The sequence below is a fragment of the Lysobacter sp. Root690 genome, from assembly GCF_001427785.1.
Taxonomy (GTDB): Bacteria; Pseudomonadota; Gammaproteobacteria; order Xanthomonadales; family Xanthomonadaceae; genus Lysobacter.
In genome coordinates, this window is sequence record NZ_LMHM01000017.1 from 146,543 (window position 1) to 204,213 (window position 57,671).

Annotated in this window: 50 protein-coding genes (1 of these 50 cut by a window edge); 30 read left to right on the plus strand and 20 right to left on the minus strand. The window is 64.5% G+C overall.

Translation table 11 applies throughout. The features are described from left to right. Positions 1-561: 561 nt before the first annotated feature. Together ASD86_RS21290 and ASD86_RS21295 are read left to right on the plus strand one after the other, a co-directional pair. On the plus strand, positions 562-933 hold the full coding sequence (locus tag ASD86_RS21290; RefSeq protein ID WP_056115514.1) for a hypothetical protein: 372 nt from the start codon (positions 562-564) through the stop codon (positions 931-933). Positions 934-999: 66 nt separating this feature from the next. Then, positions 1,000-1,344 (plus strand): hypothetical protein, encoded by a 345-nt coding sequence (locus ASD86_RS21295; RefSeq protein WP_056115515.1) that lies wholly within the window; start codon positions 1,000-1,002, stop codon positions 1,342-1,344. Positions 1,345-1,509: 165 nt separating this feature from the next. Here ASD86_RS21295 and ASD86_RS21300 read toward each other — a convergent pair whose 3' ends face one another. Both ASD86_RS21300 and ASD86_RS21305 read right to left on the minus strand, forming a co-directional pair. Further along, positions 1,510-2,811: an amidohydrolase family protein gene (locus ASD86_RS21300; RefSeq protein ID WP_056115517.1), complete on the minus strand. Its 1,302-nt coding sequence runs from the start codon at positions 2,809-2,811 to the stop codon at positions 1,510-1,512. Continuing rightward, positions 2,808-4,265, minus strand: coding sequence for an amidohydrolase (locus ASD86_RS21305; protein ID WP_056115519.1), 1,458 nt, complete (start codon positions 4,263-4,265; stop codon positions 2,808-2,810). The genes ASD86_RS21300 and ASD86_RS21305 overlap by 4 nt, the downstream gene beginning before the upstream one ends. Positions 4,266-4,416: 151 nt before the next feature. Here ASD86_RS21305 and ASD86_RS21310 point away from each other — a divergent pair, with 151 nt between their 5' ends. From ASD86_RS21310 to ASD86_RS21320, 3 genes are all read left to right on the plus strand, one after another. Further along, a complete protein-coding gene (locus ASD86_RS21310; protein WP_056116479.1) occupies positions 4,417-5,193 on the plus strand; it encodes an AMP nucleosidase in 777 nt (258 codons plus the stop codon). Positions 5,194-5,574: 381 nt separating this feature from the next. Beyond that, positions 5,575-6,144, plus strand: coding sequence for a lysozyme inhibitor LprI family protein (locus ASD86_RS21315; RefSeq protein ID WP_056115520.1), 570 nt, complete (start codon positions 5,575-5,577; stop codon positions 6,142-6,144). A 572-nt stretch (positions 6,145-6,716) separates the two neighbouring features. After that, a complete protein-coding gene (locus ASD86_RS21320; RefSeq protein ID WP_056115522.1) occupies positions 6,717-7,274 on the plus strand; it encodes a DUF924 family protein in 558 nt (185 codons plus the stop codon). Between the two features lie 497 nt (positions 7,275-7,771). Here the strand turns inward: ASD86_RS21320 and ASD86_RS21325 are convergent, their stop codons facing one another. Further along, on the minus strand, positions 7,772-8,698 hold the full coding sequence (locus ASD86_RS21325) for a glutaredoxin domain-containing protein (RefSeq protein WP_056115525.1): 927 nt from the start codon (positions 8,696-8,698) through the stop codon (positions 7,772-7,774). Between the two features lie 219 nt (positions 8,699-8,917). On the opposite strand from ASD86_RS21325, the gene ASD86_RS21330 reads away from it, so the two are divergent. Further along, on the plus strand, positions 8,918-9,700 hold the full coding sequence (locus ASD86_RS21330) for a polysaccharide deacetylase family protein (RefSeq protein ID WP_056115528.1): 783 nt from the start codon (positions 8,918-8,920) through the stop codon (positions 9,698-9,700). A 175-nt stretch (positions 9,701-9,875) separates the two neighbouring features. Here ASD86_RS21330 and ASD86_RS21335 read toward each other — a convergent pair whose 3' ends face one another. The 3 genes from ASD86_RS21335 to ASD86_RS21345 all read right to left on the minus strand — a co-directional run bounded on the left by ASD86_RS21335 (position 9,876) and on the right by ASD86_RS21345 (position 12,674). Beyond that, positions 9,876-10,544 (minus strand): methyltransferase domain-containing protein, encoded by a 669-nt coding sequence (locus tag ASD86_RS21335; RefSeq protein WP_056115530.1) that lies wholly within the window; start codon positions 10,542-10,544, stop codon positions 9,876-9,878. Between the two features lie 236 nt (positions 10,545-10,780). After that, on the minus strand, positions 10,781-11,395 hold the full coding sequence (locus ASD86_RS21340) for an SGNH/GDSL hydrolase family protein (RefSeq protein ID WP_235567870.1): 615 nt from the start codon (positions 11,393-11,395) through the stop codon (positions 10,781-10,783). Positions 11,396-11,411: 16 nt separating this feature from the next. Further along, the gene (locus tag ASD86_RS21345; protein WP_056115533.1) at positions 11,412-12,674 is read right to left on the minus strand and encodes a pyridoxal phosphate-dependent aminotransferase; all 1,263 of its coding nucleotides are present in this window, start codon (positions 12,672-12,674) and stop codon (positions 11,412-11,414) included. Positions 12,675-12,904: 230 nt separating this feature from the next. Between ASD86_RS21345 and rsgA the strand changes: the two genes are divergently transcribed. Beyond that, a complete protein-coding gene (gene rsgA, locus ASD86_RS21350) occupies positions 12,905-14,068 on the plus strand; it encodes a ribosome small subunit-dependent GTPase A (RefSeq protein WP_056115535.1) in 1,164 nt (387 codons plus the stop codon). A gap of 420 nt (positions 14,069-14,488) precedes the next feature. Further along, complete coding sequence (locus ASD86_RS21355; protein WP_056115538.1) at positions 14,489-15,766, plus strand: flavohemoglobin expression-modulating QEGLA motif protein; 1,278 nt, start codon at positions 14,489-14,491, stop codon at positions 15,764-15,766. A gap of 155 nt (positions 15,767-15,921) precedes the next feature. Here ASD86_RS21355 and phbB read toward each other — a convergent pair whose 3' ends face one another. From phbB to ASD86_RS21370, 3 genes are all read right to left on the minus strand, one after another. Next, positions 15,922-16,662 (minus strand): acetoacetyl-CoA reductase, encoded by a 741-nt coding sequence (gene phbB / locus ASD86_RS21360; RefSeq protein WP_056115541.1) that lies wholly within the window; start codon positions 16,660-16,662, stop codon positions 15,922-15,924. A gap of 228 nt (positions 16,663-16,890) precedes the next feature. Beyond that, the gene (locus ASD86_RS21365; protein WP_056115544.1) at positions 16,891-18,219 is read right to left on the minus strand and encodes a CitMHS family transporter; all 1,329 of its coding nucleotides are present in this window, start codon (positions 18,217-18,219) and stop codon (positions 16,891-16,893) included. Between the two features lie 133 nt (positions 18,220-18,352). Continuing rightward, the gene (locus tag ASD86_RS21370) at positions 18,353-19,558 is read right to left on the minus strand and encodes a porin (protein WP_056115558.1); all 1,206 of its coding nucleotides are present in this window, start codon (positions 19,556-19,558) and stop codon (positions 18,353-18,355) included. Between the two features lie 206 nt (positions 19,559-19,764). Here ASD86_RS21370 and ASD86_RS21375 point away from each other — a divergent pair, with 206 nt between their 5' ends. The 5 genes from ASD86_RS21375 to ASD86_RS21395 all read left to right on the plus strand — a co-directional run bounded on the left by ASD86_RS21375 (position 19,765) and on the right by ASD86_RS21395 (position 26,695). Then, a complete protein-coding gene (locus ASD86_RS21375) occupies positions 19,765-20,472 on the plus strand; it encodes a response regulator transcription factor (RefSeq protein WP_056115561.1) in 708 nt (235 codons plus the stop codon). Then, the gene (locus ASD86_RS21380) at positions 20,465-21,898 is read left to right on the plus strand and encodes a sensor histidine kinase (protein WP_056116487.1); all 1,434 of its coding nucleotides are present in this window, start codon (positions 20,465-20,467) and stop codon (positions 21,896-21,898) included. Before ASD86_RS21375 ends, ASD86_RS21380 begins: the two co-directional genes overlap by 8 nt. Positions 21,899-22,002: 104 nt before the next feature. After that, positions 22,003-23,061, plus strand: a complete 1,059-nt coding sequence (locus ASD86_RS21385; RefSeq protein WP_056116490.1) for an ABC transporter substrate-binding protein — start codon at positions 22,003-22,005, stop codon at positions 23,059-23,061. Positions 23,062-23,309: 248 nt separating this feature from the next. Then, positions 23,310-25,622 (plus strand): NADP-dependent malic enzyme, encoded by a 2,313-nt coding sequence (locus tag ASD86_RS21390; RefSeq protein ID WP_056115564.1) that lies wholly within the window; start codon positions 23,310-23,312, stop codon positions 25,620-25,622. A gap of 11 nt (positions 25,623-25,633) precedes the next feature. Further along, complete coding sequence (locus ASD86_RS21395) at positions 25,634-26,695, plus strand: glycosyltransferase (RefSeq protein WP_082578595.1); 1,062 nt, start codon at positions 25,634-25,636, stop codon at positions 26,693-26,695. Positions 26,696-26,996: 301 nt separating this feature from the next. Here ASD86_RS21395 and ASD86_RS21400 read toward each other — a convergent pair whose 3' ends face one another. Continuing rightward, on the minus strand, positions 26,997-27,629 hold the full coding sequence (locus tag ASD86_RS21400; RefSeq protein ID WP_056115568.1) for a flavodoxin family protein: 633 nt from the start codon (positions 27,627-27,629) through the stop codon (positions 26,997-26,999). A 237-nt stretch (positions 27,630-27,866) separates the two neighbouring features. Between ASD86_RS21400 and ASD86_RS21405 the strand changes: the two genes are divergently transcribed. Further along, complete coding sequence (locus tag ASD86_RS21405) at positions 27,867-28,763, plus strand: LysR substrate-binding domain-containing protein (RefSeq protein ID WP_056115570.1); 897 nt, start codon at positions 27,867-27,869, stop codon at positions 28,761-28,763. 376 nt (positions 28,764-29,139) lie between these two features. Here the strand turns inward: ASD86_RS21405 and ASD86_RS21410 are convergent, their stop codons facing one another. Next, positions 29,140-30,018, minus strand: a complete 879-nt coding sequence (locus ASD86_RS21410; protein WP_082578596.1) for a LysR family transcriptional regulator — start codon at positions 30,016-30,018, stop codon at positions 29,140-29,142. Positions 30,019-30,104: 86 nt separating this feature from the next. Here ASD86_RS21410 and gstA point away from each other — a divergent pair, with 86 nt between their 5' ends. Then, the gene (gstA, locus tag ASD86_RS21415; RefSeq protein WP_056115575.1) at positions 30,105-30,749 is read left to right on the plus strand and encodes a glutathione transferase GstA; all 645 of its coding nucleotides are present in this window, start codon (positions 30,105-30,107) and stop codon (positions 30,747-30,749) included. Continuing rightward, positions 30,746-31,075 carry a multidrug efflux SMR transporter gene (locus ASD86_RS21420; RefSeq protein ID WP_056115577.1) on the plus strand — a complete coding sequence of 110 codons (330 nt, stop codon included), beginning with the start codon at positions 30,746-30,748 and terminating at the stop codon, positions 31,073-31,075. The genes gstA and ASD86_RS21420 overlap by 4 nt, the downstream gene beginning before the upstream one ends. Before the next feature lie 147 nt (positions 31,076-31,222). On the opposite strand, the gene ASD86_RS21425 is transcribed toward ASD86_RS21420, so the two are convergent. Further along, positions 31,223-31,717: a lipocalin-like domain-containing protein gene (locus ASD86_RS21425; protein ID WP_056115580.1), complete on the minus strand. Its 495-nt coding sequence runs from the start codon at positions 31,715-31,717 to the stop codon at positions 31,223-31,225. Positions 31,718-31,825: 108 nt separating this feature from the next. Here ASD86_RS21425 and ASD86_RS21430 point away from each other — a divergent pair, with 108 nt between their 5' ends. Further along, positions 31,826-32,677, plus strand: a complete 852-nt coding sequence (locus tag ASD86_RS21430) for a LysR family transcriptional regulator (RefSeq protein ID WP_056116493.1) — start codon at positions 31,826-31,828, stop codon at positions 32,675-32,677. 169 nt (positions 32,678-32,846) lie between these two features. On the opposite strand, the gene ASD86_RS21435 is transcribed toward ASD86_RS21430, so the two are convergent. Continuing rightward, complete coding sequence (locus tag ASD86_RS21435) at positions 32,847-33,338, minus strand: transposase (protein ID WP_082578597.1); 492 nt, start codon at positions 33,336-33,338, stop codon at positions 32,847-32,849. Between the two features lie 399 nt (positions 33,339-33,737). Here ASD86_RS21435 and aceE point away from each other — a divergent pair, with 399 nt between their 5' ends. Then, positions 33,738-36,443, plus strand: coding sequence for a pyruvate dehydrogenase (acetyl-transferring), homodimeric type (aceE, locus tag ASD86_RS21440; protein WP_056115582.1), 2,706 nt, complete (start codon positions 33,738-33,740; stop codon positions 36,441-36,443). Between the two features lie 89 nt (positions 36,444-36,532). Here aceE and ASD86_RS27010 read toward each other — a convergent pair whose 3' ends face one another. The 3 genes from ASD86_RS27010 to ASD86_RS26190 are packed head-to-tail and all read right to left on the minus strand — an operon-like array spanning position 36,533 to position 40,124. Further along, positions 36,533-37,549 carry an O-methyltransferase gene (locus ASD86_RS27010; RefSeq protein ID WP_157476974.1) on the minus strand — a complete coding sequence of 339 codons (1,017 nt, stop codon included), beginning with the start codon at positions 37,547-37,549 and terminating at the stop codon, positions 36,533-36,535. Continuing rightward, positions 37,546-38,976: an ATP-binding protein gene (locus tag ASD86_RS26185; protein ID WP_082578598.1), complete on the minus strand. Its 1,431-nt coding sequence runs from the start codon at positions 38,974-38,976 to the stop codon at positions 37,546-37,548. The genes ASD86_RS27010 and ASD86_RS26185 overlap by 4 nt, the downstream gene beginning before the upstream one ends. A gap of 20 nt (positions 38,977-38,996) precedes the next feature. Next, positions 38,997-40,124: a DNA cytosine methyltransferase gene (locus ASD86_RS26190; RefSeq protein ID WP_082578599.1), complete on the minus strand. Its 1,128-nt coding sequence runs from the start codon at positions 40,122-40,124 to the stop codon at positions 38,997-38,999. 73 nt (positions 40,125-40,197) lie between these two features. On the opposite strand from ASD86_RS26190, the gene ASD86_RS21445 reads away from it, so the two are divergent. From ASD86_RS21445 to ASD86_RS21485, 10 genes are all read left to right on the plus strand, one after another. Further along, a complete protein-coding gene (locus ASD86_RS21445) occupies positions 40,198-40,608 on the plus strand; it encodes a very short patch repair endonuclease (protein WP_056116497.1) in 411 nt (136 codons plus the stop codon). A 36-nt stretch (positions 40,609-40,644) separates the two neighbouring features. After that, complete coding sequence (locus tag ASD86_RS21450) at positions 40,645-40,998, plus strand: helix-turn-helix transcriptional regulator (RefSeq protein WP_056115586.1); 354 nt, start codon at positions 40,645-40,647, stop codon at positions 40,996-40,998. Between the two features lie 103 nt (positions 40,999-41,101). Next, a complete protein-coding gene (locus ASD86_RS21455) occupies positions 41,102-42,793 on the plus strand; it encodes a hypothetical protein (protein ID WP_056115588.1) in 1,692 nt (563 codons plus the stop codon). 833 nt (positions 42,794-43,626) lie between these two features. After that, complete coding sequence (locus ASD86_RS21460; protein ID WP_056115592.1) at positions 43,627-44,019, plus strand: DUF6869 domain-containing protein; 393 nt, start codon at positions 43,627-43,629, stop codon at positions 44,017-44,019. A gap of 66 nt (positions 44,020-44,085) precedes the next feature. Continuing rightward, the gene (locus tag ASD86_RS21465) at positions 44,086-44,928 is read left to right on the plus strand and encodes a hypothetical protein (protein WP_157476976.1); all 843 of its coding nucleotides are present in this window, start codon (positions 44,086-44,088) and stop codon (positions 44,926-44,928) included. A gap of 11 nt (positions 44,929-44,939) precedes the next feature. Next, on the plus strand, positions 44,940-46,742 hold the full coding sequence (locus tag ASD86_RS21470) for an XVIPCD domain-containing protein (protein ID WP_157476978.1): 1,803 nt from the start codon (positions 44,940-44,942) through the stop codon (positions 46,740-46,742). Positions 46,743-46,787: 45 nt separating this feature from the next. Continuing rightward, positions 46,788-46,934: a hypothetical protein gene (locus ASD86_RS27015; protein ID WP_157476980.1), complete on the plus strand. Its 147-nt coding sequence runs from the start codon at positions 46,788-46,790 to the stop codon at positions 46,932-46,934. A 56-nt stretch (positions 46,935-46,990) separates the two neighbouring features. Next, entirely contained in the window at positions 46,991-47,683 is a 693-nt protein-coding gene (locus tag ASD86_RS21475) for a phytanoyl-CoA dioxygenase family protein (RefSeq protein WP_056115600.1), read from the plus strand. A 169-nt stretch (positions 47,684-47,852) separates the two neighbouring features. Continuing rightward, complete coding sequence (locus ASD86_RS21480) at positions 47,853-48,347, plus strand: VOC family protein (protein WP_056115603.1); 495 nt, start codon at positions 47,853-47,855, stop codon at positions 48,345-48,347. A 365-nt stretch (positions 48,348-48,712) separates the two neighbouring features. Next, entirely contained in the window at positions 48,713-49,285 is a 573-nt protein-coding gene (locus tag ASD86_RS21485; RefSeq protein WP_157476982.1) for a hypothetical protein, read from the plus strand. A 58-nt stretch (positions 49,286-49,343) separates the two neighbouring features. Here the strand turns inward: ASD86_RS21485 and ASD86_RS21490 are convergent, their stop codons facing one another. After that, positions 49,344-50,873, minus strand: coding sequence for an FAD-dependent monooxygenase (locus ASD86_RS21490; RefSeq protein WP_056115609.1), 1,530 nt, complete (start codon positions 50,871-50,873; stop codon positions 49,344-49,346). Positions 50,874-51,672: 799 nt separating this feature from the next. Here ASD86_RS21490 and ASD86_RS21495 point away from each other — a divergent pair. Further along, positions 51,673-52,053: a VOC family protein gene (locus ASD86_RS21495; protein WP_056115612.1), complete on the plus strand. Its 381-nt coding sequence runs from the start codon at positions 51,673-51,675 to the stop codon at positions 52,051-52,053. Between the two features lie 42 nt (positions 52,054-52,095). On the opposite strand, the gene ASD86_RS21500 is transcribed toward ASD86_RS21495, so the two are convergent. The 3 genes from ASD86_RS21500 to ASD86_RS21510 all read right to left on the minus strand — a co-directional run bounded on the left by ASD86_RS21500 (position 52,096) and on the right by ASD86_RS21510 (position 55,264). Further along, on the minus strand, positions 52,096-53,232 hold the full coding sequence (locus ASD86_RS21500; protein ID WP_056115615.1) for an agmatine deiminase family protein: 1,137 nt from the start codon (positions 53,230-53,232) through the stop codon (positions 52,096-52,098). Positions 53,233-53,370: 138 nt separating this feature from the next. Then, positions 53,371-54,603 (minus strand): HAMP domain-containing sensor histidine kinase, encoded by a 1,233-nt coding sequence (locus ASD86_RS21505; RefSeq protein WP_056115619.1) that lies wholly within the window; start codon positions 54,601-54,603, stop codon positions 53,371-53,373. After that, a complete protein-coding gene (locus ASD86_RS21510; protein ID WP_056115622.1) occupies positions 54,587-55,264 on the minus strand; it encodes a response regulator transcription factor in 678 nt (225 codons plus the stop codon). The genes ASD86_RS21505 and ASD86_RS21510 overlap by 17 nt, the downstream gene beginning before the upstream one ends. A 461-nt stretch (positions 55,265-55,725) precedes the next feature. On the opposite strand from ASD86_RS21510, the gene ASD86_RS21515 reads away from it, so the two are divergent. Continuing rightward, positions 55,726-57,671 carry the 5' portion of a hypothetical protein gene (locus tag ASD86_RS21515; protein WP_157476984.1) on the plus strand. It continues 358 nt past the right edge of the window, so the window shows 1,946 of its 2,304 coding nt (coding positions 1-1,946); the start codon lies at positions 55,726-55,728; its stop codon lies off the right edge, out of view.

Genomic DNA, 57,671 nt, shown 5'->3' on the forward strand with positions numbered 1-57,671 from the left:
ATCAACTCGCAGCAAAGACAAGCTCATAAGTCTTCCTCCGAAGCGAAAACACCGGCAGCACAGTCAACTCGCAGCAAAGACAAGCTCATAAGCCTTCCTCCGAAGCGAAAACACCAGNNCAGTCCACTTAAGCCGCAGCAGCGACAAGCTCATACGCAGTCGTTCGAAGCGAAACTCGTAGCCGCCGCAAAGCCCACCGCCAACCTACCCACATCGTCATGCTGCGAACCCTCGCGCATCGACCACCCCACGCCGCGCCCCGAAGCGCACGCCGCCGTCAGGATAACGCCGACAGGATACGCCGCCGCTCGCGCGCTGGCTCGGCCCGGGCGCGTTACCGGCCGACGGGCCGTCATGTCCCGCGATGAAGTCGAATAAGCCGCGTTATCGTGTGCCCACCATCGGCCGACTGCTCGGCGAGCGCGCTTGCCAGCCGGCCTGCCATGCGTGCACGGTGTAAGTCGACCGCCGCATCGACCCTGCACCAATCGATGGACGGTCGAGCGCTGTCCCTTATCCCTGCCGTCCTCGCGGACGGTTCGTTCCGAACCCTGGGCCGCAATGAAAAAACACGCGTACGCCATCGTCATCCGACTGTTCTTGTTCATCGCGCCGCTGTACGCGCTGCACCTGTTCGCGCTCAACGCATTCGAACAAGCGCGCCGGCAGGAGCATCACGGCGATACCGGGCTCGGCATCGCCATCGTGCTGGGCTTGGTGTCGCTGATGATGTTGCTGGGGTTCTTCATCGACTTCATCGTTCAGATCAAACGGAAGTGGCCGGCCGGCTATCTGACCGACGCGATCATTCTGCTGGCCTTGCTGATGCCGTTCGGCTGGTTCGCGTGCAACTGGTACGGGCTGGGCGAGAACGTCGCGTGCAAGCTGCCGCTCGCCGGGTTCGGCAGCTTTCTGGAATGGATGAACCTGTGAAGCGGCACGGTGTGTTCAAGCCGAACCGTTGCGGCGCGCTGGCCATTGACGAGCGCTGACACGCGCATGAGCCCGCCGGACATCGAGCATCTGTCGGCGACTGCGGGCGAGGGTGTCCTGGAGTTTTCGGTTTCCATCGAGGCCGGACACGAAACCTTCCTGTCGCTGCTCGCCTGGCTGCCCGAGGCCTACGAGCTGCGCTTTTACGATCAGTTTTACCCGAGCGTCAGCGATCCGGGTGCCTATGTCAGCGTGCGACGCAAGGGCCGCGGATTCGTATACCAGTTGGCCAACCACGGCTGGTCGAGCGCTTGGTCGCACCAAAGTCCGCAGCTGTTGGCGGCTTGGATGGCGCTGCAGAATTCCGCTGCGTTCTCGGTACATCGCGCGCACGCGCCTGCGGCGACGTAGAGCAGATCCGAACGCCGGTTTGCGCGGAACGCGGCGTGGCCCGGCGCGAGTCAAGCGACCGATGGCGCATGCGGCATGCGCTCAGACTGCGATCCGGCCGGCGTGATCGGCGCCGGCCGGACCTTCTATCCACGACTTCAATTCAAGAACTGCGACCGCGCGACCTCAATTCCCCGACGGCGCCGAATACGCGCGCGGCAAGCCGTTGTCGGGACGCATATAGCGATCGCGCAACTCGGTCTGGCGGCTGCGCATTTCGATCGCGCGTCCGTCCATCCACACCTGCAGCGCGACGCTGCTGACATCGAGCGGGTCGGCGCTCCACAACACCAGATCGGCGCGCTTGCCCGGCGCGATCGAACCGACTTCGCCGGCCACGCCGAAGGCTTCGGCCGGCACCCGGGTCAAGCCGGCCAGGCCGGCGTCCCAGGGCAGGCCGGCGGCGACCGCGTTGCCGGCCAGCTGCCGCACCTTGCGCGCGTTGTGCGAGGCGCCGCCTTCGCTGAAACCGACCGCGACCCCGGCCGCCTGCAGCCACGCGGCGTTCTCCATGCTCGCGCCGACCTGATCGAAATCGCTGGGCAGGTTGGACAGCGGATTGACGAACACCGGCACCTTGGCCGCCGCGAGCTGCGGCGCAAGCCGCCAGGCCTCGCCGCCGCCGGCGATCGCGATGCGCAGCTGATGTTTCGCCGACCAGCGCAGCAACTGGCGGATGTCGGCGGCGCGGTCGACGCCGAACACGATCCTCCCGCCACCGCCGAAGTATTTCTGCAAGGCCACGCGTCCGGCCGGGGTCAGCAGCGCGGCGTGGTTGTCCGGGGTGATGCGGCCGCGGCTTTCGTCGATCAGCTGATCGAGGATCATCCACTGCGCCGCGCGCGAGCTGCCGCTCAGGCCCAGGCCGTCCTTGCCCAGACGCACGAACAGCACGCGCGGACCGATCGGATCGGGGCCGCCGTCGAGGCGTTCGATGCCGCCCTGGCCGGCGACGATCGAGCCGCCGGTGGCGGTGCCGGCGCCGAGCAGGGTCCAGCCGATGCCTTCGATGCGCGCGACCGGGATCAGCACCGAATCGGGGTTATAGGCCAGGGTCACGTCGAACTCCGGCCGCACCGTCATTTCCTTGGTGTCGGCGCCGAGCGCGACGGTCTGATCGACCGTGGATTTTTCGCCGGAGACTTCCTCCAGGCCGATCTCGGTGATGCCGCCGAACAGGGTCGGGGTCAGCGGCCGGCCTTCGGCCTCGATCACCTTGACTCCGGCCGGCGCGCTCAGGCCCTTGCCGACCGCGCGCACCACGCCGTTGCCGACCAGGACGTCGGCGCGTTCCAGCGTGCCCTGCGCGGTTGCGGTGTGGACCTTGGCGTCGCGGATCAGGACGTTCTGCGCGGACGCGGCGAAGCTGGCGCCCAACAGCATCGCGGCGAACAGTGGCGCGCGCCGCGACACGGACACGCGGCTCATCGCACACCTCCGATCTGCGGGGCCGACCGTGTCGCCGGTTGTCCGAGCATGAAGTCTGACTTCGGCTGCCGCGACGGATCGGCGCGGTCGTAAATGCGCGCGCCGTCGATGTAGACCTGCTCGGCCTTGGCGTAGACGCTGAAAGGATTGCCGTTCCACACCACCACGTCGCCCATCTTGCCCGGCTCCAGGGTGCCGGTGCGGTCGCCGATGCCCAGCGCCTTGGCCGGGTTCTGGGTCAGCCAGCGGATCGCGCGCTCCGGCGCGATGTCCATGCCGGCCAGGCGCGCATGCGCGATGACCTTGGCCGCTTCCTGATTGAGCCGCTGGATGCCTTCCTCGGAATCGGAATGCACGATCGCGCAGCTCTTGGCCGGACGGTCGACGATGGCGATGTTTTCCTGGATGCCGTCGAAGGCCTCCATCTTGAAGCCCCACCAGTCGGCCCACAGCGCGCCGCACACGTTCTCGGCGGCGAGCCGGTCGGCGATCTTGTAGGCCTCCACGCCGTGATGGAAAGCGGCGACCTTGAAGCCGAATTCCTTGGCCAGGTCGAGCATGGTGGTCATCTCGTCGGCGCGGTAGCAGTGGATGTGGACCAGGATGTCGCCCTTGATCGCGCCGGCCAGGGTGTCGAGCTTGAGGTCGCGCTTGCCGCCGGTGTCCTTCTCGCTGTCGGCGCCGTTGGCGGCGGTGGAACTCTGCCACCAGCGCGCCTTCTTCGGCGCGGCCGGCTTGGGCGTGGTCTTGCGCAGGTATTCGCTGGCGTCGATGAAGGCCGCGCGATACCCGGCGACATTGCCCATGCGCGTGCCCGGCGAGGTGTTGCGGCTGCCGTAGACGCGCTTGGGGTTTTCGCCGCAGGCCATCTTCAAGCCCCACGGCGCGCCGGGGAATTTCATGCCCTGGTAGGTCGTGGACGGGACGTTCTTGAGGGTGACGCCGCGGCCGCCGATCAGGTTGGCCGAGCCGGGCAGGATCTGCAGCGAGGTGATGCCGCCGGCCAGCGCGGCCTCGAAGCCCGGGTCCTGCGGCCAGATCGAATGCTCGGCCCACACGTTCGGGGTGACCGGGCTGGTCATTTCATTGCCGTCGCTGTGCGCGCCGACGCCGGGGCTGGGGTACACGCCCAGGTGCGAATGGACGTCGATGATGCCCGGGGTCACCCACTTGCCGGTCGCATCGACCCGGGTGGCGTCGGCGGGCGCGTCCAGCGCGGTGCCGACCGCGACCACTTTGCCGCCCTGCAGCAGCACGTCGGCGTTGTCCAGGCGCTGGCCGGTGCCGGTGAGGACGGTGGCGTGCTGCAGCAGCACCGGGCCGCCGGCGAGCGGCTTGTAGGTGCTCGGGTACGGGTCCTGGGTGTAGCGCGAAGGTGCGGGCGCGGGCGTGGCGGCCTGCACGGCGCCGGCAAGCAGCGCCAGGCCGAAGCCGGCCAAGAGCGGTCGGAGCATGGATGTCCCCATGGAAGGCAAGCGAAAGCGTGCGGAAGGTGGTCGGAACCGAACTTTGGAACCGTAGCCGCCGCTTTCGCCGCTGCCAACCCTGACTAAGGTCATGGGCGGTGCGACAATGGCCGGACAACAACAAGAACAGGCGAACAACATGAAAGACAAAGAACAGATCGTCGAAAACTGGCTGCCGCGCTACACCGGCGTGCCCCTGGACCAGTTCGGCCAGCACATCCTGCTGACCAATTTCGGCGGCTACCTCCATACCTTCTCGCGCCTGACCGGCGCGGAGATCGTCGGCCTGGACCGGCCGATGCCGAGCGCGACCTTCGACGGCATCACCATGATCAATTTCGGCATGGGCAGCCCGAACGCGGCGACGATGATGGACCTGCTGTCGGCGATCATGCCGCAGGCGGTCTTGTTCCTCGGCAAGTGCGGCGGGCTCAAGCGCAAGAACGAGCTGGGCGACCTGGTCCTGCCGATCGCGGCGATCCGCGGCGAAGGCACCTCCAACGACTACCTGCTGCCGGAAGTGCCGGCATTGCCGGCGTTCGCGCTGCAGCGCGCGGTCTCGACCATGATCCGCGACCTGGGTCACGACTACTGGACCGGCACCGTCTACACCACCAATCGCCGGGTCTGGGAACACGACGAAGCGTTCAAGGAGCGCCTGCGCGCGATGCGCTGCATGGCGATCGACATGGAAACCGCGACCGTGTTCGCCGCCGGTTTCGCCAACCGCATCCCGTGCGGCGCGCTGCTGTTGGTGTCGGACCAGCCGATGATTCCCGAAGGCGTCAAGACCGAAGCTTCGGATGCGAAGGTCAGCGCGAGCTTCGTCGATACGCATATCAACGTCGGCATCGAAGCGTTGAAGCTGATTCGCCGGCATGGCAAGTCGGTGCGGCATTTGCGTTTCGACGAATAAGGCGGAAGGCGGCCCTCACCCCGACCCTCTCAGCTCTGCACTCCCGTTGGTCGCCGCAAGGGTGAGAGGGAGAGCAGCCGCGTGAATTCCAACGCTCGCTGTTGAGAAAAAATCGCCGTCATACAAGTAGTGCCGCATATCTCAAACGCTAGGTAATAGCCCCTCTCCCGCTTGCGGGAGAGGGGTTGGGGTGAGGGCCCGAAGCACCGACGCGGCCGCCTTATTTCGCCGCCAATGCATACTTGCGACAGCCTGAATCGTTTACCCCTGTCGCAAAGAAAATCCCTATTTTTATAGGGGTTTTGCGACGCGCGACACGCGACATCGCATGACCTGAGACCTTCGAAGACCACACTGTGGACCAAGGTCGGAGGACAGGTCATGGAACAGCTGATCTTCACCATCATCGGCGCCCTGCTCACATGGGCGTTCTACTTCATCCAGCGCATCGCCGAACGTCGCGGCACCGTCGACGCGATCGAGCGCGGCAAACAGTTGCTCGCGCTCAAGCAGGAGCTCGACGGCGCGCACACCAGCGTCGAGGAATTGCGCCGGTTCGAAAACCGCCTGATCGGCAAGGCCGAAACCGCCGCGCGCATCGCCGACAATTATTTCGGCAAGGCCGAAGCGATCGCGCGCGACAGCGACGACGACGGCGTCAGCCAGGCCGACATGAGCCGGCACGCGATCGCCGAACTCGGGCGCGAGGAAGTGCGGCTGGACGGGTTGGTCGCGCATCTGCGCAAGCAACTCGACAGCGACGGCCTGGCCGCGTTCGAACAGGCGCATCAGGCGTGGCTGGCGTTTCGCGAAGCGCACGCGCGTTTCGTCTCGCAGTCGTACTCGGCCGGCTCGATCCGCCCGCTGATCTATGCGGTGACCATGGAGAGTTTGACCGTGGCGTGGATCAACGAGTTGGAGACGCAGTTGGGCGAGGGTGAGGCGGGTTGATCGGGCGCTGCGATCGAAGCGTCGTGGATTGTTGTGTCGGACCGCACCGCATCGTGTCGTGTTGGGCAGTGCGCTACGCGCCGCTTCTGCTCGTCATCCCCGCGAAGGCGGGGATCCAGAGACTTCAGACGTTCTCGCACGAAAGGCACTGGATTCCCGCGTTCGCGGGAATGACGTTCTTGAGAGGTCAGTCTGAAGTCTCTGGATCCCCGCCTTCGCGGGGATGACGGTAGGGAAGTTGCGGCAGATCTTGGAGCGTCGAGGCGCTGCCCTTGATAAGCGAAGCACCAGCCATCGCTGGCCTCGATCCCGACTGTAAGAGTGGCGCGGGCCGCGACCGCGAAACCGCGCCCGCGTCGTAATCGCGATGTCGCGGTCGCGGCTTACGCCGCTCCTACAGTCGTAGCCCGAAGCTACGTCCCCATCGGCTGCAACGCTTCGGCGAAGAACTCGGCCACACACTAATCGAGCCGGTATCGCGCGGCACGCGCAAAGCCGACCGTGTTACGCCGACCGTGCCGCATAACCAATTGTTTGCTACGGTTCCCCCATCACGTCCCGCGAGCCCTCGCATGCCCGTCACCGCCCAAGAAGTCGTCGCGTTCTGGCGCGACGCCGGCCCCGCCCGATGGTTCGACCGCAGCGACCATTTCGACCAGCAATGCCGCAGCGGCTTTCTCGAAGCGCACCACGCGGCCGCGCGGCGCGAACATGAAGACTGGATCGAGCGTGACGCTGAATCGGCGCTGGCGCTGCTGATCCTGCTCGACCAGATCCCGCGCAACGTGTTCCGCAACAGCGCGCATTCGTACGCGACCGATCCGCTGGCGCGGCATTACGCGCGGCGCGCGCTCGAACTCGGCCACGATCAGCGCATCGAGCCGGCGCTGCGGGCGTTCTTCTATCTGCCGTTCGAGCATTCCGAAGCGATCGACGATCAGCATCGCTCGGTCGAACTGCACCGCGCGCTGCCGCCGAACGACGACGGCACCGATGCCGCGCAGTGGGCGATCAAACACCTGCAGATCATCGAGCGCTTCGGCCGCTTCCCGCATCGCAACGCGGCGTTGGGGCGCGAGACCACGGCCGAGGAACAGGCCTATCTCGACGACGGCGGTTTCAAGGGCTGAGCGACGCGACCGGCGCCCAACGTCGCGGCGTCGAAGCCCCTGTAGGAGCGGCGTAAGCCGCGACCGCGAAGCATCGATTGCCGGCGAAAGCCGCATTGGCCCGTAACACCCCATAAGCCACCCTTGCGCCGGCCAGCAGGATTCGCGGTCGCGGCTTACGCCGCTCCTACAGTGAGTTGGCAATGATCGCGGTGGCCGCAGACGAAAGCCGCGACGAGCCGGTAATACCTCGTAAGCCGCCGTTGCGCCGGCCTGTGCGATTCGCGGTCGCGGCTTGCGCCGCTCCTACAGGGTGCTGGCAATGATCGGGGTGACCGCCGACGAAAGCCGCGCCAAGCCGGTAGTACCTCGTAAGCCGCCGTTGCGCCGGCCTGTACGATTCGTGGTCGCGGCTTGCGCCGCTCCTACAGGGGGCTGTCGATGCTCCGCGGCGGCGGGAAACGAAAACGGCCGCGATGGGTGGCATCGCGGCCGTCGTTCAAAGCATTCGCGGCGGATCAGTACTTCGCGATCGATCCATCCAGATCGGCCCACGCGTCGATGCCGCCGATCACGTTGTAAACCTGAGTGAAGCCCTGCTGGCGGAAGTGTTCGGCCGCCTGCGCGCTGCGCCCGCCGTGATGGCACAGGAACGCCAGCGGCGTGTCTTTGGGCAGCGATTCCAGCGCGTCGGTGCCGGCGTCGAAGGTGTCGAAGGCGACGCCGACCCGGGCGATCGCGCGTTCGTCGGCCGGACGCACGTCGACCAGGCGCAGGCTGCCGGCGCTCACGCGTTCGCTCGCCTGTTCCGGTGCGATCGACTGCACCGGCGGCGGTGCGTTGGGGTTGGTGATGACCAGGCCGCGGCCGCGTTCGTCGTCGGCCCAGTCGATCGACACGCCGTCGGCGCGGCGCGCGTTGATCCAGTCGGTCTGCACGCGCACGCCATCGATTTCCACCGCGACCGCGTCGGCATCGACCGGCGCCAGCTGCAGGCGCACGTTGTGGCGCGCGTCGACGTCGAGCTGCACGGCGAAATTCTCGCCGGCGTTGGCGACCGCGTCGCGCAGCATCTGCGCCGCGGCCGGGGTGATGCTGAGCTTCGGCGGGCTGCGGTCCGGCGCGGGCAGGCCGAGCAGGCCGTGCAGTTCGCCGTTGCCGGCCATCTGCTCGATGATGTCGCTGCCGCCGACCAGCTGCGCATCGATATACAGCTGCGGAATGGTCGGCCATTCGCCATAGACCTTGATGCCTTCGCGCAGGTCCGGGTTCGACAGCACGTCGATGTGGGCGTAGCCCTGCGGCAGCAGCGCGTTCAGCGCGCCGACGGCCTTGGCCGAGAAGCCGCACTGCGGCGCATTCGGCTCGCCCTTCATGAACAGCACGACGCGGTTGGACTGGAGCAGGGATTCGATGCGCGAACGCAGGGCGGGATCGAGGGACATGGCGGTCTGTCTTGCGGGAATGAGGCCCACATGGGGGCGGCGCGCTGCCGCCGCAAGGTAGGATGCGGGACAGGCCGACGCGCCCGCGCCGCTGGCGACTATGCCGAATTGGCCCGAAACCCGTCAGGACCGCCCATCGGCTTGTCGCGGCTTTACGCCGTGCTGTTCCCGATTCCCGATTCCCGATTCCCGATTCCCGAGCCTCCCCCCGATCGCTTGATGAACCCGACCGTCGCCCATCGCCCGCCGCGCCGACCTTTCGTCTGGCTGTGGCTGTTCGCCGCCTCGCAACTGGCGGTGCTCGGGCTGTGGCTGGGATTGGGTTGGCGGGTCGGCCTGCCGGCGCTGCTGGTCACCCACGCGGTGATCTTCTGGGGCACCTTGTGGCCGCGCTCGCGTTTGTTCGGGCCGGTGCTGAGCCGTTTGCCGACGCGCGAGCGCGAGGTCTGGCTGACCATCGACGACGGCCCCTCGGCCGACACCCCGGCCATGCTCGACCTGCTCGACGCGCACGCGGTCAAGGCGACCTTCTTCGTTGTCGCCGAACGCGCGCGCGCGCGGCCGGACTTGCTGGCGCAGATCGTGCAGCGCGGTCATGGCATCGGCCATCACAGCGCCGATCATCCCTCGGCGGCTTTCTGGCGGCTGGGACCGGCGGCGATGCGGCGGCAGATCGTCGACGCCGACCGCACCTTGCGTGAACTGCTGCCCGGTTACCCGTTGCGCTGGTTCCGCGCGGTGGTCGGCATGGCCAATCCGTTCACCGCGCGCTGGCTGCGCGATTGCGGGCTGGCGCGGGTGGCCTGGACCGCGCGCGGCTTCGACGCGGTCGCCGCCGACCCGGCCACGGTGGTGGCGCGGATCGAACGCGGCCTGTCGCCTGGCGCGATCGTGCTGATGCACGAGGGTGCGCGGCACGGGCGCAATGTCGAGACCATGGCGATGCTGCTGGCGCGCCTGCAGGCGCTGGGCTATCGCTGCGTGGTGCCGGTGGTGCGATAGCCGATCCGGCGACTCCACGCGATATCGATGCCGGAGGTTTTTTGTGGGAGGGGCCTCAGCCCCGACGCCTTTCGTTCCGATCGCGGTGTGGCTTCATCGCAGCTGATCGAACAGCGTCGGGGCTGAAGCCTCCCCACAAAAGACCTCGCTGCGCCGACGCGATCGGTATCGCGGCTTATTTCGAAGCCACGATCCGCCAGTTGTTGAACGGCGTGCGCCCGAACAACGGAGTGAATTCGACCTGTAACCCCGCCGCGAGCAGGCGCGCGCGCAGCGCCTCGCCATCGGGGTAGTAACGCGGCATCGCATTCATCCAGCCCAGCGCGCGCGAAAACAGATCGACCGCGCGGGTGATGCGCGCGCGCCCGGTGCCGTCGTCCAGGCCGGTGCGGATCACCAGTTTCGCCCCGGGCGTGAGCATCGCGATCATCTGGTCGATCGCCTGCGCCTGGGCCGGATACGGAATGAACTGCAGCACGTCGAGGATCACCACGTTGCCGCGGTGTTCCGGCAATTCGCGCGACAGGTCCATGGTGTCGAAGCGGGCGTCCTGCAGCCCGACCTTGGCGGCGGCGCGCACCGCGCGGCGGATCTTGGCCGCGTCGCTGTCGACCCCGCGGTAGGGCACGCGGATGCCGTCGGCGTACAGGGTGTGGGCGAGCAGGCCCAGCCCGCAGCCCAGGTCGAGCAAGGGCGCATCGGTGCCGCGCAGGGCCTCGCTGACGCCGGGGTAGAGCGGATCGCTGCTGAGCTTGGCGCGGCTGTAGTAGTAGTCCCAGCGATTGCCGAGCGGATGTTCGGGCAGGTAGGCGCGGGCGATGTGCAACGCCTGTCCTGGAGCCATGGCTTGGGCCGCTGGGGTCATCGCTGGTCGAAGGCCGCGTCGCTGGGGTGGTCGGGCAGTTTGGCATTCCGCGCGCGGATGGGGAAATCCGCGAATCGCGCGCGTTGCCGGTATCCGACTGTAGGAGCGGCGTGAGCCGCGACCGCGAGACCACGGTTACGACGCAGGCGCGGTGTCGCGGTCGCGGCTCGCGCCGCTACTACAGGGGCTATCGGGCCGCGAATTGCCTGATGCGTTCAGGGCGAACGATCGCGCAGCAAATCCACCGCCACCGGCAACGCCAGCGCCGTCCACTGCGCATACATCGCCGCCGACGGATGCAGGCCGTCCTCGGCGACCATCGCCGGCTCGCTGCCGCGTTCGCGCGAAACCGGGGTGATGTCGACGAAGGCGACCCCAAATCGCGCGCAGATTTCGCTGGCGGTGATGTTGAACACGTCGAGTTCGGCGCCGATCGTGGCCGGGCCGCGCTTGTCGCTCGCGCCGAACGGGGTCGCGCCCCAGTCGGGAATCGACAGCACCAGCACGCGGTCGCTGCGGCCGCGCGCATAACCGATCGCGCGTTCCAGCAGCTCGCGGAACTCGCTTGCGTACTGCGTGGCGCCGCGGCCGCGGTATTGGTTGTTGACCCCGATCAGCAGGCTGACGAAATCCCATTCGCCCAGCGGCTCGGCCAGGTCCAGCGCGAGCGCGAGTTCGTCGGTGGTCCAGCCGGTGGTGGCGATGATGCGCGGCGCCGCCACGGCTATGCCGCGCTCGCTCAGGCCGGCCGCCAGTTGCACCGGCCAACGCCCCGACTCGGCGACCGTTTCGCCGATGGTGTAGCTGTCGCCCAGGGCGAGGTAAAGCAGTTCGCTCACCGACGGCTCAGGCGACCGCGGCGGACAGCGCCTGCGCGGTGTGCTCGGCGCGCTCGGCATGCAGGTCGAGCACGCGCTCGATCCGGCCGAACACTTCGCGCACGTCGGCCGGCTGCGGCAGCAACGTCACCCGGAAGTGATTGCGGTAGGGCACGTTGAAACTGGAGCCGGGCACGACCAGCACGTCTTCGGTTTCCAGCAGTTCCAGTGCGAAGCGGTGGTCGTCGAAGCCTTGCGCGGCGGCGCCGACCACGGCCGGGAACGCGTACAGCGCGCCGGCCGGCTTGACCAGTTGCAGGTGCTTGCTGGCTTCGACCGACTCGATCACCGCGCGGCGCGCTTCGTACAGACGGCCGCCGGGCGCGCACAGCGGCGCGATGGTGTCTTCACCGTTGAGCGCGGCTTCGATCGCGAACTGGCCCGGCACGTTGGCGCACAGGCGCAGCGCGCCGAGCAGATCCATGGCGTGATGGAAATCGCCGCTGGCGACCGGATCGCCCGACAGCACCGCCCAGCCCACGCGCCAGCCGCAGGCGCGATGCACCTTGGACAGGCCGCCGAAGCTCAGGCACGGCAGGTCGCCGGCGATCGGCGCGACCGGCACGAACTGCGCGCCGTCGTAAAGAATGGAGTCGTAGATTTCGTCGCACATCAGCAGCAGCTTGTGCTTGGCGGCGATGGCGACGATGCGTTCGATCAACTCGCGCGGATAGACCGCGCCGGTCGGGTTGTTCGGATTGATCAGCACGATCGCACGGGTGCGGCTCGACACCAGTTGCTCGATCTCGTCCGGGTCGGGCAGGAAGCCGTTCTCGGGCTGGCAGCGGTAGTACACCGGGCGGCCGTCGTTGAGGATGGTCGCGGCCGACCACAGCGGGTAGTCGGGCGAGGGCAGCAGCACTTCGTCGCCGGGATTGAGCAGGGCGCGCAGCGACAGGTCGATCAACTCGCTGACGCCGTTGCCGACGAACACGCGTTCGGGCGAAGCGTTGGGGGTGCCGCGCTTCTTGTGGAACGCGGCGATGGCTTCGCGCGCGACCGGCAGGCCTTGCTGATGAGTGTAGGGATCGGTGTCGGCGATGTGGTCGGCGATCGCGCGCTGCAGGTGCTCGGGGGCGCGGAAACCGAACGCGCCGGGGTTGCCGATGTTGAGCTTGATCTGCTTGCGACCCTGGGCTTCCAGCTCGCGGGCTCGCCGGGCCAATTCACCGCGGATTTCGTAACGGACTTCGGACAGGCGTTCGCGGGTTTTCAGGGGCGGCAAGGACATCGCGGCGGGTCGGGGTCGATGAAAGTGGCGTCCAGACTAGCTGAATCGGCTTCAGGATTCAGCGGGGGCGGGGTGGGCAGGGGATCGGTCGCTTTCGACCGCACGCACGATTCGACGATCCGGCCACCGTCGCCGGCCGGCCCCGGCCCGCCCCGGCCCGCAAACCGGGGCGCCGACCGATCGATTCGGCCCAAAAGCCGCACGCGGCCTATAGAATCGCGCCATGCCCAATGCCTGTCGCGCCTTTGACTCCTGAACTCGCCGCCTTGCAGGCGATCGGTTGGCCGATCACGGCCGAAGACCCGTTGCCGGCCGATCCGGTCTGGCGCCAGGCCCTCGCCGACCACCCGCAGGCCCGCCCGGCGCGGGTCACCGAGCAGCACCGCAGCGGCTACGTGGTCTCCGACGGCCCCGACAGCGGTTACCGGGTCGAGTCCCTGCCCGAGTGGCAGCGCGCGGCCAATTACAAGAAAGGTTCGCTAGCGCCCGAGCAACGGCCTGGGGTCGGCGACTGGATGCTGGTCGAGGGCGATCCCGAGCGCGCCAAGGTCGTGGCCCTGCTGCCGCGCTACAGCGCGATCAAGCGCGGCGCGGCCGGCGAGCATTACAAGCAGCAGCTGATCGCGGCGAACATCGACACGGTGTTCGTGGTCTGCGGGCTGGACGGCGATTTCAATCCGCGCCGGATCGAACGTTATCTGTTGCTGGTGCGCGGCGGCGCCGAGCCGGTGATCGTGCTGACCAAGGCCGACGAAGCGCTCGCCGCGAACGAGCATGCGGTGGCCGAAGCCAGCGGCGCGCTGATCGAACTCGCGCAGGGCGTGGCGATCCGCGCGGTCAATGCGCGCGATCGCGAAAGCAGCGTCGCGGCGATGTCGCCGTGGCTGAAACCCGGGCGCACCGTGGTGCTGGTCGGGTCCTCCGGCGCCGGCAAGTCGACCCTGACCAACAGCCTGCTCGGCAACGAGCGAATGAAGACCGGCGCGGTGCGCGAAAGCGACGCGCGCGGCCGCCACACCACCACCCATCGCGCCCTGATTCCGCTGCCCTCGGGCGCCTGCCTGATCGACACCCCCGGCATGCGCGAACTCAAGCCGACCGGCGAAGAGGACGTGGCCGAGAATTTCGCCGATGTCGAAGCGCTGGCCGAGCAGTGCAAGTTCCGCGACTGCTCGCACGCGAGCGAACCGGGCTGCGCGGTGCGCGAGGCGATCGAGAACGGCAAGCTGGACCCGCAGCGTTTCGCCAGCTACCTGAAGCTGAGCGGCGAGGTCTCGGGCGCGGCCAGCAAGCTCGCCAACCGGCGCGCGCACAAGACCGATATCAAGGCGCCGGGGAAGCCCGCGGGCAAGCCTTCGAACAAGAGTTCGGGCGATAAGCATGGGCGGCGTTGAGCGAGGCGGTTTGAAGGCTTCGGGGTTGGGTGGTCGTTTGCTTTGTCTTCGTGGGGAGCAAGAGCAAAAGCGAATCCCCCCTGCCCCCCTTTTGCAAAGGGGGGAGGCGATCGGCGGAGTTTGTCGCTTGCGTGATGGGGCGGTAGCGTTCGTCGACGCGGTGATCGCAGTGTCGAGGCCGATCCAGGCATCGAAAATATTCCGGACATCGAAGGTGTTCCAGACATCGCGAGTGTCCCGAACATTCCGCCCGCTGCGAATGTCCCCGGCGCTTAATTGTCAAGCTCGCCGAGCTACCTCATCCAAGCCCGTGCTGTTCCCCCCTTTGCAAAAGGGGGGCAGGGGGGATTCGCTTTTGCTCTGGCTCTCTCGCCCATTGTTGCCCGAACCCAACACCCACCGCCCCCGCGGAACCCACCCATGAGCCTGCCGCCCCCGCCCAGCCTCGCCCCCGACATCCAGCACCACGCCGCGCTCGATGCGCGCATGGTCCGCGCCGCGCGCGGCATCAAGTTGTTGACCATGGCCAGCTGGCCGGCCGGGCTGGAAGCACCGTTTCTCGCTGACTACGCGCGCGGCGTCGCCCGGTTGCCGGTAATCGACTACCCCAGGCACGACTTCAGCGAAGTACGCGCCGAACTCGAAGCGGTCGCAAACGAGGCCGATCCCGATCATCCGCTCGGCGAATACCTGATCGAATCAGCGCATTCCTGGGGCATCGCCGCGCAGTTGCTCGAATGCCTTGGCACCCCGCAAGTCACCGACTACTCAGTGCAGTTGTTCGGAAAACCTGATGTCGCCCTGCCCGGACAAGGCCCGAGCACCCGCGAAGCGGCCAACCATTTCATCTCCATCGCCAACGAACTCGACCGCGAACTGATGTCGCCGGCGGAAACCGTGGAAATCTCCGCGACCGCGCTGAGCCTGCAATTGCAGCGCGATCTCGACGATTATTTCGACACCCGGGTGATCGACGTAGTCCTCGACCCGACCCTGATCGCCAAGGCCGCGGCCGGCGCGACCCGCATCCGCCTGCGCACCGGCGCGGCGTTCAGCGATTACGACCGCCACCAGTTGCTGCAACACGAAGCCTTCGTGCATTCGCTGACCGCGCTCAATGGCCGCGAGCAACCGGTGCTGCCGAGCCTGGCGTTGTCGTCGCCGCGCAGTACCGCGACCCAGGAAGGCCTGGCGACGTTCGCCGAACAGATCACCGGCAGCATCGACATCGGCCGGATGAAGCGTCTGAGCCTGCGCATCGACGCGGTCGCGATGGCGCTGGACGGCGCCGATTTCATCGAAGTGTTCCGCTATTTCATCGACGCCGGCCAGACCCAGGACGAAAGCTTTGCCTCGGCGCAGCGTGTATTCCGCGGCGTGCCGACCGGCGGCGGCGCGGCCTTCACCAAGGATACCGTGTACCTGCGCGGCCTGGTCGGCGTGCATACCTTCTTCCGCTGGGCCTTGCGCCAGCAGAAACTGCATCTGTGCCGCTGGCTGTTCGCCGGCAAGATGACCCTCGGCGACGTGCAGCGTTTCGAACCGCTGTTCCACGACGGCGTGCTGGCGCCGCCGCGCTGGATGCCGCCGTGGATCACCCGCGCCAACGGCCTGGCCGGCATGCTGGCGTTCTCGCTGTTCGCCAATCGCATCCGTCTGGATCAGATGGCCGAGGGCGATTTCAGCGAGATCGGTTGATCTTCGGTTGATCTATTAAAAGCCCCTCTCCCGCTGGCGGGAGAGGGGTTGGGGTGAGGGCACCGGCCGCCAGAGCACCCTCATCCGCCCTTCGGGCACCTTCTCAGCCTTGCACTCCCTTCGGTCGCCGCAAGCGGGAGAAGGGGAGCGCAAGCTCAATTCATATGCAAACCACCATTGACCGCATAATCCGCGCCGGTCACGAACGCCGCATCGTCCGACGCCAACCACGCGCACAAGCTGGCGACTTCCTCCGGCTTGCCCAACCGCCTTACCGGCACCGACGCAGCCAGCCGATCGAGCACGTCCGGCGGAAACGCGCTGATCGCGGCGCTGGCGACATACCCGGGCGACACCGTATTGACCGTGACCCCGCGCGCGGCGAACTCCTGCGCCAGCGCGCGGGTGAAGCCATGCATCGCCGACTTCGCGGTAGCGTAGTTGACCTGGCCGATCTGGCCTTTCTGCGCGCTGACCGAGGCGATGTTGACGATGCGGCCCCAACCGCGCGCGGACATGCCGTCGATCACCTGCTTGGTGATGTTGAACAAGGTATGCAGATTGCCGGCCATCACCGCGTTCCAGTCCTCGCGGGTCATCTGTCGGAACAGAATGTCGCGGGTACCGCCGGCGTTGTTGACCAGCACGTCGACCTCGCCGACCTCGGCCTTGACCTTGGCGAACGCGGCGACCGTGGAGTCCCAGTCGGCGGCATTGCCTTCCGAAGCGATGAAATCGAACCCCAGTTCGCGCTGCTCGCGCAGCCAGCCGGCTTTGCGCGGCGAATTCGGCCCGCAACCGGCGACCACGGTGTGGCCGTTGAGCGCGAGCTTGCGGCAGATCGCGGTGCCGAGGCTGCCCATGCCGCTGGTGACGTAGGCGATGCGGAGTGTCATGGCTTTAGTCCTTGGAGCGAGAAGTGAGTTCGTAGGAGTGAGGAGTGAGTAAAAGCGGGACGTGGGGAGGGTGGCCTTGGCTCTTACTCACTCCTCACTCCTGTGAACTCGTTCCTCGCTGTCGGGGATCCGACTGTAGGAGCGGCGCGAGCCGCGACCGCGAACTCACAGTGATGTCGTAAGCGCGATGTCGCAGTCGCGGCTTGCGCCGTTCCTCCAGGGATGGCATCAGGCGGCGAAGGGATATAAAGCGAACGCGAGCGACGCGACCATCAACAACAACGAAATCAGCACCGCCCACTTCAAGGTGAACTTCTGGTGGTCGGCGAAATCGACGTTGGCCATGCCGACCAAGAGATACGTCGACGGCACCAGCGGGCTGAGCAGATGCACCGGTTGTCCGGCCAAGGACGCGCGCGCCATTTCGACGGGCGTGATGCCGTAGTGGCCGGCCGCTTCCGACAAAATCGGCAGCACACCGAAATAGAACGCGTCGTTGGACATGAAGAAAGTGAAGGGCATGCTCGCGATCGCGGTGATCACCGCGAGATACGGACCCCAGGCATCGGGAATCACCGCCAGGAAGCTGCGCGACATCGCCTCGACCATGCCGGTGTTGGACAGAATCCCGGTGAAGATGCCGGCGGCGAAAATCAGAGACACCACCGCGAGCACGTTGCCGGCGTGGTTGCCGATGCGGCGGCGCTGTTCGGCCAGGTCGGGGTAATTGATCACCAGCGCGATCGCGAAGCCGATCATGAACAACACCGGCAGCGGCAGCACGCCGAGCACCAGCGCGGTCATCAACGCGACGGTCAGTGCGGCGTTGACCCACAGCAGCTTCGGCCGCTTGGTGTCTTCGCTGTCGGCGAGCGTGGGCAGGTTGTCGCTGTCGGTATCGAGGTCGGGGTTCCAGTCCGCGCCGTGACCGGGCAGGGTCACGATGCCCAGCCGCCTGCGCTCGCGGATGCCCAAATACCAGGCCAGCGCGATGATGCCGAGCAGCGAGATCGCCATCGCCGGCACCAGCGGCACGAACACATCGCTGGGATCGACGTGCAGCGCGGTCGCCGCGCGCGCGGTCGGTCCGCCCCAGGGCGTGAGGTTCATCACCCCGCCGGCGAGAATCGTCACGCAGGTCAGGTTGAGCGCGTTCATGCGCAGGCGCTGATACAGCGGCAGCATCGCCGAAACGGTGATCATGTAGGTGGTCGAGCCGTCGCCGTCGAGCGAGATCAACATCGCCAGCACCGCGGTGCCGACCACGATCTTGACCGGGTCGCCCTTCACCAGCTTGAGGATGCGGCGCACGATCGGATCGAACAGGCCGGCGTCGATCATCACCCCGAAGTACAGGATCGCGAACATCAGCATCACGCCGGTCGGCGCGATCTTCTTGATGCCCTCGATCATCATCTCGCCGATGCCGGCGCTGAAGCCGCCGAGCAGGGCGAACGCGATCGGGATCACGATCAGCGCCACCAGCGGCGACAGCCGCTTGCTCATGATCAGGTACATGAAGGTGAGGACCATGCCGAAGCCGAGCGCGGTCAACATGAGGCGATTCCTTTTCTATGCCGATCCACGTTGCGCGCGGACCTGCGGGAGATAGCGGCGCTCTCATCCCGTCATTCCCGCGAACGCGGGAATCCAGGGCCTTTCGAGCGAAAGACCTTGAAGCCGAACCGACTCAGAAGTCGTACTGAAACCGCCCCGTGACCGCACGCGTCCAATCCAGCGTCACATCCGCCAACCGATCGCGATTGCGGCTGTCGATCCAGTCGAGCATGAAGCGAAGATTCGAGCGCAGATGCCAGTTCACGCCGACGCTGACCTGATCCATCGACACGTCGCTGATCCATGCTCTGTTGAAGCCGGCCGCGCCGTTGAGATGCTGCTTGCCGCGAATCGTGTCGTAGCGCGCCGCCAGCTGCCACGCGCCGCTGCTGCGCGCAGGCTTGACCCGGGCGAAGCGGCCGGACTTGCTGTCGTAAGGCGTGGACTCGCCAGTAATGAACCAGCCGATCAGGCCGTACGCCGAGCGGATCTCGCCGCGTTGCGAGCCGTCGTCGAAATTCGCGCCGCTCACTTCCGATTGCAGATACCACGGCCCGCGGGTGAACCCGAACTCCAGCGAATACTTGTCGACATCGGTATCGAGCCCGCGATTGAAATTCACCAAGGTCGCGCGGCTGTTGTCGGACAGATGCCCGGCCGGACGCGGTGTGATGCGCAGGCCGTTGGCGCCGTCGCGGCCGGGATGGTCGTAGTACTCGCGCGCCAGCGACAGACCCAGGTGCAGGGTATCGCCGTCGTCGTGGCGCGGCGCCCAGGTGCCGCGCGCGCCGAATGCGCGGCCCTTCACTTGCCACACGTCGATGCTCTCCAGGCTGTAGACGCTGCCGCCGACGGTGTAGTCCTCGCCCGCGGTAATCCACGCCGCGCCGAGCCGATACAAGGGCGCGACCGAACTGGCGAACATGCTGCGCTCCATGAACGCGCCGTAGTTCGAACTGATCCGGTCGTCCAGGGTGAAGTACTGCTTGAACTGGCCGATCGTCAGCTTGCCGGCCTTGAAGTCACGGGTGACATACACGTCCTTGGCCTCGACGCTGTCGCCGCTGAAATCGTCCTGCAGCCCGGCGAAGTCGCCTTCGATCTTGTAGCCCCAGCCGTAGAACTGGCCCGACACATCCAGCCATAGCCGTCGCACTTCGGTGTCGTCGGGATTGGCGAGGCCGCGGCCGTCGTTGTCGAACTGGGCGAAGTCCCAGTGGATGCGGCCGCCGAGTTCGGCGGTGACCGGACGTTCGTCGCTTGCCTGCGCATGGACACCGCCTGACGCGGCGAGCAGGCACAGCGCGACGCACGCACCGGCGTGGTGGACAACAGCCATCGATGGTTCTCCCGACCCTTCTTTTCCCGCGGTTTTGCGCGACATGCGCGCTCACTGCGCTTATAGTTGGGTCGGCCCGCACGGCCTGTCCCAACCCCTCCAGCGCAGGCTAGGCGGCGCAAGCTGTCAAAGACCTGTCATCGCCGATGCTGTTTTTACGGCCGCTGCCTGAACGCGGCTTCTGACCGAGCGACGGAGTCCATCTGGTGCGAATTCTGTTGGTGGAGGACAACGCCGATCTGGCCGACGCGATCGTCCGGCGCATGCGCCGCGACGGCCACGCGCTGGACTGGCAGTCCGACGGGCTCAAGGCCGCCAGCGTGTTGCGGTATCAAAGCTTCGACTTGATCGTGCTCGACATCGGTCTGCCGCGCCTGAGCGGGCTGGGCCTGCTCGCCGGCCTGCGCGAACGCGGCGATGCCACTCCGGTGTTGATGCTGACCGCGCGCGACGGCATCGAGGACCGGGTGCAGGCGCTCGATGCCGGCGCCGACGATTACCTGGCCAAGCCGTTCGATTTCCGCGAATTCGAAGCGCGCTGCCGGGTGTTGCTGCGGCGCAACCGCGGCCAGGCCAGCGCGATCGTGCAGATCGGCGGCTTCGCCTTCGACAGCGGCGCGCATCGGGTCAGTCTCGACGGCGAAGCGATCGAGGTGCCGAACCGCGAATTTCGCCTGCTGGAAATCCTGATCGGCAAGCTCGGTCAGGTGGTCAGCAAGGACGAGATCGGCAACGGCCTGTTCGGTTTCGACGACGAGGCCGGGCCTAACGCGATCGAGTTGTACGTCGGCCGTCTGCGCAAGCGATTGGCCGCCGCGCCGTTGCGCATCGTCACCGTGCGCGGCGCCGGTTACATGTTCGAGGCATCCGATGCCGCGCCGGCCGATGCAGCGGTGGAGCCGGCCGATGGTTGAGCCGGTGCGCCCGCATTCGATCCGCCGCACCCTGCTGGTGTATCTCGGTGTGTTGTCGTTGATCGGCGCGGTGCTGCTGTTCCTCGCTGCGCGCAGCTACGGCCGCGCCGCCGCCGACCGTTCCTACGACCATCTGCTGATCGCCTCGGCGTTGTCGATCGCCGACAGCGTGGCGCTGGTCGACGGGCAATGGCAGGTGGACCTGCCGTATGCCGCGCTGGATCTGCTCGCGATGGCGCCGGAGGATCGCGTGTATTACCGGGTTTCCAGCAATCGCGGCGCCGGCCGCGACGGCGGCACCATCACCGGTTACGCCGATCTGCCCGCGCCGCCGTCGCCGCCGCTGGACGGCAAGCCGAAGCTGTTCGATGCGATGTACCTGGGCGAACGCACGCGTTTCGTCGCTGTGTCGCGCTGGGTCGCCGGTCCGGCCAGTCAAGGCCAGGCGATCGTGCAGGTCGGGCAAACCCGGATCGCGCGAGAAGCCCTGGCCGACGATGTGGTGCTGCGCGCGCTGATCGCGATCGTGGCGCTATCGCTGGCCGCGCTGGCGCTGGTCTGGGTCGGCGTGCATCGCGCCTTGCGCCCGTTGCAGAAACTCGAACGCGATCTGTCGCTGCGCGAACCATCCGACCTCAAACCGCTGCCCGGCTCAGTGCCGCTGGAACTCGGCGAACTGGTCGGCGCCTTGAACCGCTTCATGGGTCGGCTGGCGGCCAGCAACGAAACCCTGCGCGCGTTCATGGGCGACGCCGCGCATCAGATGCGCACCCCGCTGGCCGCGTTGCGCGCGCAGGCGCAACTGGCGCTGGACGAAGACGATCCGGCCGAACAGCGCCGCAGTCTGGTGATGATCGAACGCAACGCCAATCACATGAGCCGGCTGTTGAACCAGTTGCTCAGCGACGCCAGCGCGATTCACCGCTCGCACCTGCAACAGTTCGAAACCGTCGACCTGGCCGAACTGCTGCATCAGGCGCTGTACGAATCGATCCCGCAGTCCGGCCCGCGCCCGGATCTGAATCTGGCCGTGACCAGCGACCCGGTGCGGGTGCAGGGCGATGCGTTGCTGTTGCGCGAGGCGATCAAGAACCTGATCGACAACGCGCTCAAGCACGGTCAGCCGCGTCCGGGCCAACCCGGTGGACCATTGCAAATCGCACTGACCGTGGCCGCGGGCGAGGGCAGTGCCGCTTCCAGCGCGGTGTTGACCGTGGCCGACCACGGCCCGGGCATTGCCGCGGCCGACGCGGAAACCGTATTCGAACGTTTCGCGCGCGGCCGCGACGCCGCCTCGGGCGGCGCCGGTCTGGGCCTGGCGATCGTCAAGCGCATCGTCGACAGCCACGGCGGCCGCATCGATCTGAGCAATCGGATCGGCGGCGGGCTGGTGGTGACGTTGCGGCTGCCGAGGAGCGCGCTGTGAGAAATGAGAAAAACGAGTGCAGAAAAGTGAGAAACGAGAAAAAGCGCTCGACCTCGCGTTACAACGCCGTGCGCCGCTTCTGCCTTTACTCATTCCTCACTCTTCTGCACTCGTTTTTCTCCACCGCCTACGCCGCCCCAGGCGACGTACGCACCTTCAAAGCCCCCCAAGCCGCCACCGCCCACCTCCGCATCCACGGCTCCACCGACATCGAGAACTTCGCCGCGGTCATCGCCGACTACCAGCGGCTGCATCCCAACACCCAGGTCGAGTATTCCGATCTGGTCGCGCAGGACATCTACACCCGCCACCTGCGCGCTCGCGCGGGCGATCGCGCCGACCTGCTGATCAGCAGCGGCATGGACCTGCAGACCAAGCTGGCCAACGACGGCCATGCGCTGGCCCATCGTTCGCCGGCCACCGCCGCGCTGCCGGCGTGGTCGCAGTGGCGGCACGAAGCCTTCGGCATCAGCTACGAGCCGGTGGTGATCGTCTACAACAAGCGTCTGTTGCGGCCCGAGCAGGTGCCGCGCACGCGCCGGCAACTGCTGGCCCTGTTGCGCGACCCGGCGGCGAAGCTGGCCGGTCGGGTCGGCACCTACGACGTGGCCCGCAGCAGCGTGGGCTATCTGCTGGCGACTCAGGACCATCAGCTCGGCAGCATGGCCGGCGCGCTGCAGGCCGCGCTCGGCGACAACCGGGTCCAGCTGGAGGAACGCACCGGCCCCTTGCTCGACCGGGTCGCGCGCGGCGACCTAGCCCTGGCCTACAACGTGCTGGGGTCCTACGCCCAGGCCCGGGTCGATGCCGGCGCGCCGCTCGGGATCGTGCTGCCCGAGGACTACACCCTGGTCCTGCTGCGCACCGCGCTGATCCCGCGCACCGCGCCCAACGCGGCCGAGGCCGGGCAGTTTCTCGACTATCTGTTGTCGCCGCGCGGTCAGGCGATGCTGGCCCGACAGGTCGGCCTGCAGCCGATCCGCGCCGCCGACGGCGCGCCGCTGTCGCCGCATGCGCGCGACGGCGCGCGGGTGCGCGCGCTGCGGCCGATCGCGCTCGGGCCAGGCTTGCTGGTGTACCTGGACGCGCTCAAGCGGCGCCAGTTTCTGGAGGCGTGGCGCAGCACCGTGCAGCCCGGGAAGTCGGCGGCCGATGCGCCCTGAGCCCCATACGCAGGCGTCGGTTTCCGCAGCGCCGGTCACGGTTTCGCCCCCGTCGCCGCGCGCGCGGCCGGCCCTTGCACGCCCCGCGACAGCTTCGCCGCCGGGTTGGGCAAAGTGCCGGCGCGGGCCGGTGGTACAACTCCAAAGTACTAATGAACAAGCCGCCGCGGTCGCGCGAATCCGCCTTGGCGATCCATTAGACTGCAAGTCCAATCACCTCGCGCCCTTGCCACGGCAGCCATCCTCTGATGTCCGATAACGATCTGAAAACCGCCGCGCTCGACTACCACCGCCTCAGCCCGCCGGGCAAGATCAAGGTCACCGCGACCAAGCCGATGGTCACTCAGCGCGACCTGGCCCTGGCCTATTCGCCGGGCGTGGCCTACGCCTGCGAGGCGATCGTCGCCGACCCCAACGCCGCCAGCGAGCTCACCGCGCGCGGCAACCTGGTCGCGGTGATCAGCAACGGCACCGCCGTGCTCGGCCTGGGCGACATCGGCCCGCTGGCCGGCAAGCCGGTGATGGAAGGCAAGGGCGTGCTGTTCCAGAAGTTCGCCGGCATCGACGTGTTCGACATCGAAATCGACGAGCGCGATCCCGACAAGCTGGTCGACATCATCGCGTCGCTGGAGCCGACCTTCGGCGGCATCAACCTGGAAGACATCAAGGCGCCGGAATGCTTCATCGTCGAGCGCAAGCTGCGCGAGCGGATGAAGATCCCGGTGTTCCACGACGATCAGCACGGCACCGCGATCATCGTCGGTTCCGCCGTGCTCAACGCGCTGGAAGTGGTCGGCAAGAAGATCGAAGACGTCAAGCTCGCCACCAGCGGCGCCGGCGCGGCCGGCATCGCCTGCCTGGACATGCTGGTCGCGCTGGGCATGAAGCCGGAGAACATCCTCGCGGTCGACCGCGACGGCGTGCTCTTTACCGGTCGCGGCAACATGGACCCGGACAAGCAGCGCTACGCGCGCGACACCGACAAGCGCACCCTGGCCGACATCATGGTCGGCGTGGACGTGTTCCTCGGCCTGTCCGCCGGCGGCGTGCTCAAGCCGGAAATGGTCGCGACCATGGCCGACAAGCCGATCATCCTCGCGCTGGCCAATCCGTACCCGGAAATCCTGCCCGAAGACGCCAAGGCCGTGCGTCCGGACTGCATCATCGCGACCGGCCGTTCGGATTACCCGAACCAGGTCAACAACGCGCTGTGCTTCCCCTACATCTTCCGCGGCGCGCTCGATGTCGGCGCCACGGTCATCAACGAAGAGATGAAGCTGGCCTGCGTGCGCGCGATCGCGGCGCTGGCGCGGATGGAATCGTCCGACCTCGGCAGCGCCTACGGCGGTGATGTCCCCACGTTCGGCTCCGAGTATCTGATCCCGCGTCCCTTCGACCCGCGCCTGCTGGTGATGCTGGCGCCGGCCGTGGCCAAGGCGGCGATGGACTCCGGTGTGGCCACGCGTCCGATCACCGACATGGACGCGTACGAGGAAAAACTCAGCCAGTACATCTACCGCACCGGCCTGCTGATGAAGCCGGTCTACGACCGCGCCCGCAGCGACCGCAAGCGCGTGGTCTACGCCGAGGGCGAGGAAGAGACCGTGCTGCGCGCGGTGCAGACGGTGATCGATGAAGAGCTGGCCTATCCGATCCTGATCGGACGCCCGGACGTGATCGAAACCCGCATCCAGCGCCTGGGCCTGCGCATGCGCGAGGGCGTGGATTTCGAGCTGACCAACATCAACGACGATCCGCGCTTCAACGAATACTGGCAGCAGTACCACGCGCTGACCGAGCGTCGCGGCGTGAGCCCGGCGGCGGCGAAGAACCTGCTGCGTTCGCGTCCGACCCTGATCGCCGCGCTGATGGTCGAGCGCGGCGAAGCCGACGCGATGATCTCCGGCTTGGTCGGCCGCTTCCACAAGAAGCTCGGCTACATGCGCAGCATCTTCGACTTCGACCCCGGCGTGTCCGGCACCTCGGCGATGACTGGCGTGATCAACGATCAGGGCGCGTGGTTCTTCCTCGACACCCATGTGCAGGTCGATCCGACCGCCGAGCAGATCGCCGAAGCCACCTTGCAGGCGACCTACCGCCTCAAGCTGTTCGGCATCGAGCCCAAGGTCGCGCTGCTGTCGCACTCCAACTACGGCAGCCACGACAATCCGTCGGCGGCGAAGATGCGCAAGGTCCGGCAGATCGTCAAACAGCGCCAGCCCAAGCTCGAAATCGACGGCGAAATGCAGGCCGACACCGCCTGGGACGACGCGCTGCGCCAGCGCATCTTCCCCAACGCGACCCTGCACGGCCGCGCCAACTTGTTCGTGCTGCCCAACCTCGACGCGGCCAACATCACCTACAACATGGTCCGGGTGATGACCGACGGCGTGGCGATCGGCCCGATCCTGATGGGCCTGGACAAGCCCGCGCATATCCTGACTCCCGCCTCGACCCCGCGCCGCGTCGTCAACATGACCGCGATCGCGGCGGTGGACGCGCAGATCCGCGCCTCGCGCGAATCCGAGCGCAAGGGTCTGTCGGAACTCGGCGGCGTCTGACCGCGGCGCCCATGAACGATATGGGCGCCCTCGCCATCCCCGCAGCGGCCGATTTTTCGGCCGCTGCTTCGTTGTCGCCGCCGTTGCCGTCGCAGCCGCCGGCACCGACACCGCAGGTCAGCATCCTGCTGCTGTGCTATCGCGACGCGGCCTACATCCGCGCCGCGATCGACAGCGCGTTCGCGCAGACCGTGGCCTGCGAGATCATCATCTCCAACGACTGCTCCGACGACGGCACCTTCGAGCTGGCGGTCGAACAGGTCGCGGCCTACCGCGGCCCGCACCGGGTCAGCGTGCGCCGCAGCGCGAGCAACCTCGGCGTCACCGCGCATTTCAACGAAGTCATGGCGCTGGCCAGCGGCGACATCATCGTGATGATGGCCGGCGACGACATCGCCTATCCGCAACGCGTGGCGACCATCGTCGACGCGTTCGAGCATGCGCCGCAGGCGATGGTGCTGGGCAGCGACTTCGACGGCATCGACACCGACGGCAGCCCGATCCGGATCAGCTTCCGGCAACGCCCGGAGCAGTACGAATTCGAGTACTACGTGCGCATCGGCCGCCTGATCGGCCTGCTCGGCGCGACCCTGGCGTTCCGTCGCTGCGTCTACGACCGTTTCGGGCCGTTGCTCGGGCCGATCGAGGACAACGCGCTGAGCCTGCGCGGCGCCTTGCTCGGCCAGTCGCTGTGCCTGCGGCAACCGCTGATCCAATACCGGCGCCATTCCGGCAGCGTCAGCGGCACCGTGTTTGCGCGCGACGAACCGCGCGAGGTAGCGATGCGCCGCCGTTACGAGCGCACCGTGCAGTTCTATCGCGGCACCGCCGACGACCTGGACGCCTGCTTGCGCCAGATCCCCGACCTGCCGGCGAAAAAACGCCGTCTGGCCGAACAGGTGCTGGCGATGTACCGGATCGAAGCGCAGGCGCGCGAAGCCATCCTGCTGCAACCGCGCTGGCGCTGGATCGGCCCGGTGATGCGCGGCCTGGCCCAACGCGGCCTGCGTCGCAAGAGCGCCGAGCGCGCCCTCAAGCTGCTGATACCGCGCGCCTGGTTTGGCCTGCGCTGATCCGCCTAGCTCCCGCTAGCCCCCTGTAGGAGCGGCGCAAGCCGCGACCGCGAACCCGCACCTACGACGCCGGCGCGAAGCCGCAATCGAATCAACAAGCACATCGCACGCGCGACCTCACGCCGATGCGAAGTCGCTCCGTAACCGCGAGGCTTTTGCGAGTCTCAGCCCCGACGCTGTCCGCCCAGGCACGACCACGCTCGCAAGCAATCGAACCGAAGCGCATCGCGGCTGATATCCCGCCCAGAAAAACTTCGCCGCCGCATCGCGCGCAAACTCCCAACCCGCCATCCGAGTGAACTCACCTCACCGTATCCATCTGCAAATCCAGATACGGCCGCTCGAAAAACTCCCGCCCCAAGGCTTCGGCCGCCGCCACCGACCCCTGCGGATCGCGTATCACCTCGCCGCGCCCGTTGCCCCAGCCATGCACCGTGCCGATGAACCGCGAATGGGTATAGCGGGCGTACTCCTGCAATTGATGCACGATCCCGAGCGCGATCGCCGGATAGATCTCCTCCGATGAGGTCAGCAAGGCCACGCGCTTGCGCTTGATCCGCTCGCGCACCTGCGGCGAACCCGCATGGCTTTTGGCGAAGTAACAGAACATCCGGTCGAAGAAGACCTTCGCCTGCCCCGACATCCCGTACCAATACACCGGCGTACACAGCGCGACGCCGTCGGCGGGCAGGAACCGATCGAGAAACAACCCGCCGAACCCGTCCTCGATCCGGCAGCGTCCGTGTTCGTCGCGGCATTCGCGGCAGTCGCGCACCAGGCCATCGAGGTGATCGTCGATGAAACACAGCGACACCTCGCTGCCCGCGACCTGCGCACCGCGCATCACCGCCGCGCCGAGCGTGGCGCTGTTGCCGTCGCGGCGCGGGCTGGCGACGAGGACGAGCAATCGTTGTGGCGGAGCGGAAACAGTCATCGGGCGAAACACCGTGTGAGGTCGAGCCCTGAATCTATTTCCCGCAACACACCGTCACAAATGACGATAGTCGCACCAACATGAATCAAGTTCATCCTCACCCCCAACTGCAGGAGCGGCGTCCTACTGGATTTCCTTCGGTCACAAGCTGCGACCGCGCCCCCACAAATCCCGGCGAAATCCCCTTCTGCCTGCGACACCCGCTCACCACAGCTCCACCTCACCAACCCCGAGCCCATGTTCGCCAACCTCCCCCTGACCGCCCTGCGCAGCTTCGAATCCGCCGCCCGCCACCTCAGCTTCAAGGCCGCGGCCGAAGAACTGCACGTCACCCCGACCGCGATCTCGCACCAGATCAAGCAGCTCGAGCACACGCTGGGTCTGGCCATGTTCGATCGTCTGCCGCGCGGCGTCGCCCTGACCGGCGACGGCCGCCGCCTGTTCCGCGACTTGCACGGCGCCCTGCTGGAAATCGCGCAATCGCTGGCCGCGCTGCAACCGCAACGCAGCACCGGCCGACTGACCGTCACCACCACCGCGTCGTTCGCCGCGCTGTGGCTGATCCCGCGCATCGGCGGCTTCTACCAACAGCACCCGGATATCGCCGTGCGCATCGACACCGGCGCGCAAGTCGTCGATCTGCAACAAGACGCCAGCGTCGATCTGGCGATCCGCTACGGCGGCGCGGTCCCGGCCGGATTGCATCGCCATGGCGGCCTGCGCGAATACTTCGGCGTGTATGGCGCGCCCGGTCATATCGAGAGCGAAACTTCGAAGCCCTCGCCGACGTTGATCTCGGTGGAGTGGGGCGAATCGCGCCTGTACGAATGCACCTGGCAGAGCTGGTGCGACCGTGCCGGCGTGGATTGGATGAAACCCGGCGGGGTGATGCGCGCTTACGACGAAGAGCATTACGCCTTGCATGCCGCGAGCGCGGGGCAGGGGCTGGTGCTGGCGAGTTCGGTGGTGACCGCGGGCAGTGTCGAGCGCGGGCTGTTGGCGATGCATCGCCCCGACATCACCGTGCCGGGCGAGACGTATCACGTGCTATGCGTGCCGGGTCGGGAGCGGCATCCGCCGGTGACGGCGTTCTTGCGGTGGTTGGATGGGCTGATGGGTTGGGGCGAGGAGTGAGAAGTGAGAAGTGAGGGGTGAGGGGTGAGGAGATTGGGCGTGTTGGGCGGTGCTTGTGGTGCTAGTGGCGTTGCTTGCGGTGATGACGAGGCGTTCTGGCGGTTGCTCGCTAAAGTCACTGGATTCCCGCCTTCGCGGGAATGACGAGCAAAAGCGAAGCGAAGTCGCAGGCGAGGACGCACCCTCCTACCGTCATTCCCGCGAAGGCGGGAATCCAGCGACTTCAGCCCGTCTCCACCAGCAAAGCTCCGCATAAAAAGCCACAACACAATCAGCCGCGACATAACCAACCACGGCATGACAAGTCACGACATAACAAACCACAACGCAACCGGCCCCAAGCCCTATCCAACCTCACCCCTATCCAACCTCACAGCTACCCAACCTCAACCCGCCCCGGCAACCACCCCATCGCAAACTCCCGCAACAGCTTCACCTTCGCCGAGCGCCGCAAATCCGGATGCACCGCGAACCACAACTCCGTCGGCACCTCCGCCATCGGCCCCGACAACCGCTTCACCCCACCGGCCGCATCGGCGTAGTAACACGGCAACAACGCCCGCCCGATCCCGGCCTGACAGGCCGCCAACGCCGCCGGCAGCGAATTGACCCGCATCGCGATCCGCTCATCGCCCACATGCGCGCGCAACCAATGCGCCGACGACAGATGCGACAACGCATCGTCGAACCCGACCCACTCACCCTCGGCCAACCCCGAACGCTTGCCGACCTTCGCCCCGCTGGCGACATACACCGCGGTCGAAATCGACGCGATCCGCCGCACCGACAACCCATCGGGCATCAACGCACTCGCGCGCAAGGCCACATCCGCATCGGGCTGCTGCAAATTGACGAACGCATTGGCCACGCTCAGATCGCAACGCACCGATGGATGCTGTGCAGAAAACGCTACGCACATCCGCGCCGCCACCGCGGCCAAGGTGTCGGGAATGGTGATCCGCAACCGCCCCTGCGCCTGCGCATCGCGCCCGGCCAACTGCCGCTGCAGCCGATCGGCATCGTCGAGAATCCGCTGCGCTCCGGCGATCGCGATCGCCCCTGCTTCGGTGGCGACATAACCGCTGCGGCTGCGCCGGAACAAAGCCGCGCCCGCGCGCGCCTCGATCGCCGCCAAGCGCCGGAACGCGCTGGAATGATCCAGCGCCAAGGCCTTGGCCGCGCCGCTCAGGCTGCCGTGCGCGCCGATCGCGCGCAGCAGTTCGAAATCCTCCAAAGACAACCGAGCTTGTCGCATCCGCAAGCAATCCTTGTGATCGCGCCGTATTCACGGCGAAGGCCCGCGCGGGGAGAGTAGCGCCACTCCTCCACGGATACACGGCCATGAAGCTCTACTACACCCCGCACACCTGCTCGTTCGCACCGCACATCGTCCTGCGCGAACTCGGCATCGACGCCGAACTGCGCCGCGTGCGCATCGGCCCGGACCCGATCGTCGTCGCCGACGGCCGCGACTTCCGCGAACTCAGCCCGCTGGGTTACGTGCCGCTGCTGGAACTCGACGACGGCCGCATCCTGCACGAAGGCGTCGCCATTGTGCAGTACCTCGCCGACCAGCACCCGGGCAGCGATCTCGCTCCGCCGCCGGGCAGTTTCGAACGGATCGAACTGCAGCAGTGGCTGACCTTCATCAGCTCCGAACTGCACAAGTTGTTCAGCCCGTGGCTGTTCCATCCCGAATACGGCGACGCCCCGGGCGCGGTCGCGCGCGAGCGCCTGCAGCCGCGCCTGGCCTATGTCGATCGCCACCTGGCCCAAAATGCCTACGTGCTCGGCAAGACCTTCAGCATCGCCGACGCCTACCTCTACACCATCGCCGGCTGGGCGCGCGCGCTGAAGATGGACCTGCATCCGTATCCCGCGCTGGATGCCTACCTCGACCGCATCGGCCAGCGCGACAGCGTGCGCGATGCGCTGCGCCGCGAACGCGAGGACGCGCGCGTCCAACCTGAGCCCGCATCGGCATGAAAACCTCGACCGCGTGGACCATGCTGATCGCCGCCGGCCTGATCGACGTGGCCTGGGCCTTGTCGATGAAGTTGTCGCAGGGCTACACCCGGCCGGGCTGGACCGCGGTGTCGGTCATCACCCTGATCGCCTTCGTCTGGTTGCTGGGCCGCGCGCTGACCGCCTTGCCGGTCGGCAGCGCGTACGCGGTGTGGACCGGTATCGGCGCGGCCGGCACGGTGTTGCTGGGCGCGATGGTGTTTGGCGAATCGATCACCGCGATGAAGCTGGGTGGAGTGGGGTTGATCGTTGCGGGCATCGTGGTGCTGCGCGGCGCGCCGGCGTGAGCGATCCGGAGCGTCGGCGGTCCGCGTCGTATCCAATCGACGCGGTCGCCGCTCGCGCCGTTTCTGCAGGGGTTATCTGAAAAAGCGAAGCGACCGCGAACTTATCGCCGCAACCGCCACCGCGCCATACCCGCACGCCCAATCACGTCATTCCTTACGCCACTGCGAAATCGCCGTCGTCCCATTGCCTGTCGCCGACGCCGGCACCTGATAGGTCAGCACATCGCCCTTCAACTCGTACTTGCGCACTTGCCTGGTGCCCTCCCAATTCGGAAACAAGGACTGCGCGATCTCGAACACAATCGTCCCGCTCGCCGGTTCCAACCGCACCCGCCCGACATGCGCGCTCATGCGCATCACCGCATCCTCGTATTCGGCCGCCGTGCCGCGACCCTTGTCGCCGCTCGCGAACACCTGCGTGCCGGCGCGAAAAATTTGCAGCGAATAACGTCCCTGGCGATCCACCATCAAACGCCCTCGCGGATGCTCGCCGTAACCGTGCACGCGGCGGCCGTCGGCGTGCAGCGTATCGGCCGCCACCAACACCCAGGTCCCCTCCAACGACGGCGTCTTTTCCGCCGCGCCGGCCGCGCCTCCGTACACCAATGCCGCAATCACGCACAACGCCCGCAACCGTTTCATCGACTCACCCGCGCAATTCAAACCAGTGCGCAGCCTAGCCAGCGCGCGGCGAGACCAACATCCGTTGCGCTATATTCCAGTCATGACGAAACGTAATGGATGGCCGCGATGAAGCCGCTGGATCTCAAAGCCGTCCACGCCTTCGTGCTGATCGCCGACCTGCGCAGCTTCACCCGCGCCGCCGATGCGCTGGGCAGCACCCAGTCGGGCGTGAGCGTGTTGCTCAAGCGCCTGGAACGCCGCCTCGATCGCCACCTGATCGAACGCACCCCGCGCCTGATCCGCCTGTCCGCCGAAGGCCAGGCCTTTCTCGAGCCCGCGCGCGTCCTGCTCGCGGCGCATCAGCGCGCGCTCGATCCCGCGCCGGCCGAGCATCGCCGTCTCATCGTCGGTCTCAGCCACCAACTCGTCGGCACCGAACTGCCGACCTTACTGCGCGACTTGCGCGAGCAAGACCCCGCGCTCGTGGTCGAGCTGCGCGTGCAGACCTCGCGCGAAGCGATCAAGGCCCACGACGACGGCCACCTCGATGCAGCTATCGTCCTGCAAGCGCACGACCCGCGCCGCAACGCACGCCGCCTGTACGCCGAACCCTTCGGCTGGATCGCCGCGCATTCCATGCAGCACCGCGCCGGCCAACCGTTACGACTGGCCACCCAGGGCGAATCCTGCGGTATCCGCGCCGCCGCCGTGCGCGCGTTGGACGAAGCCGGCATCGCCTGGACCGAAACCTTCATCGGCCAGGGCGCCGCCGTGCTCGGTGCCGCCGCGACCGCGGGCCTCGCCGTCGCGTTGCTGCCGTGTCGCGTCGCCCCGCACGGCACCGCCGACCTCGGTGCGCGCCTGGGGTTGCCGGCGTTGCCGAAGTTCGATGTGGTGCAGCATGCCAACCTCAGTGATCGGCGTGATCGCGCGGCCTTGCGCACGATCGCCGCGGCGTTGCGGGCGGGAATCGGATAATCGCGCCGGCGATTCCGGCTTCGCCGGCTCGCGCAGATGGCGGTCGCGGCTCGCGCTGCTCCTGCATGGCCTGCGGCTGCTACGTATGCCCCTTAAGGAGCGGCGCGAGCCGCGACCGCGCAACCAAACGCCGGGACCGCTACCCCGATTCACAACCACACCACCAAAATCACCTGCGCGCCCAAACCGCGCCCCAATACGGATACTCCCGCACCCTTCGCACCAATCCCGCGCGCACCGGATTCATCACCACATACCGCGCCTCGGCCAACAGCGCTTCTTCCCGGCGCAAAGCACGATCGTGATACGCCTGCGCCCACACCGCCGACGGCACCACCGCGCCTAATGCCGCCCGCACCCGCCGCGAACTCGAACATTTGAGCTGCCGCGCCAAGGCCGGTACCGAATCCCCCGGACCCAGCTCGACCACCCCGTGCCAGTGGTCCGGCATCAGCACCCAGGCCAACAAGGTCGAATGCCGCCACGACCGCGCATCCAACAGCGCGCCGATCGCCGCTTCGGCCAAGTGCGCATCGGCAAACCACGGCAATCGCTGCTCAGTCACGAAGGTGAGCAAGTAAATCCGATGCGCTTCACAGGCACGTCCGCGTCGCAGCGCAGCATGGCCTCGGATCGGGAGGAGGGCATTCGATTCGTCCATGCCCGCAGCGTCGTACGGGCAGACATCGCGCCAAATCAGGGAAAGCCACCAGGACGTGTCGGATCAGGCCTGATTTCCACGTAGCGCCGGCGGCCGAAACAGCGCGTTCGCGGCTCGCGCCGCTCCTACAGTTAGCAACGCAGCATCCGCAGCCCCTGTAACAGCGGCACAAGCCGCGACCGCGACCCCTCACACCCCAACGCCCCCCCAACCACACGCCCGCGTATCCACCCACCCGCGCGCCCAACCGACCCAACCCACCCAAACCCCCTAGCCAATACGGACTATCCCACCCCAGCGACCACCCAAAGCAAGCCGAACCCCACCCCCCGTTTGTTAGACTCGACGCTCTAATCCGTCCCCCAACATTCGAGGCGCGGCCACGGGGCCGCGAGATAGATGAACCAGCCGCTTGCCAGCTCCCTGCACGACCTCCTGCAGAACGACCCCGATCCGACCGAAACCCAGGAATGGGTCGAATCCGTCCAGGCCGTCATCGCCCGCGACGGCGCCGAGCGCGCCCACCAGTTGCTCGAAGGCATGGTCGAGGTCACCCGCCGCGCCGGCGCCCACCTGCCGTTCCAGCCGACCACCGAATACATCAACACCATCCCCGCGCACCTGGAGGCCAAGAGCCCCGGCGACAACGCGATGGAATGGCGGATCCGCTCGCTGATCCGCTGGAACGCCATGGCCATGGTCGTGCGCGCCAATCGCAAGCCCGGCGACCTCGGCGGCCACATCGCCAGCTTCGCCTCCGCGGCCACCCTGTACGACGTCGGTTTCAACCACTTCTGGCGCGCCCCCTCGGCCGACCACCCGGGCGACTTGATCGGCGTCCAGGGCCACAGCTCCCCCGGCATCTACGCGCGCTCCTTCCTCGAAGGCCGCATGAGCGAATCCCAGCTCGACAACTTCCGCATGGAAGTCGACGGCCGCGGCGTCAGCTCCTACCCGCACCCGTGGCTGATGCCCGATTACTGGCAAGTCCCGACCGTGTCGATGGGCCTGGGCCCGATCAGCGCCATCTACCAGGCGCGCAACTGGAAATACCTCGAAGGCCGCGGCCTGATGCCGAAGTCCGACCGCAAGGTCTGGGCCTTCCTCGGCGACGGCGAAACCGACGAACCCGAATCGCTGGGCGCCATCTCCGTCGCCGGCCGCGAAGGGCTCGACAACCTGGTCTTCGTCATCAACTGCAACCTGCAGCGCCTCGACGGCCCGGTGCGCGGCAACGGCAAGATCATTCAAGAGCTGGAAGGCCAATTCCGCGGCGCCGGCTGGAACGTCATCAAGACCATCTGGGGCAGCTACTGGGACCCGCTGCTCGCGCGCGACACCACCGGCAAGCTGCGTCAGCTGATGATGGAAACCGTCGACGGCGAATACCAGAACTGCAAAGCCTTCGGCGGCAAATACACCCGCGACAACTTCTTCGGCAAATACCCCGAGACCGCCGCGCTCGTCGCCAACCTGTCCGACGACGACATCTGGCGCCTCAACCGCGGCGGCCACGACCCGCACAAGGTCTTCGCCGCCTACCAGGAAGCCGTCAACACCAAGGGCATGCCCACCGTCATCCTGGCCAAGACGGTCAAGGGCTACGGCATGGGCGCGTCGGGCGAATCGCTCAACCCGACCCACGGCACCAAGAAGATGGACGACGAAGCCGTCCGCCTGTTCCGCGACCGTTTCAACATCCCGGTCACCGACGAACAACTCAAAGACGGCGCCGTTCCGTTCTACCACCCCGGCGAAAAATCGCCGGAAGTCGAATACATGCTCGAGCGCCGCAAGGCCCTGGGCGGCTTCCTGCCGCAGCGCCGCCGCAAGGCCAGCACCTCGCTGGACGTGCCCAAGCTCGAAACCTACGATCGCCTGCTCAAGAGCACCGGCGAACGCGAAATCAGCACCACCATGTCGTTCGTGCAGGCGCTCAACATCGCCCTGCGCGACAAGCAGGTCGGCCCGCGCATCGTCCCCATCGTCGCCGACGAAGCGCGCACCTTCGGCATGGAAGGCCTGTTCCGCCAATTGGGCATCTACGCCCCGCACGGCCAGAAGTACAAGCCGGTCGATCGCGACCAGCTGATGTACTACCGCGAAGACACCACCGGCCAGGTGTTGGAAGAAGGCATCACCGAAGCAGGCGCGTTCTCGTCGTGGCTCGCCGCCGCGACCAGCTACAGCACAAACGACCTGCAGATGCTGCCGTTCTACATCTACTACTCGATGTTCGGCTTCCAGCGCATCGGCGACAGCGCCTGGCAAGCCGCCGACATGCGCGCGCGCGGCTTCCTGCTGGGCGCCACCGCCGGCCGCACCACCTTGAACGGCGAAGGCCTGCAACACGAAGACGGCCACAGCATGGTCCAGGCCGGCCTGATCCCGAACTGCCGCAGCTACGACCCGACCTTCAGCTACGAAGTCGTGACCCTGCTGCAACACGGCATGCAGCGCATGCTGACCGAACAACAGGATGAGTACTGGTACCTCACCCTGATGAACGAAAACTACACCCACCCCGACATGCCCGAAGGCAGCGCCGACGGCATCATCAAGGGCATGTATTTGCTGAAGGACGCCGGCAAGCCGAAGAAGGGCGAACTGCGCGTGCAGCTGTTGGGTAGCGGCACCATCCTGCGCGAAGCCATCGCCGCGGCTGAGTTGCTGGACAAAGATTTCGGCGTTACCGCCGACATCTGGTCCTGCCCGAGCTTCAACGAACTCGCCCGCGATGCGTGTGATGTCGAACGTTGGAACCGCCTCAACCCCGAAGCCAAGACCGCGCGCAAGCCCTACATCACCGAACTGCTGGAAGGCCGCGCCGGCCCCGCGATCGCCGCGACCGATTACATCCGCATGTACCCCGAGCAAGTCCGCGCGTTCGTGCCGATGCGCTACACCGTGCTGGGCACCGACGGCTTCGGCCGCTCCGACACCCGCGCTAACTTGCGGCGTCACTTCGAGGTTGATCGCTACTACATCGCGCATGCGGCCATTGCGGCGCTGGCGGCGGAGGGGAAGATGACGGGGAAGGATGTGGCTCGGGCTATCAAGCAGTACAAGATTGATGTGGAGAAGCCGAATCCGTTGGGGGTGTGATATCTCTCCATTAGGCCCAATTCAAAAAAGGCGGCCAGTTGGCCGCCTTTTTTGATCAAATATCTGAATAAAATGTCCTGAATGCGGTGTCAAACAATGACGCGGCTGAAGAACGGATAGTGTCGATAGAATAGTTTATAACTTTCTATTGCCTGTCTGGTTTTCTCAGGCGCGCCTTTAACGAGTCTGATGCCAAGAGATCTGCTGATCTGGCTAGGGCTCTTTGCTGGGAGGCTCTTGTCAATATGAAGGCGTTCACGGACAGACATTTCCGGAATGCTAATTCGTATTGGATTGGTTCGAGGAGTGCCCCAGGCTGTGGTCGATAGTTTCCACTGCCTTGTCTTTGTCTCTTGAAGAAATAGTTTCTGATCAATTTTGTTGGGAAGAATGACTCCTGTGTGGGTTAGCATCTGTTGTTCGGAGTCGGCATAAACAAAAGATGTTAGGGGTTGAAAGTAATTCCCAGGCGTTCCTGCCACACCAGCTTTGACCGCATTTTCGACTGCTAGCAAGAGAAGTTTTGAGTATCCATTGCGGTCTAAATCTTCATCAGTCAGCTGGATGGTTGCTGGAATGTAGTCCCCCAAGCGCCGTCGAGCTTCGGCAGTCCTCTGCTGTAATAGTTCTATCTGGTTATCTGTGCTTGGGCTAGGGTCTAAAGTGCGCTCGTTTGCATTGAGCGTGATTTTAAACACATCAAAAGGCCCGAGTTTAGATATAAGCGTCTCAGCTTGTTCAAGATGTCCTCCTGCATCTGCCGCTGACGTAAAATCGAGCCAGGCAATCACAGGGGATGTTGCGATGAAACCGTCTATAAAGCTTCGTGATGTGCATTGACGATAGTCAATGCAGTTAATTGGAGAGTTCCATTGCTGTCGATTGAAAACGTGCCTGTCTTCTTCAATGGATATCATTTTTTTTAAGCCTAGCGCAGAGTGCACCAGTTTAAAGTCCTCGGAGTGCGGGCCTGCAAATCCTATGTATGCATAATCTTGAATGTGGAACTGAGTTGATCGCGATAGGCGTTGGAGCAGCTCGATGAACACTGCGCGATCTACTGCTTTATTCTGCCGAAGGCTATAAGGAACGAATCCACCGCTCACTTGGAAGCCCTCGCTAAGATTCTGTCAAAGCAAGCTTCTCCCACGCTGTCCGGGGACATGTCGTCGCGGTCAAATAGAAATTCTGAAACCAGAAGGATTTCATTTGGTGGTTTTCTGAATTTTATTGAAACCTTGTCATCTCTCGTCTTTGGTGGGCGAGGTAAATTAGGGACGAATTTCTTTCCGCCTAATCCTTTACGCACATCTGACCATTCGCCTTGCTTAACGGCGAGCTTGGCGCTAAAGGGTTTTACCGCGCTCGCTGATTGTATTAGAGCGTCGCGCTGCTTTGTATCTAGTTTCCAATGGTTCGTGAAGTTTGTGAAATGCTTCAACCCTTCACGCATAATATCTTTGACGGTGAGGTATAGATCAGAACTCGCGTCAATTCCTCGCTTTGTCGTCGTAACAGGAAGTTTTCCCGCATCTGTGCTGTGGAAGCGCACCATGCCCGCGATAGCAATAAACTGAGGGTGATATGCAGGAACACCAGCTTCCCCCCATCCAGTTAGGCGAGTCTTGTCGCTATAGACCACTACGCGGTCGTTGCAAATTACGCTCCAGCCACACTGCTCTTTGTTTCCTGTTGCACCCTGTCCTTCAAGCTCCTGTTCTACTTCCTCTGGCGTAGGGAGGCGTCTATAAAGACCTATGACCAAGTCGACATCTACGCCATTGCGGTTAGTTGTGTAAATAAATGGATCAATTCTCTGGTCTTTTGGCATCTTCGGGTCGGACTGCAAAAGCCCGAGAACTGCGGGCTTTATGACCTCGCCGTTTAGTTGGATCTGAAAGCCTTTTTGAATTATGAAGCTATAATGGGTTGATATCGTGCTCGCAAGCCGCAAGAGGAACTGGCTTTTTTGATTATCGAAATCATGAGAAATGCCGGAGTAAAGCTGGTTGACTTGAATATAAGTGCCATGTGTGCCTCTGACCGATTCAGGAGCGGTTTTTTGCGAGAGGTTTGTGATCGGTAATTGCCAGTCATCGTCGTCGTCGAGCCAATCCGATGACACCGCAACACGAAAGATCGACCCTTCGTGATTAGTAGTGACACTAGACTCCCGCCCTATTTTGAACAGGGCCCGCTTCATTCCTATCCCATATAGACCGACAGTTGGAAGCTTCTCAGCCTTCATATCGGCTGGGCGGCCCAGCCGAAAGGCATATTTTTCAGCAACTGTTCGAGGAATCCCCCCACAGTTGTCGCTGATTGAAAAAGTGCTCTTGCTGATGTTTAAGCTTGCGTGGTAGCCCTTAAATGGTCGTTCCCGGTCTTTAGGAGGCCGCTTCGCTATTTGCCGATGTACGCCGTCAATGCAGTTGTCAATTAAGTCAAGGATCGCGTCTTGCAGGTCGATATCGCGAGTTAGCATTCCGACGAAAAATTCTTTCGATGGACGTGCGTTTGCTACAGCTGCCATGCAGTATCCCTCCTTGCGAACTAGTTAATTTTCTTTGCAATCCGGGCTAGCAACTCTTCCGCGACGATTGGGCTCACACTATTCCCAATTTGCCTGAATGAGTGCCACTTTGTTGGGTTAAAAACAAACCAATCTGGAAAGCCCTGTAGACGAGCGGCTTCACGAGGAGATATCACTCTTGAAACTGTCGGATGAATAGGGCGAACAGCTTGATAGCTGCCTCGATCACTATTGGTTCCCGCCCGAAGCGTTGGGCAGAATCCGTCCAGTCTTAGTCGAGGGGACCTATAGATGCTATCTACTTGTCCCGGTTTTAGCTTTGAGAAACGTTCGATCGTCTCTGGCGCGTGCTCAGTACCCAAAAAACCAGATACCAACCGCTTTGATCGCAGCCGTGCCAGAGCCTCTGAATTACCGACACCGTCCGGTACTCCGTGCAGCGCCCGGTTCGCGAAGATACTGTCGGGCAACTCACCAATCTTGCGCCAGCTCTGGGCTTCGGTTTGCCAGTTGGAGCGGACGCTCGGAAGGCCCTTTAGAGCTGCAGCCACTGTCACGAATTCGGTGGTTTCATGTGGGGAGAAATAGTCTTCATTTATTGTCTCGACTCGATCTGGGTCGAATCCAATAAAGAAAATTCGCGTTCGGGTTGTTGGGGCTCCGTATCGATGGGCTTCTACGCGGATGGGGTTAAGTCGAATATATGATTTTGGCAGCTGCGACATGGCCTGGTCTACGAACTCTCGCGTCTTGTCCGACAAGATGCCAGGGACATTCTCGGCTACGTAGAAGGCGGGCATTGTTTCCGAAACCAATCTAAAGAAGTGACCGAACAGATCATTTCTCGGATCTGCCATTTTCCGTCTTCCGATCAGACTAAATCCTTGGCAAGGAGGGCCTCCAATGAGCCCTGATAGCTGCCGACTTTTTAGTCCTGCGACCTCAAGTAACTGAGCCCCTGAGAGTTGGGCGACATCTTGCTGAATATGTGCGGTAGTAGGGAAATTCTCCGCGTGCGACTTTGACGCGATGGGATCCAGCTCGGCGCAGGCCGCGACTCGAAAGCCTGCGCGTGCAGCACCAAGGCTGAGCCCTCCGACGCCGGAGAACAGGTCGATAACGTTTGGTGTTGAATCCGGCTTAGGCATACGTTGGATGATATGGCAAAACAACTGGTACCGTGGTGGCGAGACGCTGATTGGCGGGAGCTGCCTTGTCGTTATGGCTGACAGATTGTCCCCGGATGCGCGGAGCAGGCTAATGGCTCGAATCCGCTCACGCAACACAATTCCCGAGCTTCGTGTTCGATCAATTCTGCATCGATTGGGCTTTCGTTTTAGGTTGCACAAAAAAGACCTGCCAGGCACGCCTGACATTGTGCTTGTTAGCAGGCGTACCGTAATTTTTGTGCACGGCTGCTTCTGGCACGGGCACTCATGCAAAGTGGGGAAGATGCCGAAGTCGAGGATTGAGTACTGGGAGGCGAAGATTGAAACGAACAGACGCAGGGATGCGTTGAAACGAAAGCAGCTGCGCAAGCTCAACTGGAAGGTCTTAACGATCTGGGAGTGCGAGCTGAAGGCGGTGGATAAGCTAGAGCGCAAGCTGGACAAAAAAATACGTTTAACGTAATTTACGCTCCGGAGGTTTGAAGCCATCCTTATCAACATGGCCCAGACCGAAGTAGACGCCCGCTCCATCTTTGCTCAGCGCTTGAAGCAAGCCAGGGAGGATGCCGGGCTAACCCAAAAGGAGCTGGGCATGACCATAGGTCTACCGCAAGAAACCGCGGCCGTGCGGATCAACCGGTACGAGAAGGCGGTCCATGACGCCGATCTGGCGACCGCGCGCCGCATCGCCGAGGCCTTAGGCGTCCCGCTCGCCTTCCTCTACGCCGAAACCGACACCATGGCCGAGGCCATCCTGACCTTGGGCCTGTTGTCCAAACCCGAGCAGCGCAAGGCCGTGGCCGACCTCAAGGCTCGGCTAGCGCAAGCTAGCGCGCAGGATAAGAAGGCCTAATCTATCGGCTGGATGCGTGCTCGATGGCTTTGACGCTGGCGCATCCGAAGCGTTCGGCCTGCCTCACGCCGAACAACCGTCCATCTCTTAGTCCTACACCAACATGACTGATCCAGTGCACCTTCTTCAGGAGGCTGTCGAGCTTGAGCGGCATATCCTTAGCGGATATGAGAAGCCGTCCGAAGCATTAACGTTGGAAACTCTTCGTGCACTGGATTTCGCACATTGTCGTGAGCTTTTTCCAGAGTTCCAGTTGTCAGATAGCTCTGAATTGCAAATAGAGAGTGTCCGTCAGTGGTCGATCAATGCTGCCTTGAAGCGAGTTTTTCCCATAGAGCTGAGCGCGAGCGAACCCGAAATACCTCTCTCAACTGAGACGAGCGCGGAACATGTAGACGAATTCCTGCTTAGGATGGGATGGCTCTCAATGGCTGAACGGCAACTTTCGTTGCTGCGTTCGGGCGCGCTAAAAGGGGTGGTCGACGGCCGCAAAGTGCAAGGGATGACCCTGCTTGTTCTATCGATACAGGATCCCAGTGCGTATCGAGAGCAAGTGGGTTATGGCGGTCTCAAGTGGCTCAGTGACATGGTGGTTGCCGAGGATCGCCCCAAAGAAGAGATCTTGGAGCAGCGCTATATGCAATTGCTTCCTCGTTTGAAGGAGTATATTCGCAGTAGTGAGTCGCCTGATGAATTGCCGTTCGACGATGTCGATCAATACTTTCATGAGTGGGCTGTTCTATATCTACGAAGGATGTCATTTAGAGACATGCTCGCCGATGATGATTGTTTTGGCGGCCGTCAATTCGCTCAGTATGTAAGCGTACTTGAGGCGTTGTCCGCTATGTCACAGCAAAGGTTGTGCTATTCCGCGCTTATGTGTGCGAACGGGACAGGGACTAGCGTCCGGAACATTCTCACCGGCGGATCGAGCTACGACGATCTGGTCGAGTCAATAGCTAGTTTCCTTGACGCTGCGAAGCAAGAGGTCATTGAGATACTGGATCACTTGATGTTGAGCCCCGACAATGCCGAGACGCATTTGGGAGGAGACGTGTTGACTTTTGCTCCAGCCGTGAGGACGAGTAGCCAGTTGGTCTTGCTTCCTACATACGGTTTAGAACGTAATCCATTCACATTTCTTTGGACGGAGCTACGAAGGCGTTACGAAAAGGATTGGTTTGAAGCAGCCAATCGAAGGGAGGCTCGTTGGGTATCTGAGTTGCGGATGCAATTTCCTGCGCCTCGCTGGCGATGTCTGGATGGAGTCAAATTGAAGCGTGAGGGCAAGGTGCTCACCGACGTTGACTTCGCGGCGCACGACACACAATCATCAAGTGTGATTCTGTTTCAGCTTAAGTGGCAGCAGCCATTTTTGAGCGACAACAAGTTACGCCGCAACAATGCAAGCAATCTGGTACGAGACAGCAACAAATGGATTTCGGACATAGATAGCTGGGTGATGGAGTTCGGCATTGATGGGTTGAAAGAGCGTCTTTCAATAAAAACGGGTGACTTATCCGTGCACTTAGCCGTCCTGGGGCGCTATCACGCACACTTCACTCTAGAAGAAGAGCATGACGCGCGAGCTGTTTGGTGTGATTGGGGGAATTTTTTACGTCAACGTCGCCAGTATGCCGATGCATCGGCTAAGGAGTTCATTGACCGGCTTAGCGAGTCGATGGAACAGGCGGCAGCGGAGGTAATACCCGATTCGTTCTTTGTTCCAGTCGGCGAGGTCATGCTATTGATCAATCCTCAGAGAGTGACTCGTGCGGAAGACGGGGCAGGCTGAGGGTTGCACGGTCTTCTCGACGACGACCGTTGCTTTACGGATCAACCTTTACTAGAAGGCAGGCCATGACGCCGATCTGGCGATCGCGCGCCGCATAGCCGGGGCATTCTCGTCCCGCTCGCCTTCCTCTACGCCGAAACCAAGGGCGCGATAGTTCCAACCTGGGGCAAGCTGTCCAAACCCGAGCAGCGCAAGGCCGTGTCCGAGCTCAAGGCCCGACTGGCGCAAGCGTCTGCCAGCCGCGCGGGTTCGTAAGCCGGGCTCTGGCGTGCGCAGTGCCGGCGTTGCGTCGGACCGAACGGGCGTTTCTTCAGCCCGAAGCGCTCCGCCCAAGGCATGTTCGGGCCTGAGCGTGTTCCCGAACTCCATTGCGGAAAGCCATCGAGGCCTTCGAGAATCCCGCTGAGGGATTACGGAGAGTGAATTCGGAACTCGCGAGAGCGAAATACGCACTCCCGAAGGCCGGCGCCATACTCGCGAAAGCGAAATTCACTCTCCAGAAAGCCGATTTCACTTTCGCGAGTCCCAAATCCGTACTCCGGTAAGCCTCCGTCGCACTCGCGAGTCCGAAATTAGCTCTCGGTGGTCCCGCCGCGGCCTTCGCGAAGCCGAAAAAGCTTTAACGGAATGACTCGTCGGCTTTCCTGTAAGGCCTTTTCGCTTTCCGGAATGTATTTTTTGCTCATCGATATGCCTTGGTGGCACACCGGGCCCGCGTCGCGGTCTTCCGCTGACAGGTTCATCCATCGGGCGCGGCAAACCCTGACCCACCCGCGACGGCAGGCATCGGCCCGTTTCGCACGGCGGGCCTGATAAGAAACAAGAGAAACGCCATGTGGTTTAAGCAAGCAAAGACGCTCGATGGATGGGTGGATGCCTACCTCGAGGCGAACGAGGTCCCGGTCGAGCAGCGGGATGTGAACGGCCCGCACTGGTGGCCGATCGAGCGCGCGATGGTGACTTCCCGGCAAGTCAGCCCGGACACCCTTTGGGAGTTCATTCTGGCGGTGCTGGCAAGGAACCCGCCCGAGCACACGTTCTATTGTCTGGCGGCAGGGCCGCTGGAAGAACTTATCGGATACTACGGTGCCGATTTCATTGATCGCATCGAGTCGATAGCTCGCGACGATGAAGCCTTCCGCGAACTGTTACACGGCGTTTGGAAGCCGCCTGGGGTCAGTGCGGAAGTGTGGCGGCGCGTTGAACTGGCCAGAGACATCATGTGAAGTCAGCGGTAACGCCGTTCGCGCCGTATCGACCTGGTGTGCGGGCAAGCGGATCCGAATCAGACGATGACGAGCGTCAACGAAATCTTCGTGTGTGCGTGCCAAAGAAAGTCACATGTTTTCACCATCATGCCTCTTCAGTTGGGCGATCGAACGCATAAATTCCACAGCGGTCGTTGTTCATCGCATGACGGCTCGCTTATGCTCAATGCATCCTCTCACTATGCGGTGCAAGCAATGCGCAACTTTCAGTTTCGCTGTGTTGCCGCAACTATCCGGCCGTATGCAGTCGCAGCCGCGCTGATCGCCTTCAATGTCAGTGCCTGCGCTCACAGCCCGACATCGCGGCGCAACGCCGCTACTACCCAGCAGGCCCATGACATGACCTCGTCCGAGCCCTACAGAATCAGCGCGGCCAGCGAGCATCCCGATTTGACGCCAGGAGAGGTCGCGCGGCGGATGCTCAGGTTGGCGGAAGCGCTGCAGTCGATGGATGAGCTGAACGTCGAGGATGTGAAAGAGCGCACTGGCTTGCCGCTCAAGTACGCGCCGCTGGGCAAGGTGCATGCCTTCGCCGTGAAGCTGCCGGAATCTGGTTGGAGCTACGGAGTTACCTACGAGCAGGACGGGTCCTACAAAGCGGTCGAGCTTGCCTATCGCCATCCGGATACCAATGAGGCGTCGATGTCACCGGTATGCGAGGTCGACTTCGCGGCGGCATCCAAAGCGCTGAAAGACGCGGGCTACAGCAGCAAAATGGAAGCCGACGAAATAGGGCAGTCATCGGAATACCTCTTTCAACGCGCCCGCGTGACAGTACGGGTGGTGCCCGCCGCTGAGTTCGCGCCGATCAACGGAAAACCCGCCCGTTCCTGCATCCAGCAACTGATGATCTCTTCGACGGATTGAATATGGCAAGGATGAACAAGCAGCTGGATGCTGCCGTCGACGCGTTTGCGAGTTCGGCGGGTGTGACTGACGCTCATGTTGAACGCCTGCGCGAGACGCTGGTCTCGGACGACAAGTTGCTGGAAAGGATGAACAAAGCTGCCAGACAGGAACAACTGACGTCATTCGCGGTTTCAGCCAGGCCGGACAGCTTGGTGGGAGACATCGACATTCGTAGCGGCGTTATCGGACTTCCGCTTAATGCGTTGGCGCAATCTGAAGGCGCCTCGAAAGGCCGGTTGGATGCGGCGCTAAGAATTCAGGAAATGTCGCTGCGTTTCGGAAATGCCACTTACAAAGACGAAGCCGGCGTTACTGTTGCGGTATCGCAGGAGATGGTGAGCAACCTTCAGACGGCGATCAATGCATCTCCCGTGCTGGCTGATCGCATCGGGGCCGCGATAAGCGCCGAGCCAAAACCACATCTGAAGAGCTTCGGGATTCTGCCCCATGGACAGGGCGCTGGGGCCGCTTACGATGGCGAAGAGAAGACAATGCTGATTCCGGCTTATCGACTGCAGAACAAGTCGTCGGCCAATAGCTCGGGATTCGATGTCGCGCCGATGGTTTTTACGCTGGCGCATGAGACGCAGCATGGCTTTAATCATGGCAGCAAGCGTGAGGCATGGGCCGCCTTCGACGCCGAGATCAAGCAGATCGCGCGCGACAAAGATCCCATCAACGACTACACGCAGCCCATTGGGAAGTTTCTTCAGGCATCGCGGGAGGACGAGGCGCGAGCCGAGATTGCGGGCTGGAACGCGGTCGTGAGCATGAAGCGTCAGGCCAACGGTGAAGTCGGCCTTGAAGATATGGGCCGAACGAGCGGAATTCGCTCGCATATGCTATTGCAGCGAGACGACGCAACGCAGCAGTTAGTCGGAAAATCCGGTTTAACGTTCAATGCGGATTCGACCATAGAACCAACGCCGGGCAACGTTGAGGCCATGGGTAAGAACTACTTCGACCGCAAGCCCAAAGCGGATGGAGTCGAGTCGGCCGAAACGGCCACGCTTGGGCCGCACAATGAATCCGACTACCAGAACTACTACGGGAGGAACGCAATAGAGCGGGTAATCCAGTTCGATCGCGCGTATGCGCATTCGGTGGGAGGCGTCCAACCGAAGATGCACATCGATATGGGCAGGCTGCGCTTGAGCGAGCGGCTGATGGAACGGCTGGGGCTGGAAATAAGCCCGCACCCTGAACGTCCCCATGCGTACTACGACACCAGCCAATCACCGCCAGCGCTTCATCATTTCGAGCACACCAAGACCGGCTCCAGATTGAATCAACATGTTCCTATCGAATCGAGCGCTTTGGGCGACCCGCCAGGCCCGATAGGCAATAGTCGGTTGTCGCCGATCCAACAGGATCATCCGGATCACGGCCTGTACTCCCAGATCGCGACCCAGGTTCGACAACAGGATCAACAGCACGGCCGCCAATGGGACGAAACCAGCGAGCGTATGACCGCAAGCCTGTTGGTTCTGGCGAAAGAAAATGGCCTGTCGCGGGTGGATCACGTGGTCTTCAGCGCCAGGAACGAAAAAGTCGCCGCGGGCGAGCACGTATTCGTCGTCCAAGGGCGGCTCGACGACCCGGCGAATTTGCGGGCGCATATGAAAACGGACGAGGCCGTTCGAGCGCCGGAGGCGGTTTCGTTCGAAAAGATAGAGGCGATCAACGAGCGTATCGCCCGGCAAACGGCTCAGGCGCAGGCACTCGGGCAGATGCCGGAGGAGCCAACCAAGGCGCCGGGTATGGGGCGATGACGACACCGCACTAGCAAGAGGGTCAAGTCCTGCAATTGGGCGACAGTGCTTCGCTGGGGACAGGATGAGCGCGGGCTGGCCGTGGTGGTGATCGCCGAACAGACGGTGCTGCCTGGCTGTGTGGCCGTGGATTGGGCGTATCTGCTGCGCGGCTGCATGATCGAGGTCGCCGCGTTTGGACTGATCCATTAGGATGCCGAAGCATTGGTGCAGGACGAAGGCCTCGTATTTCTCGCTCGGGCAACCCGATGAAGCCAGATCAAGCCGAACTCTTCGCCGCGCAAGGTTTCTTGCGGTTGGATGCGTTCCATCCGAAGAGACGGATGGCGGCGATCAGGCAGAAGGTGCTCGATGAGGTGAAGCGGCTGTCGGCGCGGACGAGCCCGATGAAGTCGTTGCGGCAACTGCCGTTCTTTCAGCAGATCGGAAAGCTGTCGGCGCTGGTGGATGTTCCGGGATTGCACGACGCGTTGGCGACGCCGGAGCTCATCGAACTGATGGCCCGATTGGGCGATCGGGCGTTGACGCCCAGCCGGGGCACCCAGTTGCTGCTGTCGCCGCCTAGCCAGGGCGAGTGGACTTTGAAGGGTCTGAACTGGCATGTGGATGTAACCGCCGATCCGCCGCAGCGGCTGCCCGGCATTCAAGCGTTCTTTCTGATCGACGATGTGTCGCCGCGCGGCGGCGCGACGCTCGCGCTGGCGGGGTCGCATTGGGGCGATGCGATGGGGGATGGGTCCGCTTCCGCGCTGCGCAGGCTGTTGAAGACGTCGGATGATCTGGAGCGCGATCTTCGCGGATCGGGCGTGTCGATCGTCGAAATGTCAGGTCGCGCGGGTGACATTTGTCTGATGGACATGCGGCTTTTGCACACGCCGTCGATCAATACGACCAGGCATCTGCGAATGATGGCGACATGCCGTTGTTTTCCGCGCGCTTGATGCTATTTTTTCCCGGCACTCGCCGGGGTCCCGTTCAAAGATGTGATCGGGCATGCGGCGGCGCCATGAGACGATCGCGCATGCGCTTCGTGGCAGGCAGGGCATCGATGCTTGCCAGTGCTCCGCGCGACTTGAATGCACGTATCCACCTGAAACCGGGAGAACGGCCATGGTCAACAAGAACGCGATCAGCAAGAACACGATTTGTCTGTGGTACGACGGCACCGCGCTGGACGCGGCAACGTTCTACGCGAAGACGTTTCCGGACAGCGCGGTCGGCGCGGTGCATCACGCGCCCGGCGATTATCCCGATGGCAAGCAGGGCGACGTGTTGACGGTCGAGTTCACGGTGATGGGCATTCCGTGTCTGGGTTTGAACGGCGGGCCTGCGTTCAAGCACACCGAGGCGTTCTCGTTTCAGGTCGCCACCGACGATCAGGCCGAAACCGATCGTTTGTGGGATGCGATCGTCGGCAACGGCGGCAAGGAAAGCGAGTGCGGCTGGTGCAAGGACAAGTGGGGGCTGTCGTGGCAGATCACGCCGCGCGTGCTGACCGATGCGTTCACCAACCCTGATCCGAAGGTCGCCAAGCGCGCGTTCGACGCGATGATGAAGATGCAGAAGATCGATATCGCCACGATCGAGGCCGCGGTACGCGGCTGATCGGAGCGCGCGACGGCGGTGTGCGAGGCCGCGATTGAAGTAGCGGTTTCGCGCCGGCATCGGCGGTAACTCGGATTCAACGAACCACGGGATGCGGCCTGGGCCGCGTCCCGGTGGTCCGCGACGCGCTCGTGCTGCCTGCGCCGCAACTCCGTTCCCCGCGCCTTGCGTGGCGGGCGCCGCCGCTCGAATCGCGGCTGTCTTGACCCTGTCATGCCCGTGGCATCGAATCCGCGCAACGGCTCAAGCGCCGGGAGACGAGCATGGCTCCGTTCCGTATTCCAGTCTCAGGCCGGGTTCCGGCTGTTTCGCGCGCATTTGCCCGATATTTGACCTGGCTTGTGTTCTTTCTGGCGGCGTGCCCGGTGTTCGCGAGTGAACAGACTGCGCAGTGGCGGGTGGTCAGCGACAAGGACGGCATCCGGCTGGAGGCGCGGCGCATTCCCGGCGAGCGTTTCGATGAGCTTCGCGTCACCACGTCGCTGAAAGCCTCGCCGAAGACGGTCGCCGACTATCTGCTCGGCAAGTATCTCGACGAGAAGAACAAAAACATCAGCCGGACGTTCATTCAACGCGGGCCGGACATGGCGCTGTGGTCCGACGTGCTCAGCACCTCGGTCGCCAGCGATCGTTGTTACTCGATGCGCTTCGAGCGGCACGCGCTGGCCAACGGAGCGATGCGGGTGACGTTCGTATCGCTCGACTATGCCGGCCGGAAACCGATGCCCGACTGCATCGCCTTGCGCGCGCGCGGCGAGTGGACGATGACGCCGACCGGTGACGGTACGCGCCTGAGCTACGCCTCGTTGACCGACATCGGCGGCAGCGCGCCGGCGTTCCTGGTGCATCGTTCGCTTGCTTCGGCCGCCGTCTCCAGCGTGCGCAAGGTGGTCGCGGGTTCGTCGGGCCTGGCGCTGCCGCGGGGCATCGGCGACTGAGCGGCGGCGATACGAATCCGCATTCGGATCGAGGACCTCCGCGGATCGGGACCGATCGTCAGCCTGAGGGTTCGCCGAACCATCGGGTCGCGGCCTGAGCGGCCCGCTCATGATCGCTCGCGTCCTCGCTCGCCCAGGCGACGAAACCATCCGGACGCACCAGCACGGCGCTTATACCGAGCTGATCTTTGACGTCGCTGGCGACATACGCGATGCGATCGCTCCAGCGCAGCGCGAGCGCACGCAACCGCGCGTCGGCGTCGAAGTCCAGCAGCAGGCCCTTGCCGTTGCGCAGCAGTTCGCCGAGCCGGGTTCCATCGGCCAGTTCGAAGTCCGGCGCGCTGCGCCCCACCAGCGGGTGACTGTCGCCCAGGTCGTAGCGAAGGCCGACGCCCCACACGCGTTCGGCGAAATAGGTGGCGCCGTCGCGGGTGTCGATGAGGTCGCGGATGATGGCTTCGAGCGCGCGCGAACTCGGGCTGGGCCGCATCAATGCGACCTGGGCGCGCGACCAGTCGAGCACCTGCGCGCCGACCGGATGGCGTTCGCTGAAATAACTGTCGAGCAGGCCGGCCGGCGCGTCGCCGCGAATGGTAGCGGCGAGCTTCCATCCCAGGTTCATCGCATCGCCGAGACCGAGGTTGAGCCCCTGGCCGCCCAGCGGCGAATGGATGTGCGCGGCGTCGCCGGCGAGCAACACGCGTCCGTTGCGATACGCCGTCGCCTGATAGGTGCGGTCGGTCCAGGTCGTGGCGAGTTGCAGCGCGGTCACGGTGACGTCGGTGCCGGAGATGTGGCGCAACACCGTCTGCACCTGATCGAGCGTGACCGGTTGGGTTCGATGGAACGCGCCGCCGTCGAAAGAGGCCATCGCGATGGTCCCGGGTTGCGCCTGGAAATACATGCCGGTCGGCGTGTAGTGGCGGCCCAGGTTGAGCTTTTCGGGATCGGCGATCTCGACGCGGACCGAATAGCCGGTGAACTCGGGATCGGTGCCGACGAACTCGAACCCGCCGGCCTTTCGCACCAAGCTGCGGCCGCCGTCGCAACCAACGAGCCAGCGGCCGCGAAACGTTTCGCCGCCGGCGCGAATGCTCACTTCATCGGCCGACTGATCGAATGCTTCGACGCGCAGCCCGCGCTTGATCTCGACGCCTATCGCGATTGCGCGCGCGGCGAGGACGGACTCGATGCGCTCCATCTCGGCCCCGGTGGCGGCATCGGCGGGGCTGGGCAGGCGATACGGCCACTTCGCGGTATCGATCTTGGCGATGTCGAAAGGAATGCCGGCGAAATGGCCGAACTGGCGTCGTGGTTTTTGCGCCGCTGGCCCGGTTGCGGGGGCGCTGTTGCTCGAGTCGTCCTTCGCGCGTTGCGGCGCCTCGATGTCGTTCAACAAGCCGCGGCGGTAGAAGGCTTCGAGCGTGAGTGTCGAAAGCCCGCGCATGCCGAACGGAAGCCGTTTCAAGGGAGCTCGCGGATCTTCGGCCTGCTCGATGACCAATACCGACAGGCCGGCGAGGCGAAGTTCGCAGGCGAGGAATAGGCCGACGGGGCCGGCTCCGGCGATCACGACGTCGTAGATCAAGGGGCAGTCCTCGCGCGGGTGGCGGGTGCGTTGCGGGGCGAATGCGGTGTTGCATTGCTGATGATGGGGCGATTGGGGCGCCTGTTGCTTGGGTAGTTTAGTGGTGGTTTGGGAGGTGGAAGGATGCCGAATCGGCTTTTTGGTGATGGTGCGCGATGAGGCGCTAGATGCGGGTTGTGTGTTGGTTTCGACGGTTGGGGCTTGGGTGGTGGGACGCTGCGATTTGGAACTAAAAGCGAATCCCCCCTTCCCCCCTTTTCCAAAGGGGGGAACAGCAACAGCAACGGAATCATTGCCCCTTTTAAAAAGGGGGCTGGCGCTTGCGTTGATTGCTTCATACAGCTGCGCCGGGGGATTTGCTCCACCCGCTCAGGAAATCACCAAATCAAACCACTCCTACCCGCCCAAGCAGGTTGAGGGGTGGGCGCGGCCATGCCGGCGGTGCCGCGCGATGGCGGCTTGCTTCGGTCCTTGATGAGTTCATCGTGGGAGTCGGGTGGTGCTTGCTTCAATGCATCCTTCAAATTAGGCCACGCTCCGGCGTCTCGTTTGGTCAGCGCCATGCGTCGCATAAGCGACGGGCCGGCCAAGCAGCGACATCAAAACCGCTGCATAACGCTCCCTCTCCCGCTGGCGGGAGAGGGCCGGGGTGAGGGAGCCGCGTCGCAATCACGAAGATGCAGGCACGAGGTCGCGCCAATCGCCGATCCCCCGCAAGCCCATCAAGCGCAACAGCGAAGCGCTATCCACAACCGCTTCTCGTCTATGCTCTAAACCCACATCGACCCAAGGCGCCGGCATGCTTCACCACATCTCTCTTGGCGTCCGCGATCTGCAAGCGGCCGGCGCGTTCTACGACGGCGCCCTGGGCGCGTTGGGTTACCGCCGCGTGTTCGACGGCGAGGCGTCGATCGGCTACGGCCTCGTGGATGGTCAAGACATCTTGTTGCTGAATCTTTGCGCCGACGCGACCGCTCCCGGAGACGGTTTCCATCTCGCGTTTGCCGCGCCGTCGCGCGCGAGCGTCGATGCGTTTCACCGCAACGGTCTGGCCGCCGGCGGCCGCGACAACGGCGCGCCGGGGCTTCGACCCGATTATGGTGATGCCTACTACGCGGCGTTCCTCGTCGACCCGGATGGCCACCGCGTCGAAGCGGTGATCAACCGGGCGGCCGAGTAACGGGCGCCGATAACGCCGATCACTCGAGTGCGGGCGCGGCGCTCACAGCGCCGCGGGCTGTTGCTGGGTCACGCAATGCACCATGCCGCCGTTGCGATACAGGTTGCGCACGTCGATCCCGATCACGCTGCGGCCCGGATACAGGTCTTGCAGGATCGACTTGGCGACGGCGTCGTTGGGATCCTTGTACTCGGGCACCAGCACGACGCTGTTGCCGACGTAGTAGTTCACGTACGAGCCTTTGTAGCCCAGCTCATAGCCGTACGCAGTCACCACGTCGCGCGCGGTCAGCGGCAGCTGCACGATGCGGTACGCGGCGCCGTCGATGTCGCTCGCGCGGTACAGGCGATCGATGTCGGCCGACGACAGGCCCCATTGGCGCAGATCGGCGGGGCTCATGGTGACCACGGTGTCCGGCGTGCCGAAGCGGGCGAAGCCGTCGATGTGCATGTCGGTGATGTCGTCCTTGCCGCCGGGCGCGCCGTCGAGCCAGATGAACTTGGATACGCCCAGTTGCTCGGACAGCACCGCTTCGAGTTCGGCTTCGCTGAGGTCCGCGTTGCGGTTCGGCTCGCGGGTGGAACTGCGCGTGGCCATCAGCACGCCGCGTCCGTCGACTTCGATCGCGCCGCCTTCGAGGACCACGTCGTTCACGTCCACGCGCGGCAGGCCGAGGCGGCCGGCGACGGTGGCGGGCACGGCGTCGTCCTTGCGGTAGGGCGCATCCAAGCCCCAACCGTTGAAGCCCCAGTCGGTGATCGTGAGCTGGTTGTTGCGGTCGTAGACGAACAGCGGGCCGTTGTCGCGCACCCACACGTCGTCGGTCGGGCGGATCAGGAAACTCACCTTGGTCAGCGCGACACCGGCTGCGTTGAGCAGGGCGCGCACGCGGGTCTGCTCGTTGGCGTCGTAGACGATGATGTGCACGTTCTCGCTGGCGACCAGCGCGCGGGTCATCGCCACCCAGGTCGGATCGAGCCGGTCGCGGTAGGCGCGGCCGTAGGTGTAGGCGTGCGGCCATTGCAGCCAGGTGCCTTCGTGGCGCGCGGTTTCGTCGGGCATGTAACCGCCGGTCTGCGCGCGCGCCGCGCCGGTGGCTGCGGCGCTCAGGGCGAGGGCGCAGAGCACGCCGGCGACCAGCGGACGCCAGCCGGCGCGGGGAAGGGTGGAGATATTCATGGGAGGAACCTGTCGGGTGGGCTTGGAGGCGCACCTTAGCCAGCGAACCTGACATCCAGCTGATAGCGGTGATTTGCTGATGGATTACCCGTCGACAGCGGCCGCCATGACGCCCGCGCCATCACCACGCCCGCGCCATCACAAGGCCAATTCCACCCGCGCGCCGCCGCCGACGCGGTTTTCCAGTCGCAGCTCGCCGTCGTGCAACTGGGCGATGTGCTGGACGATCGACAAGCCGAGTCCGCTGCCGCGGCTGGCCGGGCCGGTCACGAAGGGTTCGCGGATGCGTTGCAATAACGCGTCGGGAAACCCCGGGCCGCGGTCCTCGACGATCACCTTGTGGCCGCTGACGGTCACGCTGATCGGTTCATCGCTGGCGTCGGTCGCCGCGTGCAGTAACGCGTTATCGATCAGATTGCGCACGGCGGTCTGCACCAATCGCAGATCCACGTTCACCACCGACTCGGTGGCGTGAAAGGCGATCGGCCGGTCTTCGGGCAGGATCGCTTCGACCAGCAGATCCAGGCGCACGGGTTCCTTGCTGACCGGCGACGCCGCTGCATCCAGCCGCGCCAACAGCAGCAACTGTTCGACCAGGCCGGCGGTTTGGGTCGTCACTCGCTCGATCTTGGCCAGCGCTTGCGCCGGCGGTTCGCACCCGTCCTGCGCCGATTCGCACAGCGCCTGCAAGCGCGCGACCGGCGTGCGCAGCTCGTGCGCCGCCGCGGCGATGAAACGTTCCTGCTGTTCGAACGAGGCGATCGCCGGCCGCAGCGAGCGGCGCGACAGCACATGGCCGACAAGGATGCCGAACGCGGCCAGCGCCGCGGCGATCGACACGGTCCAGCGAACGAAGGCGGCATGCGCGGCGTCGCGCGCGCCGGGATCGGCCAACACCAGGATCGCGGCGATGGGTCGGTCGCGATCGTCGTAGGTAGGCTTGGCCTGCAGCAGGTAAGCGCGGCCGCGCCGGTCGCGGCCTTCGTTCGCTATATCGCGGCCGCCGGCGATCACCGCATCGGCCAGGGCGAACGGTTCGGCGAGATCGAAGCGCGGATGCTCGGGGCGCAGCAACACCTCCGGCGGAGGCCCTTTGCCGATCACCCAGATATCGCTGCCGCTGTCGATTACGTCGGGTTCCTTGCGCAGCACTTCGTCGTGAAAGCGGCCGTCGCTGTCGAACCACGTCAAGCCGTAAACGGCCGTTGCGCGCAGCCGCGCGCTGGAGGCGAGGTCGAGTTGCGCCAGCCGCGCATGCGTGGCGATGGCGACCGTGCACAGCACCACCACGCACAGCAACCACGCTGCCGTCCACACCGCGGTCAGACGCAGATGCAGTCGACGCAGGACCTGATCACGCCGTCGCGTCATCGCGTCCGTCCAGTCGATAACCCGCGCCGCGCACGGTGTGCAGCAGCGGCGGGCTGCCGAGTTTGCGGCGCAGCGCGGCGATCAACACCTCGTCGGCATTCGATGCCGGCTCCTGACCTTCGCCCCAGCAACTGGCGATGATGTCGCCGCGGGCGACGACCTGTCCGGCGCGCTCGGCCAACAATTGCAGCAACGCGAATTCCTTAGGGCGCAGCGGCAGCGCGATGCCGCCGCGGCGCACTTCGCGACGGCCCAGGTCGACTTCCAGATCGGCCACGCGCAACACGCTGGGACGGATCCCGCCGCCGCGTCGGCCGATCGCGCCGATGCGCGCCATCAGTTCGTCCATCGAGAACGGCTTGATCAGATAATCGTCGGCGCCGCCGGCGAAACCGTCGATGCGATCCTCGACCGCATCGCGCGCGGTCAGGAACAAGGCCGGCGTGGCGATGCCGCGCTGGCGCCATTGCCGCAGCGATGCGAGCGCGTCGCCATCGGGTAGGGTGCGATCGAGCACCAACGCGTCGTAGCCATACGACAGCACGAAGGATTCGGCCGTGGCCAGATCGGCGGCCTCGTCCACCGCGTGCCCATGCGCGCGCAACCGTCCGGCGACGGCCTCGCGCAAATCGGTCTGGTCTTCGAGTACGAGCAGGCGCATGGGCGAGAGCTTACCGCCGCCGCGGCCCGGACGCGCGGGGCGTCACAGTTTGCTTCGAAATCTTCCCGGCAACGCCCGTTATCGGCCCTGGATCGTCCTTGTCGCCCGCACGAGGCCGTGACCACTGTGATGTGTGCTGCATCGACCGTCGCGCCAGCGCAGCCGCGCACCGATGCGACGGATCGCGGAACGCTTCGGAAAGTGAACTGCGTATTGATTTAACAACTCGATGGCACTTCACCTGTCCGTTGACCGTGGTGCGGGGCGTTGACCAGAACGGGGCGAGTTCATTGATCTTCTCATTGAGCCATTGGCAAGCCGCGCAGGCCGGCTCGCACGACGACCGCTGATGCCCCGCCTGCGATGCACCGGCATGCGCAAGGCGTGATCCACGCCACAACGAAGTTGCGACTTCACCCAGGCCTGCACCAAGGAAATCCGACTCAGTCAAGGAGAGTGCTATGAGAACCACATGGCTCAAAGACGTATCCGACGGCAGGCGATGGTTGCGCCGTCTGGCCATTGCGACCGTGCTGGTCTGCCTGCCGCTGCAAGCGGCGCTGGCCAGGATGCACGAAACACCCAGAAGTTTTTCGCTGCAGGACAAATCGCTCAAGGCCGTGCAGCGCAAGACGCTGACCGCGGTCGATGCGCAGCGCCTGTTGGCCGAGGATCGCTCGCGCGCAAAGGCAACGCAGTTGCCTTTGCCGGTGCGCTTCGCGGTCGATGCGGGCGTGGCCTTCGATCTGAACAACGCAGGCACCTGGCAGACGCTCGCCGACGGACGGCTGTGGCGTCTGCGTATCCAGTCGCCCGGCGCGGTCAGCCACAACCTCGGCCTGACCCGGTTCGACATGCCGGTGGGCGCGAAGTTGTGGATCTACGATACGGCCGGCAAGCAAGTGGAAGGCCCCTACCTCACCCACAACCGCAGCCACGACGGCCGCTTGTGGACGCCGATCATCAAGGGCGACGAGATCATCGTCGAAGTGTTCGTGCCCAACGGCGTGGCGCAACCGGCGGTGACGATCGGCAAGGTCAACCAGGGCTATCGCGATTTCGCCGACGACAGTCTGGAAAAACAGGGTTCGTGCAACAACGACGTGGTCTGCCCGGTGGGCGCTCCGTGGGCCAACGAGATTCGCTCGGTCGCGCGTTACAGCATCAGCGGTACTTCGCTGTGCAGCGGTCAGCTGGTCAACAACACCTCGTTCGATTTCACCCCGTATTTCCTCAGCGCCTACCACTGCGGCGTCACCGCCGCCAACGACGACACCCTGGTGTTCTACTGGAACTTCCAGTCGCCCACCTGCGGCGCGCTGAGCGGCGGCAACCTGTCGGATAGCCAAACCGGCGCGATCTTCCGTGCGTCCTATTCGCCGAGCGACTTCCTGCTGGTGGAGCTGGAAGAAGAACCCGATCCGCTGTCCAACGTGTTCTATTCGGGTTGGGACGCGAGCGGCGCGGCGCCGGCTTCGACGGTCGGCATTCATCATCCGTCCGGCGATGAGAAGGCGATCTCGTTCAACACCAATGCGGTCACCTCCACCGCGTATCTGTCCAACACCGTCAACGCCGCGGCGAACCACTGGCGGGTCGATGCGTGGGAAGACGGCACCACCGAAGGCGGTTCGTCCGGCTCGTGTCTGTGGAGCGCGTCGACCAAGCGCTGCGTCGGTCAACTGCATGGCGGCTACGCTTCGTGCAGCGCGCCGACCACCTCGGACTGGTACGGCAAGCTCAGCGTGAGCTGGAACGGCGGTGGCACCGCCGCCACCCGCCTCAAGGATTGGCTCGATCCGACCAACACCGGCATCATCGGTGTCGACGGCGACCCGCACGTGACCACGCTCGATGGCACCCGCTACGATTTCCAGGGTGCCGGCGAGTACACGATCCTGCGCGATCCGAGCGGCGTGGAAATCCAGGCGCGGCAGACGCCGATCGCCACCTCGTTCACGCCGGGCGCCGATCCGTACAGCGGCCTGGCCACCTGCGTGAGCCTCAACAGCGCGGTCGCCACCCGCGTGGGCAAGTACCGCGTCACCTATCAGCCCAACCTCAACGGCGTGCCCGATCCCAAGGGACTGGAACTGCGCATCGACGGCCGGCTGACCGCGCTCGGTTCGGGCGGCATCAACCTGGGCAACGGCGGCAGCATCAATCCGACCTCCGCGCCGGGCGGCATCAAGATCACCTATCCCGACAAGTACAACCTGCAAGTAACGCCGGGCTGGTGGTCGAGCGAATCCAAGTGGTATCTCAACATCGGCGTGACCCGCAAGCTGGCCGACGGCGCGAACGGCGCGCAGCCGGGCAGCAACCTGGTCGGCGGCATCGGCGCGCCGTTGGCGCCGAAGAGCTGGTTGCCGCCGCTGCCCGATGGTTCCGGTCTGGGCCTGCGTCC

Bases quoted from the DNA above. Each gene is read 5' to 3' on its own strand.
- ASD86_RS21425 (WP_056115580.1), bottom strand. From the start codon at position 31,717: ATGAAACGGTTGCGGGCGTTGTGCGTGATTGCGGCATTGGTGTACGGA.
- ASD86_RS21380 (WP_056116487.1), top strand. From the start codon at position 20,465: ATGGTTGAGCCGGTGCGCCCGCATTCGATCCGCCGCACCCTGCTGGTG.
- ASD86_RS21405 (WP_056115570.1), top strand. From the start codon at position 27,867: ATGTTCGCCAACCTCCCCCTGACCGCCCTGCGCAGCTTCGAATCCGCC.
- ASD86_RS21475 (WP_056115600.1), top strand. From the start codon at position 46,991: ATGAAGCCAGATCAAGCCGAACTCTTCGCCGCGCAAGGTTTCTTGCGG.
- ASD86_RS21445 (WP_056116497.1), top strand. From the start codon at position 40,198: ATGGCTGACAGATTGTCCCCGGATGCGCGGAGCAGGCTAATGGCTCGA.
- ASD86_RS21420 (WP_056115577.1), top strand. From the start codon at position 30,746: ATGAAAACCTCGACCGCGTGGACCATGCTGATCGCCGCCGGCCTGATC.
- ASD86_RS21495 (WP_056115612.1), top strand. From the start codon at position 51,673: ATGCTTCACCACATCTCTCTTGGCGTCCGCGATCTGCAAGCGGCCGGC.
- rsgA (WP_056115535.1), top strand. From the start codon at position 12,905: ATGCCTGTCGCGCCTTTGACTCCTGAACTCGCCGCCTTGCAGGCGATC.
- ASD86_RS21305 (WP_056115519.1), bottom strand. From the start codon at position 4,265: ATGCTCCGACCGCTCTTGGCCGGCTTCGGCCTGGCGCTGCTTGCCGGC.
- ASD86_RS21355 (WP_056115538.1), top strand. From the start codon at position 14,489: ATGAGCCTGCCGCCCCCGCCCAGCCTCGCCCCCGACATCCAGCACCAC.
- phbB (WP_056115541.1), bottom strand. From the start codon at position 16,662: ATGACACTCCGCATCGCCTACGTCACCAGCGGCATGGGCAGCCTCGGC.
- ASD86_RS21450 (WP_056115586.1), top strand. From the start codon at position 40,645: ATGGCCCAGACCGAAGTAGACGCCCGCTCCATCTTTGCTCAGCGCTTG.
- ASD86_RS21465 (WP_157476976.1), top strand. From the start codon at position 44,086: ATGACGAGCGTCAACGAAATCTTCGTGTGTGCGTGCCAAAGAAAGTCA.
- ASD86_RS21345 (WP_056115533.1), bottom strand. From the start codon at position 12,674: ATGTCCTTGCCGCCCCTGAAAACCCGCGAACGCCTGTCCGAAGTCCGT.
- ASD86_RS21290 (WP_056115514.1), top strand. From the start codon at position 562: ATGAAAAAACACGCGTACGCCATCGTCATCCGACTGTTCTTGTTCATC.
- ASD86_RS21455 (WP_056115588.1), top strand. From the start codon at position 41,102: ATGACTGATCCAGTGCACCTTCTTCAGGAGGCTGTCGAGCTTGAGCGG.
- ASD86_RS21435 (WP_082578597.1), bottom strand. From the start codon at position 33,338: ATGGACGAATCGAATGCCCTCCTCCCGATCCGAGGCCATGCTGCGCTG.
- ASD86_RS21500 (WP_056115615.1), bottom strand. From the start codon at position 53,232: ATGAATATCTCCACCCTTCCCCGCGCCGGCTGGCGTCCGCTGGTCGCC.
- ASD86_RS21330 (WP_056115528.1), top strand. From the start codon at position 8,918: ATGAACCCGACCGTCGCCCATCGCCCGCCGCGCCGACCTTTCGTCTGG.
- ASD86_RS21410 (WP_082578596.1), bottom strand. From the start codon at position 30,018: ATGCGACAAGCTCGGTTGTCTTTGGAGGATTTCGAACTGCTGCGCGCG.
- ASD86_RS21320 (WP_056115522.1), top strand. From the start codon at position 6,717: ATGCCCGTCACCGCCCAAGAAGTCGTCGCGTTCTGGCGCGACGCCGGC.
- ASD86_RS21505 (WP_056115619.1), bottom strand. From the start codon at position 54,603: ATGACGCGACGGCGTGATCAGGTCCTGCGTCGACTGCATCTGCGTCTG.
- gstA (WP_056115575.1), top strand. From the start codon at position 30,105: ATGAAGCTCTACTACACCCCGCACACCTGCTCGTTCGCACCGCACATC.
- ASD86_RS21460 (WP_056115592.1), top strand. From the start codon at position 43,627: ATGTGGTTTAAGCAAGCAAAGACGCTCGATGGATGGGTGGATGCCTAC.
- ASD86_RS21300 (WP_056115517.1), bottom strand. From the start codon at position 2,811: ATGAGCCGCGTGTCCGTGTCGCGGCGCGCGCCACTGTTCGCCGCGATG.
- ASD86_RS21390 (WP_056115564.1), top strand. From the start codon at position 23,310: ATGTCCGATAACGATCTGAAAACCGCCGCGCTCGACTACCACCGCCTC.
- ASD86_RS21335 (WP_056115530.1), bottom strand. From the start codon at position 10,544: ATGGCTCCAGGACAGGCGTTGCACATCGCCCGCGCCTACCTGCCCGAA.
- ASD86_RS21400 (WP_056115568.1), bottom strand. From the start codon at position 27,629: ATGACTGTTTCCGCTCCGCCACAACGATTGCTCGTCCTCGTCGCCAGC.
- ASD86_RS21365 (WP_056115544.1), bottom strand. From the start codon at position 18,219: ATGTTGACCGCGCTCGGCTTCGGCATGGTCCTCACCTTCATGTACCTG.
- ASD86_RS21470 (WP_157476978.1), top strand. From the start codon at position 44,940: ATGAACAAGCAGCTGGATGCTGCCGTCGACGCGTTTGCGAGTTCGGCG.
- ASD86_RS21510 (WP_056115622.1), bottom strand. From the start codon at position 55,264: ATGCGCCTGCTCGTACTCGAAGACCAGACCGATTTGCGCGAGGCCGTC.
- ASD86_RS26185 (WP_082578598.1), bottom strand. From the start codon at position 38,976: ATGGCAGCTGTAGCAAACGCACGTCCATCGAAAGAATTTTTCGTCGGA.
- ASD86_RS21370 (WP_056115558.1), bottom strand. From the start codon at position 19,558: ATGGCTGTTGTCCACCACGCCGGTGCGTGCGTCGCGCTGTGCCTGCTC.
- ASD86_RS21310 (WP_056116479.1), top strand. From the start codon at position 4,417: ATGAAAGACAAAGAACAGATCGTCGAAAACTGGCTGCCGCGCTACACC.
- ASD86_RS21325 (WP_056115525.1), bottom strand. From the start codon at position 8,698: ATGTCCCTCGATCCCGCCCTGCGTTCGCGCATCGAATCCCTGCTCCAG.
- ASD86_RS21430 (WP_056116493.1), top strand. From the start codon at position 31,826: ATGAAGCCGCTGGATCTCAAAGCCGTCCACGCCTTCGTGCTGATCGCC.
- ASD86_RS21480 (WP_056115603.1), top strand. From the start codon at position 47,853: ATGGTCAACAAGAACGCGATCAGCAAGAACACGATTTGTCTGTGGTAC.
- ASD86_RS21295 (WP_056115515.1), top strand. From the start codon at position 1,000: ATGAGCCCGCCGGACATCGAGCATCTGTCGGCGACTGCGGGCGAGGGT.
- ASD86_RS21315 (WP_056115520.1), top strand. From the start codon at position 5,575: ATGGAACAGCTGATCTTCACCATCATCGGCGCCCTGCTCACATGGGCG.
- ASD86_RS21395 (WP_082578595.1), top strand. From the start codon at position 25,634: ATGAACGATATGGGCGCCCTCGCCATCCCCGCAGCGGCCGATTTTTCG.
- ASD86_RS26190 (WP_082578599.1), bottom strand. From the start codon at position 40,124: ATGCCTAAGCCGGATTCAACACCAAACGTTATCGACCTGTTCTCCGGC.
- aceE (WP_056115582.1), top strand. From the start codon at position 33,738: ATGAACCAGCCGCTTGCCAGCTCCCTGCACGACCTCCTGCAGAACGAC.